Source organism: Bacteroidota bacterium (genome assembly GCA_016183775.1).
Taxonomy (GTDB): Bacteria; Bacteroidota; Bacteroidia; order JABDFU01; family JABDFU01; genus JABDFU01.
In genome coordinates this window covers 1-57671 of the sequence record JACPDY010000080.1, presented here as the reverse complement: position 1 = coordinate 57671, position 57671 = coordinate 1, and the positions used below count along the sequence as shown (strand labels likewise).

At 40.1% G+C, this 57671-nt stretch carries 44 protein-coding genes and 1 pseudogene (1 of these 45 running past the window's edge); 27 read left to right on the top strand and 18 right to left on the bottom strand.

The annotated features are described in order from the left end of the window. Both HYU69_10270 and HYU69_10265 read left to right on the top strand, forming a co-directional pair. Positions 1 to 199, top strand: partial view of a sugar transferase gene (locus tag HYU69_10270; GenBank protein MBI2270723.1) — the end only. 1223 nt of this gene lie to the left of the window's left edge; 199 of the gene's 1422 nt are visible here — the last part of the coding sequence; the start codon falls outside the window, past its left edge; the stop codon is at positions 197 to 199. A gap of 116 nt (positions 200 to 315) precedes the next feature. After that, positions 316 to 1224, top strand: coding sequence for a 3-hydroxybutyryl-CoA dehydrogenase (locus tag HYU69_10265; GenBank protein ID MBI2270722.1), 909 nt, complete (start codon positions 316 to 318; stop codon positions 1222 to 1224). A gap of 183 nt (positions 1225 to 1407) precedes the next feature. Here the strand turns inward: HYU69_10265 and mqnE are convergent, their stop codons facing one another. Then, the gene (gene mqnE, locus HYU69_10260; protein ID MBI2270721.1) at positions 1408 to 2571 is read right to left on the bottom strand and encodes an aminofutalosine synthase MqnE; all 1164 of its coding nucleotides are present in this window, start codon (positions 2569 to 2571) and stop codon (positions 1408 to 1410) included. Positions 2572 to 2807: 236 nt separating this feature from the next. Here mqnE and HYU69_10255 point away from each other — a divergent pair, with 236 nt between their 5' ends. Continuing rightward, positions 2808 to 3506 (top strand): response regulator transcription factor, encoded by a 699-nt coding sequence (locus HYU69_10255; GenBank protein MBI2270720.1) that lies wholly within the window; start codon positions 2808 to 2810, stop codon positions 3504 to 3506. A 6-nt stretch (positions 3507 to 3512) separates the two neighbouring features. Here the strand turns inward: HYU69_10255 and HYU69_10250 are convergent, their stop codons facing one another. The 5 genes from HYU69_10250 to HYU69_10230 form a co-directional block, all read right to left on the bottom strand. Next, a complete protein-coding gene (locus HYU69_10250) occupies positions 3513 to 4199 on the bottom strand; it encodes an OmpA family protein (protein MBI2270719.1) in 687 nt (228 codons plus the stop codon). A gap of 189 nt (positions 4200 to 4388) precedes the next feature. After that, the gene (locus HYU69_10245; protein ID MBI2270718.1) at positions 4389 to 7196 is read right to left on the bottom strand and encodes a PD-(D/E)XK nuclease family protein; all 2808 of its coding nucleotides are present in this window, start codon (positions 7194 to 7196) and stop codon (positions 4389 to 4391) included. Positions 7197 to 7534: 338 nt separating this feature from the next. Next, positions 7535 to 8116 carry a tRNA-(ms[2]io[6]A)-hydroxylase gene (locus tag HYU69_10240; protein ID MBI2270717.1) on the bottom strand — a complete coding sequence of 194 codons (582 nt, stop codon included), beginning with the start codon at positions 8114 to 8116 and terminating at the stop codon, positions 7535 to 7537. Position 8117: 1 nt separating this feature from the next. Then, positions 8118 to 9362 carry a cation:proton antiporter gene (locus tag HYU69_10235; protein ID MBI2270716.1) on the bottom strand — a complete coding sequence of 415 codons (1245 nt, stop codon included), beginning with the start codon at positions 9360 to 9362 and terminating at the stop codon, positions 8118 to 8120. Between the two features lies 1 nt (position 9363). Then, the gene (locus HYU69_10230; GenBank protein ID MBI2270715.1) at positions 9364 to 10245 is read right to left on the bottom strand and encodes a universal stress protein; all 882 of its coding nucleotides are present in this window, start codon (positions 10243 to 10245) and stop codon (positions 9364 to 9366) included. 336 nt (positions 10246 to 10581) lie between these two features. On the opposite strand from HYU69_10230, the gene HYU69_10225 reads away from it, so the two are divergent. From HYU69_10225 to HYU69_10150, 16 genes and pseudogenes are all read left to right on the top strand, one after another. Then, positions 10582 to 11319, top strand: coding sequence for an acyl-CoA desaturase (locus HYU69_10225; protein MBI2270714.1), 738 nt, complete (start codon positions 10582 to 10584; stop codon positions 11317 to 11319). 12 nt (positions 11320 to 11331) lie between these two features. Continuing rightward, positions 11332 to 12390 carry a signal peptidase I gene (gene lepB, locus HYU69_10220; protein MBI2270713.1) on the top strand — a complete coding sequence of 353 codons (1059 nt, stop codon included), beginning with the start codon at positions 11332 to 11334 and terminating at the stop codon, positions 12388 to 12390. Between the two features lie 89 nt (positions 12391 to 12479). Beyond that, positions 12480 to 13088, top strand: coding sequence for a WbqC family protein (locus tag HYU69_10215; protein ID MBI2270712.1), 609 nt, complete (start codon positions 12480 to 12482; stop codon positions 13086 to 13088). A 301-nt stretch (positions 13089 to 13389) separates the two neighbouring features. Beyond that, positions 13390 to 14721: a hypothetical protein gene (locus HYU69_10210; protein ID MBI2270711.1), complete on the top strand. Its 1332-nt coding sequence runs from the start codon at positions 13390 to 13392 to the stop codon at positions 14719 to 14721. Continuing rightward, positions 14688 to 15344, top strand: a complete 657-nt coding sequence (locus HYU69_10205) for a hypothetical protein (protein ID MBI2270710.1) — start codon at positions 14688 to 14690, stop codon at positions 15342 to 15344. The genes HYU69_10210 and HYU69_10205 overlap by 34 nt, the downstream gene beginning before the upstream one ends. Positions 15345 to 15393: 49 nt before the next feature. Beyond that, the gene (locus tag HYU69_10200) at positions 15394 to 17865 is read left to right on the top strand and encodes a hypothetical protein (protein ID MBI2270709.1); all 2472 of its coding nucleotides are present in this window, start codon (positions 15394 to 15396) and stop codon (positions 17863 to 17865) included. Next, positions 17805 to 18644 carry a hypothetical protein gene (locus tag HYU69_10195; protein MBI2270708.1) on the top strand — a complete coding sequence of 280 codons (840 nt, stop codon included), beginning with the start codon at positions 17805 to 17807 and terminating at the stop codon, positions 18642 to 18644. The genes HYU69_10200 and HYU69_10195 overlap by 61 nt, the downstream gene beginning before the upstream one ends. Before the next feature lie 197 nt (positions 18645 to 18841). After that, positions 18842 to 19693 carry a DNA damage-inducible protein D gene (gene dinD / locus HYU69_10190; protein ID MBI2270707.1) on the top strand — a complete coding sequence of 284 codons (852 nt, stop codon included), beginning with the start codon at positions 18842 to 18844 and terminating at the stop codon, positions 19691 to 19693. Positions 19694 to 19776: 83 nt separating this feature from the next. Further along, positions 19777 to 20171, top strand: a pseudogene (locus HYU69_10185) (VOC family protein). Between the two features lie 667 nt (positions 20172 to 20838). After that, positions 20839 to 22827, top strand: a complete 1989-nt coding sequence (locus HYU69_10180; GenBank protein MBI2270706.1) for a TonB-dependent receptor — start codon at positions 20839 to 20841, stop codon at positions 22825 to 22827. After that, entirely contained in the window at positions 22815 to 23372 is a 558-nt protein-coding gene (locus tag HYU69_10175) for a YfiR family protein (GenBank protein MBI2270705.1), read from the top strand. The genes HYU69_10180 and HYU69_10175 overlap by 13 nt, the downstream gene beginning before the upstream one ends. Before the next feature lie 8 nt (positions 23373 to 23380). Then, positions 23381 to 24820, top strand: coding sequence for a HAMP domain-containing protein (locus HYU69_10170; protein MBI2270704.1), 1440 nt, complete (start codon positions 23381 to 23383; stop codon positions 24818 to 24820). Between the two features lie 80 nt (positions 24821 to 24900). Next, positions 24901 to 25299 (top strand): response regulator, encoded by a 399-nt coding sequence (locus HYU69_10165; GenBank protein MBI2270703.1) that lies wholly within the window; start codon positions 24901 to 24903, stop codon positions 25297 to 25299. A 230-nt stretch (positions 25300 to 25529) separates the two neighbouring features. Beyond that, positions 25530 to 26333 (top strand): ABC transporter substrate-binding protein, encoded by an 804-nt coding sequence (locus HYU69_10160; protein MBI2270702.1) that lies wholly within the window; start codon positions 25530 to 25532, stop codon positions 26331 to 26333. 154 nt (positions 26334 to 26487) lie between these two features. Beyond that, the gene (locus HYU69_10155) at positions 26488 to 28770 is read left to right on the top strand and encodes a patatin-like phospholipase family protein (protein MBI2270701.1); all 2283 of its coding nucleotides are present in this window, start codon (positions 26488 to 26490) and stop codon (positions 28768 to 28770) included. A 52-nt stretch (positions 28771 to 28822) separates the two neighbouring features. Next, a complete protein-coding gene (locus tag HYU69_10150) occupies positions 28823 to 31876 on the top strand; it encodes an SBBP repeat-containing protein (GenBank protein MBI2270700.1) in 3054 nt (1017 codons plus the stop codon). Positions 31877 to 32024: 148 nt separating this feature from the next. Here the strand turns inward: HYU69_10150 and HYU69_10145 are convergent, their stop codons facing one another. After that, a complete protein-coding gene (locus tag HYU69_10145) occupies positions 32025 to 35408 on the bottom strand; it encodes a methylmalonyl-CoA mutase family protein (GenBank protein ID MBI2270699.1) in 3384 nt (1127 codons plus the stop codon). Positions 35409 to 35548: 140 nt separating this feature from the next. Here HYU69_10145 and HYU69_10140 point away from each other — a divergent pair, with 140 nt between their 5' ends. After that, a complete protein-coding gene (locus HYU69_10140) occupies positions 35549 to 36403 on the top strand; it encodes a hypothetical protein (GenBank protein MBI2270698.1) in 855 nt (284 codons plus the stop codon). Positions 36404 to 36406: 3 nt separating this feature from the next. Here the strand turns inward: HYU69_10140 and HYU69_10135 are convergent, their stop codons facing one another. The 7 genes from HYU69_10135 to rpmH form a co-directional block, all read right to left on the bottom strand. Continuing rightward, positions 36407 to 37222 (bottom strand): class I SAM-dependent methyltransferase, encoded by an 816-nt coding sequence (locus HYU69_10135; protein MBI2270697.1) that lies wholly within the window; start codon positions 37220 to 37222, stop codon positions 36407 to 36409. Continuing rightward, on the bottom strand, positions 37219 to 38526 hold the full coding sequence (locus HYU69_10130; GenBank protein ID MBI2270696.1) for a glycosyltransferase: 1308 nt from the start codon (positions 38524 to 38526) through the stop codon (positions 37219 to 37221). The genes HYU69_10135 and HYU69_10130 overlap by 4 nt, the downstream gene beginning before the upstream one ends. Before the next feature lies 1 nt (position 38527). After that, on the bottom strand, positions 38528 to 39619 hold the full coding sequence (gene wecB, locus HYU69_10125) for a UDP-N-acetylglucosamine 2-epimerase (non-hydrolyzing) (protein ID MBI2270695.1): 1092 nt from the start codon (positions 39617 to 39619) through the stop codon (positions 38528 to 38530). A gap of 3 nt (positions 39620 to 39622) precedes the next feature. Then, positions 39623 to 42169 carry a YfhO family protein gene (locus tag HYU69_10120; protein MBI2270694.1) on the bottom strand — a complete coding sequence of 849 codons (2547 nt, stop codon included), beginning with the start codon at positions 42167 to 42169 and terminating at the stop codon, positions 39623 to 39625. A 155-nt stretch (positions 42170 to 42324) separates the two neighbouring features. Beyond that, positions 42325 to 42531: a hypothetical protein gene (locus tag HYU69_10115; GenBank protein ID MBI2270693.1), complete on the bottom strand. Its 207-nt coding sequence runs from the start codon at positions 42529 to 42531 to the stop codon at positions 42325 to 42327. A gap of 77 nt (positions 42532 to 42608) precedes the next feature. Continuing rightward, the gene (gene carB, locus HYU69_10110; protein MBI2270692.1) at positions 42609 to 45425 is read right to left on the bottom strand and encodes a carbamoyl-phosphate synthase large subunit; all 2817 of its coding nucleotides are present in this window, start codon (positions 45423 to 45425) and stop codon (positions 42609 to 42611) included. Positions 45426 to 45676: 251 nt separating this feature from the next. Continuing rightward, positions 45677 to 45838 (bottom strand): 50S ribosomal protein L34, encoded by a 162-nt coding sequence (rpmH, locus tag HYU69_10105; protein ID MBI2270691.1) that lies wholly within the window; start codon positions 45836 to 45838, stop codon positions 45677 to 45679. Positions 45839 to 46010: 172 nt separating this feature from the next. Between rpmH and HYU69_10100 the strand changes: the two genes are divergently transcribed. The 5 genes from HYU69_10100 (at position 46011) to HYU69_10080 (ending at position 50408) form a co-directional block, all read left to right on the top strand. Further along, on the top strand, positions 46011 to 47822 hold the full coding sequence (locus tag HYU69_10100; protein ID MBI2270690.1) for an ATP-binding cassette domain-containing protein: 1812 nt from the start codon (positions 46011 to 46013) through the stop codon (positions 47820 to 47822). 65 nt (positions 47823 to 47887) lie between these two features. Next, positions 47888 to 48583, top strand: coding sequence for an alpha/beta fold hydrolase (locus HYU69_10095; GenBank protein MBI2270689.1), 696 nt, complete (start codon positions 47888 to 47890; stop codon positions 48581 to 48583). Positions 48584 to 48587: 4 nt separating this feature from the next. Continuing rightward, a complete protein-coding gene (locus HYU69_10090; protein MBI2270688.1) occupies positions 48588 to 49283 on the top strand; it encodes a pseudouridine synthase in 696 nt (231 codons plus the stop codon). Positions 49284 to 49289: 6 nt separating this feature from the next. Then, positions 49290 to 49760, top strand: coding sequence for a hypothetical protein (locus tag HYU69_10085; protein MBI2270687.1), 471 nt, complete (start codon positions 49290 to 49292; stop codon positions 49758 to 49760). Positions 49761 to 49850: 90 nt separating this feature from the next. Beyond that, a complete protein-coding gene (locus HYU69_10080; protein ID MBI2270686.1) occupies positions 49851 to 50408 on the top strand; it encodes an NAD(P)H-dependent oxidoreductase in 558 nt (185 codons plus the stop codon). A 10-nt stretch (positions 50409 to 50418) separates the two neighbouring features. Here HYU69_10080 and HYU69_10075 read toward each other — a convergent pair whose 3' ends face one another. The 4 genes from HYU69_10075 to HYU69_10060 are packed head-to-tail and all read right to left on the bottom strand — an operon-like array spanning position 50419 to position 55033. Further along, positions 50419 to 51762, bottom strand: coding sequence for an MFS transporter (locus HYU69_10075; GenBank protein ID MBI2270685.1), 1344 nt, complete (start codon positions 51760 to 51762; stop codon positions 50419 to 50421). 16 nt (positions 51763 to 51778) lie between these two features. Further along, positions 51779 to 53569, bottom strand: a complete 1791-nt coding sequence (locus HYU69_10070; protein ID MBI2270684.1) for a SpoIIE family protein phosphatase — start codon at positions 53567 to 53569, stop codon at positions 51779 to 51781. Positions 53570 to 53605: 36 nt separating this feature from the next. After that, on the bottom strand, positions 53606 to 54490 hold the full coding sequence (locus tag HYU69_10065) for a hypothetical protein (protein MBI2270683.1): 885 nt from the start codon (positions 54488 to 54490) through the stop codon (positions 53606 to 53608). A gap of 24 nt (positions 54491 to 54514) precedes the next feature. Then, positions 54515 to 55033 (bottom strand): YfiR family protein, encoded by a 519-nt coding sequence (locus HYU69_10060; protein MBI2270682.1) that lies wholly within the window; start codon positions 55031 to 55033, stop codon positions 54515 to 54517. A gap of 202 nt (positions 55034 to 55235) precedes the next feature. Here HYU69_10060 and HYU69_10055 point away from each other — a divergent pair, with 202 nt between their 5' ends. Further along, complete coding sequence (locus HYU69_10055) at positions 55236 to 55811, top strand: sigma-70 family RNA polymerase sigma factor (GenBank protein ID MBI2270681.1); 576 nt, start codon at positions 55236 to 55238, stop codon at positions 55809 to 55811. Then, positions 55808 to 57121: an energy transducer TonB gene (locus HYU69_10050; GenBank protein ID MBI2270680.1), complete on the top strand. Its 1314-nt coding sequence runs from the start codon at positions 55808 to 55810 to the stop codon at positions 57119 to 57121. The genes HYU69_10055 and HYU69_10050 overlap by 4 nt, the downstream gene beginning before the upstream one ends. The last annotated feature ends 550 nt before the right edge of the window (positions 57122 to 57671 follow it).

Sequence of the window (57671 nt, the reverse complement as noted above, 5' to 3'; positions counted from 1 at the left end):
TCACTACAAGCATCTGCACAAAGTGAGACCCGGCATCACTTCATGGGGACAGGTAAAATACGGTTATGCCGAAAACGTTGAACAAATGGTGGCACGCCTTAAGTATGACATCATTTACATTGAGAACATGAGCCTCGCGCTCGATTTCAAGATCCTCATCTATACGGTGCTGATTGTGATCCAGGGCAGAGGGAAGTGATATCAACGAATAGCGAATAAAAAAACGAATTTACGAATCTGGTTTCTTCAACAATTCGTAATTTGTACATTCGTAAATAATTCGCAATTTATAGTTAATAGTAATATTGTAGTAATATGAAAAACATAACCGTTATCGGATCCGGAACAATGGGCAATGGGATTGCTCATACGTTCGCGCAATTTGGATTTAATGTGTCACTGGTTGATATTTCACAGCCGGCCCTGGACAAGGCACTGGCTACAATTTCAAAAAACATTGACCGGCAGGTTGCGAAAGGCGCTGTTACCGAAACCGATAAAGTCAACACACTTAAAAATATTAAAACGTTTACAACACTTACAGAAGGTGCAAAAAATGCTGACCTCGTTGTAGAAGCCGCGACAGAAAACATTGAAACAAAACTGAATATTTTCCGTGAGCTGGATAAAATTTGTCCTGTTAACACAATTTTAGCATCTAACACGTCATCTATTTCAATTACCAGAATCGGTTCCGTTACCAAACGTCCCGACAAAGTGATAGGCATGCACTTTATGAATCCTGTACCGGTAATGAAACTGGTTGAAGTGATCCGTGGTTACTCTACTTCAAATGAAGTGAATGAACTGATCTTTGCAATTTCAAAAAAACTGAACAAGGTACCCGTTGAAGTGAATGACTACCCCGGCTTTGTAGCGAACCGTATTTTAATGCCAATGATAAATGAAGCTATCTATTCGCTGTATGAAGGTGTGGCGGAGGTTGAAGAAATTGATACCGTAATGAAACTGGGAATGGCTCATCCTATGGGACCATTGCAATTGGCGGACTTTATCGGGCTTGATGTATGCCTGTCAATTTTAAAAGTATTACACGAAGGTTTTGGAAATCCGAAATATGCTCCATGTCCGTTATTGGTAAATATGGTAACTGCAGGCCACCTTGGTGTTAAGAGCGGGAACGGATTTTACAAATACGCTGCGGGATCAAAAGAATTAGTGGTTGCTGACGGATTCAGAAAACAGGTTCTTCCCCATATTTAAGAGGTTGTTTAAATTTATACCTGTAAATTTATATGAGCGCATTTTTTTCTCAGACGAGGCACTTTTACAGGCAATAGCTCAGCGACCTCTTGCCGAAAAAAGTAACGAAGTATGAGGAAAAAAGGCGCCATAGCAAAATGCAGGGATAAATTTCAAACAACCTCTAAAGCAGGACGAAAGAATTCACTGAACCACCTCCGCTTTATCGGAAAAATTACAGGCAGAATAATCCCGGACTACATTATACAAAGTATCGCGTTCAACGGGCTGGCGATTTACTTGTTTGATGAGTTCAACTAACTGTTGAGTAGTTAAAGCGGGATTCTGCTCCTCAGAACCGGCCATAGTATATATTTTTGTACTATCATCGATAGTGCCGTCAATATCATCCACACCAAAACTCAGGGACAACTGTGCTGTGGTTCGCCCGATCATCGGCCAGTACGCTTTCAAATGCGCAACATTATCCATAAAAATACGGGCGATGGCATAGTTGCGGAGGTCTTCAACCACACTTACTTCCGGTAAATGACTCATTTGATTATCCTTGTTCCGGAACTTTAGCGGAATAAATGTATTGAACCCATTGGTTTTATCCTGCAGTGTACGCAAACGATTCATGTGGTCAATACGATGTTCGAATTTTTCCATATGCCCGTATAACATGGTCGCGTTTGAGGGAATACCTAATTTGTGGGCCGTTTCATGTATCTCCAGCCATTGCGCACTGGTACATTTATCCTCACAAATTTGTTTGCGCACTTCTTCATCAAAAATTTCGGCGCCGCCTCCGGGTAATGAATTAAGTCCATAATCCTTAAAGTATTTCAAACCTTCCTCATAACTCATTTTCGCTTTGCGGAACATGTATTCCAATTCTACAGCGGTAAAGGCTTTAACGTGCAGATCGGGACGATACTGTTTTATCTTTTTAATCAGATCGGCAAAATATTTTAATCCCATTTTGGGATGAACCCCTCCCACTATATGTACTTCAGTTACAGGTTGTCCATCATACTTTTTTATAATGTCCAGTATCTGCTCTTCATTTAATTCCCATGATCCTTCTTTTTGCTTTAACAAGCGTGAGTAGGAACAAAACTTACAGTCGAATACACAGATATTAGTTGGCTCAATGTGAAAGTTGCGGTTAAAAAAAGTTTTGTTACCGTGTTTTTGTTCGCGGATGTGATTGGCGAGTGTGCCAACAAAACCTAACTCGCCTTTGTAATACAGTGTTACTCCTTCATCGATGGTGATACGCTCATTATTCAGAATTTTTTCGGCAATTATCTTTAATTCCTCAGGTAATGCTGTAGAAGCGATGAGTTGTTGAATATTCTCCATATTAGATTCATTTAAGCATTTTGAAATTCTTCACTTACTTTTCTTGCTTGATCAAGAAAAGTAACAAAAGAAATCAAGACAAAACGATTCCTCCCCACCAAGCTACCCGGCATCGCGTTTTGTCACTCCCGACCCGCTCAGATCAACAAAAATTCCGCAATTATTTTTAAATTCTACTTATAACGCCCCGGCTAATACAAAGTTACTTATTATTAACTTTATACCGAAGCAAAACAATGGCCACAAAACGAATATTAATAGTTGAAGACGAAGAACACCTTCGTAATATGCTGAGACTTAATCTTGAGCTGGAAGGTTATTTTGTTCAGACGGCCGACAATGGTAAAAAAGCCTTGCTGGAATTCCGTTCTGCGCGATATGATCTGCTTGTGCTGGATGTAATGCTGCCCGAAATGGACGGCTATACGCTTTGCGAAACAATACGATTGGAAAACACAACTGTTCCTGTTTTATTTTTAACGGCTAAGGCCGGGAGTGATGACAGGATAAAGGGCCTGAAGCTCGGAGCTGATGATTATTTAGCCAAGCCATTTAACCTGGAAGAATTTTTACTTCGTATTAAAATTTTATTAAAACGCTCTGAGAAAACATATCACGCTGACAAAACAGCCGACACCTATACCTTTGGCGAAAGCAATATTAATTTTTTAACATTCGAAATTACAGGTGTTCAGGGACAAAGACAACAGCTCAGTAAACGCGAAGTGATGTTACTGAAATTACTTATTGATCGCAAAGGAGAAGTTGTGTCACGTGAACAGATCCTTGAAACCGTCTGGGGAGTTGATGTTTACCCATCAACGAGAACCATAGATAATTATATTTTAGCTTTCCGGAAATACTTTGAAAGAGATCCGAAGGAACCAAAACATTTCCATTCAATAAGAGGCGTGGGGTATAAATTTACAGAATAGACAACTCTATTCCTTAACTATTCTGACTTCCGTTCTCCTGTTTTTTTGCTTGCCTTTATCTGTACTGTTATCCGCGACAGGCTGTGCATCCCCGTATCCTTTGGCAGTAACATGATCCGGAGCAACACCTTTTTTTATTATGTAATCCCGAACGGTTTTGGCCCGATCTTCTGAAAGCTTCTGGTTGACATCCTTAGCCCCCACATTATCAGTATGGCCCGCGATCTCAATAACAAGCGATTTTTTAAGCATCATATATTCAGCCAATTCATTCAGCTCTTTTGATGACTCAGGCCGCAAAGAGGCTTTGCCGGTATCAAAAAAAACATTATCGAGTGTATAGGTTTTCGGCAGATCAAAAATAATGTTCACATCAAAACTTACAAGCGTATCTTTTGAAACAAGCAGTGTAAGTGTTGAATAATCAACATTCGTGCTGAAGGCTTTATACTTCAACTTATAGGTCGCTCCTTTAGGAACAAGTATTTTAAATTTCCCATCTTCTTTTGTAATACCGCTATATTGCTTTTTAGTGGTGGTATTTTCAAAAGTTACCGCTTCACCGGCCTGGGGTTTCTTTTTATTATCAGCTACATTAACTGTTAAGCAAGCCTCTGTGAGGGTTGGTTCCAGGTCCTGTGCATTAGCAATGCCAACGAATAAAAAAGGAATGATGACAAATAATTTTCTCATGTTCAATGGTATTTATATCAACTAAAGTACGAATTATACCCAACTAAATCGCGCTCAATACTATATCGTGAACGGGATAAATTTCAGCATAAATGCAACGATCTACTCCGTATTATGTACAACCGGTCAATCCAGGTTCTCACAACTAATTCTGATCTCGTTCATACAGCAAAACCCAATAGAACAGGTTTATCGGCTACAAATCGTTTTAAAATCACAATACTCACAGACGGCTTTATCTTCCGTTTTGTTGAACGAAACAGCGGGATCGTAAATTTCTTCCAATATACTTTTAAGCACTATTTCGAATTTCTGCAGATGGTCAGTAGTGATTTTATCACTATCAACAATTTTAACAGTTTTTAATCCGGCACTCAGCTGGCGGAAACTAATTATACCCGACTGAACACTATTGAAATTTTTAACGACACTATTTTTATGATAAAGCCATGCATACATTAATAACTGAAAGCTTTTGTTTAAGTTGAGGTCGTGCTTCAGCAATTCCCATTCTTTCACATTCAGCTCTTTATCCTCTGTTCTGCCGGTCTTATAATCAATGATCCTTGAAGTGTTGTTAAACATATCAACGCGGTCGATCTTGCCCCTGGTTTTAACAATTTTGCTACCTACTGTGATCTCACTTTCAAAAGCTTGCTCCAGCTTCTCTATGATCAACCTGTTCTTTTGCTCACTTAATGCACCCAGCATTTCAATCTCTTTGTCCAAAAAGCCCTGAATAAATTTATTCGCGACTTTAAGGGTTAACAAATTCTTTCCATATGCGAGATCGTCGGCAGGATAATAGGATTCGAAATTCTGCTTTAGTATTTGTTCAGTTTGTTCTTTCATCGCCTTCAGATCACTTACGGCTAATGCTTTGCCAATAATTGGCTTATAAAATTCTTCCAGCGTTTTATGAATAACATTTCCAAGAGTATCGGCTCCAATGGTCTCTTCTACTTCATTGGTTTCCTTCAATTGACCTACAAGGTGAAAATAAAATCTGAGTGAGCAATTACGGTAAATATTCAAAAGTGAAGGAGAAAAACCCTCTTCACCCTTTTTATTGATGATCTCCAGTATATCATCGGTTTTTCTAATAGTTATTGGCGTTTCACCGGCCTGTTGCTCAATACTTACTTCAAGCAATTGTTCATTTATAGTACTTCCTTTATTAACCTGCGGAAACTCATATAATAATTGGGTCAAAAACCTGCTTTTTTCCCCTCCCCCAAGATTATCCGACTCCGTATTATATATGATATGAATATTTTTAGCGCGTTGCAGCAAACGATAAAAGTGGTAGGCGAAGATCGAATCCTTTTCCGAATATGTTGGCAAACCAAATACCCGCTTTACATCAAAAGGGATAAATGAGTTTTGTGTTTTGCCGGACGGCAACAACCCTTCATTAACGGACAGCAAAATAATATTCTCAAAATCAAGTGTACGGGTTTCCAACACTCCCATTACCTGCAGCCCCGATACAGGTTCACCATAAAATGAAAGATTGGTGGCGCGTATCAATTGTTTTAAAAGACCATGAAAGGTTTTAATATCCGTAATTGCCGGATAACTTTCCGTTAAAGATCTTATACGTTTTATGATTTTAGAATACGCAAAAAGATATTCCAATTCGAGATTGGTTTTCGAAGTATCAGTGTTATATTTTCTATTCCATTGTTCAACAGAACGTTCTTTCAAAGAATCCATGAGTGAATACAGGCAATCGAAGATCGACCCGACAGTTGACCACTTATTAAAAAACACATTCAGCAGACGGGTTTTCTCTGATACAGATGCACCAAGCACCGGATCGAACGTTTTAAGCGTACAGAACACAATGTTCTTTTCCTGCAAATAGTTGACCAGCTTTTGTGTAATAGCTTCTGTCCCGCTATTTAAAAGCAATTTAGTATACGGATGATTAAGCAAATTAATCACATCATGGTGATAAAATTGCGCGTTGCGGTTGAGTCGCCGCGCATTTTCATGTAACTGAAACAGCAATTCACTAAAACCGCTGATTGGTGTATTCTTCAATGGATAACCCATTGTTACATTCACATTACTCACCTGCTCCGGCAGGGAATGTAACACAGGAAACAACAGATTTTCGTCCGCAAGCACAATAGCGGTTTGTGTTAAATTGGTTTGCGGATTGTCTTTTAAAAGATCGCCGATCAGCTGGCCCGCCAGCTTTGCCTGAGCAATGTTTTTTGAAACACCCGTAACAGTTATTCTTTTCTGATCAGTGTTCAGGTCATTCCCAATCCACTGGAACTCATTTTTGCTATTTATCTTGAATAAGTCCGTCTCCTTGTGTCTTCGAAGGAACCTTCCGGCTTCCTGCATCTTATCATTCATATAATATGAATCGGCATCCCATAGCGTTTCGGCTTTACCAAGACTAATCAACTCTCTGAAAATTTTTTCTTCCGCCGCATTCAGTGCATTAAAGCCGGCAAAAATTATTTTATGCCAATTGTGTTGTTTTATTTTTTCACCGGCCTGCCCGGCAACGACCCTATACGCCAGGCCCTGATAGGCTCTCTTGCTTTTAAGCAACCTTTCAGTGAAGCCGGTATAATATTTTCCGGTCGATTCCCAGAAATGCAGATAATCCTGTTGAAAGGGTGTAAGATCAGGCCCCAAAAGACTCCAGCTCTCCAACTCTTTTATATTTCTCAGATTTCCGAACAGATCCTTTGCATTTACCAGGTAACTATCAATGTCATTAAAGTCACTCAATAATATTTGCCCCCATTTCGTGAACTCATCAAAACTTTCAGCTTTATCCTTTTCGGAATCCCTGTACACCTCATATATAGAAAAAATTTCGGGCGACCAGAATGGCCTGTCCATTCGCCTTGCCAACGCAGCCTTAAAGAATAAACCCGCCCGGCGATTTGGAAAAACAAGGCACAATTCACTCATCTTATCGGGATAAGTTTTAAAAACATACTCGGCTACGTGATCGAGAAAGGTTTGCATAATATATCAGGCCTCATCCCACCCTTCTCCAATTGGAGAAGGAGCAGATTATTCACTTCCTAAAGAATTCAAATAAATTTAGTACTATTTTTGTCACTTATAAAAACACCACAAGGACGTGAATTACCCGCAGTACCGCAAATACAAGAATAATAAAAGTTATTTCAAAATAAGTTCCCCCGATACATTTGAAGAGATCAGAGCTACCGGCGGGAAATATTTTCTATATCAATTCAACGCGAAAATATTACCCGATCGAAATTTCATCTCTGACATGTTACACAACTATGAAGAGCACTGGGAGGTTATAACAGAAAGCGAATACAAATCCATTCAGCTTAACCATGAATAGTTTCACTCCTGCCGTAATTCGCGATCACTTTTGATTCAAAATCGAGCCACTCTTTCCAGCGCTTATCAACCTCTTCAGGATTAAGATGTTTCCTGGCAAGTTGGATAAACGTAGTGTAATGCCCCGCTTCGCTGATCATCAGCTCACGGTAAAAATCAGCAAGTTCTTTGTCTTTTATATTTTCAGTCAGCACTTTAAACCGCTCGCAACTGCGCGCCTCTATCATCGCCGAGAACAATAAGCGATCCATAAGGACGATCTCCCTGCGATAACCTGTACGCATAAACTTATAGAGTTCATTCACATAGCTGTCCTTTCGCTCCGGAGCTAACTTAAATCCCCTTGCTTTTATCTTTTGGTGAACCATTTCAAAGTGCGAAAGTTCTTCCTGCGCGATCTTCAGTAACACATCCACCATTTCAGTATAATCGGGATAACTAACCACCATAGAAATGGCATTTGAGGTCGCCTTTTGTTCGCACCAGGCGTGATCAATTAAAATCTCTTCGAGATTGGATTCGGCTATATTTGCCCAACGGGGGTCAGTAGGTAATTTTAATCCCAGCATGTTATTGTTTAGCTATTTGGTCGCCTACAAAATATTTCATCATCGGGCCGCTGATCATGCTTGTAACCAATGCCATCACCACGAGCGCGACAAACATTTTTTCATTGATCAATCCGGCATTCAAAGCAAGCGTACCCAGTATGATCTCCATTGCTCCCCTTGCATTTAAGCCAAAGCCAACTGCCAATGATTCACGCTTTGTTAAACCGCCAAGGTATGCTCCAAGGCTGGCACCAAATGATTTGCAAAATATCGCAATGGCCAATACAATAAGCACTAATTGAATGTCGAAATTCCGGATAAAATCAACCTTCAATCCGAGCGAAACGAAAAACAAAGGAGCAAAAACATTGGTTACAAACTGGTGAATGATCTCCCGTGCTTTCTCGTGCAAATGCACCGAATCGCCAAAAGCAATACCCATGATAAAGGCCCCCAATATAGCATGCAGCCCTATCTTTTCTGTAAATGCGGCACCAAGAAAACAAAAACCAAGGCAAATAGACAACACTCCGCCCGGCCATGAAAGTTTAGTCTGTATCCAGGGCAGTGTTCTGTCAATGATGCGCTTACCAATAAGCAGCATAAACAAACCGAACCCCAATACCATACCTATTGTATTCCATATATTGTGTATCTCTCCTTCCTGCCCGATCAAACTTAAAATCAATGAAAAAACAAGCCAGCCAGTAAGGTCATCGAATATTGCAGCAGAAATAATAACCATGCCAACCTTTGTTTTAAACATATTCAGATCCATCAAAATGCGTGTAATTACAGGTAAAGCAGAAATGGCCATAGCTGTACCAAAAAACAATGCATAGATCGATTTATCCTGCCCATCACATTGAAGCACCTGTGGAAACATCCAAACTCCCGCAAATCCTATTACAAAAGGAATGATCATACTTGTTACACTGGTATAAATAGCGGCCTTCCCCTGTTTTAAAATAATGTTGAGCTGAACTTCAAGTCCGGCCACAAATAGCAGCATAATTACGGCAAGCGAAACAATACCATCAAACGCAATCTTTTCAGCACCGATACGGGGGAATATGGCAGTAAACATATCGGGCCAAAGCCTGCCCAATACAGATGGACCAAGCAGTATCCCGATAAATATTTCTCCCATTACGATCGGCATTTTGAACTTCTTTCCTAATTCTGCCATAAAACGCGAAAGGATAAGAATAACGCCAAGGGCGATTAACAACAGTACAAGATCAGTATGTGTGAATTTTAACATTTTATAAGCGCGAGTGAACAATCAGCACATTGCACGGAAGGTTTTGCAAAACGTACTCGATATCATGTGTAAATATCCGATCGAGCAGGTTCAGATGAATATCGGGCGAATTAATGACCAACAGATCCGCATTTTTACTTTTAGCATAACTGCTTATAGCATAACCCGGCCTTCCCTGAACAATCTTTTCTTTGATCTTAATATCCGGGTATTGTTTATGACTCTCTTCAATGATCGGATGCAACCTGGAGGCCTGCTCTTCCGTTATATCCTTTTTAATTTTACTGGCCTCAGGAGCGGTGCTGCTATCGGCCATCGTCATAGTTAATGCGGGGTTGTGAACTTCGGTTACTATTGTTACCTCCTTTGCACCAAGGTGTTTAGCAATATAGAGTGAAGTATTAATCGTGTGAATAGTCTTTGGATTATCAACGCCATTTACAATAATTTTTTTCACCTTATGCGATTCGACTTTGGGCTCTGTAATAAGAAAGACAGAGGTTTTTGCCTTTCTGCTGATGGAACGGGCCACAGAACCCAGGTAAAACTTAAACAGATTCTCTTTTTGTATAGCTCCAAGTACCAACAGGTCCACAATATTTAACTTACAAACATTTAAGATCGTCTCTACCGGATCTCCATCCATCCAGATGATGCGGCAATTTCCCTGATCGATACCTGCAGTTTTCATGCTCTTATCCAATGCCTCTTCCTTGTCCGCTGTTTTTTCACCCACATGTATCAATATCATAGCTGCTCCAAGGTAATTACGCAGGCGATTGGCTTCAGAGAGTAAGCCATCTAAACGCGGTGAAAAAGCAATGGCCACCGCGATCGTTTCTATCGGAAAAGAAGGACGTTTTTTAAGCTTGTTATAATCCATTTTAATTGTGTTTTGTCAGAGGTCAAATATAGTAAAAAGGAGTCAGGAGAGGGAGGCAGGAAGTTGGAAGTCAGGAGATGGGAGAATAGGAAACGGGAAAGTGGTAAGAGGAAGGTGATTGGTGATCGCTAAAAGGGCTGGCAATTAACAACAGACAACAAAAAACAGGGGTAGATCAACGTGTAAAAAAATTTAACAACTATTTAAAGTTCCCCTTCTTTGATTATGTATTTTTGAATTCAGGTATAAAATAGTCATCGCGCCAAAAGGCGTGACAAGCAGAAATGAATATTATGACTATTCCACCTGACAATTGAAAACCAAAAATAAGCACGGGTGAAAACTATTCTTATTTTCTTTGTTGCGCATTGGTTCTTGTCGCTCTTTTCTCAAACATTTTTCCTGCACAGGTACTGTTCACACAAAATGTTCAGCATGACGAAGGGCTGGGAGCGGTTTTTCTACTTTTTTACATTTATCACACAGGGTTCATCGTTTTTGAATCCGCGGGCCTATGCTATTATACACCGTATGCACCATGCGTACAGCGATACTGAAAAAGATCCTCACTCACCATACTTTATAAAGGATGTATGGGGATTGATGCTCCGAACAAAAGACATTTACCGTCAATATGTGCTCAACAAACTCCAACCCGAACCTGAATTCAAAGACCGTTACCCTTTGTGGCCATTTATGGATAAGGTAAGTGATATGTGGGTAACGCGTATCACTTTTGCCGGAGCATACATTGCTTTTTATTTACATTTTATTTCTGCGGCTACGGGATGGGTGTTTTTATTACTGCCTGTTCATTTTTTTATGGGACCAATACACGGTGCCATTGTAAACTGGTGTGGCCATAAATACGGCTATGAGAATTATGACAATAAGGATCGCAGTAAAAACACGTTACCGGTCGATTTTTTAATGATGGGCGAACTTTTCCAGAACAACCACCATAAAAGTCCAAACAGTCCTAACTTTGCAAGAAAATGGTTTGAGTTCGATCCGGGTTATTATATTGTCAGATCCCTACACCTGTTGGGCGTTATAAGGTTAAGAAAAACTTAATACCCTGATGGTTTGAAAAAACACAAAAGTCATTTACGTGAATGGATCAGCGCTGTTTTGCTCGCGCTTATTGTTGTCATTTTGCTTCGGGCCTTCCTCTTTGAAGCTTTTACCATCCCTACCCCATCCATGGAAAAAACTCTCCAGCCGGGCGACTTTATTATAATTAATAAACTGGATTACGGTCCGCGCATTCCAATAACACCACTTACTTTCCCCTTTACTCATCAGACCTATCCCTTTACAACAGGCATGCGATCCTATCTCGACTGGATACAATTGCCGTATTTCCGTATTCCGGGTCTTTCGGAGATCAAACACAACGACGTGGTAGTTTTTAATTACCCTGACGAAGATGAACATCCTGTTGATCAACGCACACACTTTATAAAACGATGTATAGCCTTGCCAGGCGACACACTTGAAATACGAAAAAGTGCAGTTTATATAAATGACACATTAATTGCAGAACCTGAAAATCTCCAGTATAATTACCATATTAAAACCAACAAAGGTGGCCTTAGCCAGCTGTTGCTTGATTCCCTTGATATTACCGAGGGAGGTAAAATATCGAAGAATGGCGATTACTCATTTAGTCTGACCCGCAGGAAAGCGGAGAAACTTAAAAACATGTCCGCTATTTCTGTTGTGGAAATGTTCTGTGAAAAGCAGGGAAGTTTTTCCGATTTCATTTTTCCAAACGATGAAAAAATAAAATGGAACGTTGATTGGTTCGGACCTGTTGCGATACCGCGCAAAGGCGATTCTGTTAATATAGGGATAACCGTTTTGCCATTATACCGCCGTATTATAAGTGTTTACGAAAACAATAAACTGGAGGTACGCAACGATTCCATTTTCATTAATGACAAATACGCGGCACGCTACTGCTTTAAAATGAATTATTATTTTATGATGGGTGATAACCGTCACAACTCTGCCGATTCACGCTTCTGGGGTTTTGTACCGGAGAATCATATTGTCGGAAAAGCGACCTGTATTTTATTTTCGATGAATAAAGGAAGTACCGGCGGAAGCAGGTGGAGCCGATGGTTTACGAAGATCGAATAAACACACTTTTCATTCTTTAAGGCTTGTGGCAAAATTTGCCGGCAAAGGCGCGAAGAAAGTAAAAGGTAAAAACTATACCAGTAAGTAACATGTCATTATTACCAACGGCCTACCTCCCTCCTGTTCAATATTATTCAAAGCTTATTGCTTGCCCGGAAGTTACCATTGAGCATTTCGAACACTTTCCAAAACAAACCTATCGCAATCGCGCTTATGTATACAGTCCGAATGGAAAACAGATATTAACTGTTCCTTTAAAAAACCGAACCGAAAGAACGATTACAAAAGACATTCGTATCTGTTACAATGATCCCTGGCAAATGATGCACTGGCGATCGATGGAAGCAGCCTATAGACGCTCTCCCTATTTTGAATATTACGAAGATGATCTTGCTCCTTTTTATAAAGAAAAAAAACACGAGTTTTTAATTGACCTTAATATGGAGTTGATGATGTTCATCAATTCATTACTCAAAATAAATGTTAAATACCGGTTCACTTCTGATTATGAAAAAACATATCCAAACGTAAACGACTATAGAAATATTATTTCTCCCAAAACAGATTTAAGTCTTGATCAAACTTTCATTATGAAAAAATACTCCCAGGTGTTTGATACCAGGCATGGTTTTATACCGAATCTGAGTATTGTCGACCTGCTGTTTAACCACGGGCCAAGGAGTTTAGAGTATTTATAAAAAAGTTCAAAGTTCCGGGTTCAAAGTTCAAGGTTTAACCTCAATTAACAATACTGCTAACCCACCAACCTTGAACTCTGAACCCAGAACATTGAACCTTGAACTTTGAACCCGGAACGTTAAACCCGGAACCTATTGTTATCAACACCTTATCCACAAAATTCCAATTCTGTTAATATCTTGCTGATAAGTACGGTATCTGAAAAACTACCAAAGTATCAGTGTTTTCGCACTTTTGTTCAGTTCCGAAATGAACTGTTAAATCCTGCCTACCGTCAGGCAGGCGTAAATTTGTAACTTTATGCAAGACACCCTTTTACGCAGTGTTTCGACCCATTATGAGGCCTTAATACCTCAAAGCCAGGAGCCGATACTCATACTTGTCGCGTTGTACAGGAAAATACAAAACAACGAGATCGATGAAGCCTTCACACAACATGATTTTGAACAGGCTGTTGCCGAAGTGAGTGAAGCGATATCACGGGACAAGCAAATACAAGCGGAGAATATCTCTAAAAAATTAAGCCAGTACTTTTACACAACACTTAAACGCGGCAATGAATACCGCTACCAGCTTACTGTTTTCGCTACCGACCTGGTTCGGATCATGCTTCAGGAAATCCAGCCTGAGTTTGAGAACATCGAACTGATCCACACATTTAAACGCACCCTGCAGCTTGTTGACGAAGACCTTAAGTCCATACAAACATTCGAATACTGGTACCTGAATCACTACCAACCCTCCAGGAGAGTGGTGCTTTCACATACCGAAAATCTGCAACGTATGGTTGACGACCGCACCATCGCGCTTCGCCAGTTGATGAAGAATAATATTGAGAACACAAAAGGACTCATCACCAGTTTCATTAATATTTTCGAAGAGCTTGGCCGCCAGTCAGAAGGATTAACGCAGACGCTTACCTTCAAACAAAATATTTTCGACAGCATTAAAGCCGCTGAAGTAAATTTTCTTGATAAAAAAGATGCTTGGGAAAAATACACCCGCATACGTTCGGAAATTGAGCGTTTCTTTGAGAACATTGATAACCGCATGCTTTCTATCAACGATCGCATTCAACTGTCAGTTAGCCGCCTCAAAGCCCTTTACGATACACTCCAGTATAAGCAGCTGTATAAACTGAAAATGGAAAAACTGCTTATGTTCATGTTACGCGGCACCAAAGCTGATGAGAACGGAGATCTTAAATTACCTGAACCAATGCAGGCTAAACGCATACCTTATCATCGTTCACGCTTGCCACAAATACCTAAACTCGACTTCGCGAATGTGGAACCTGCGGATGTACCTGACTTTCTTGTCGATGCGGAATACCTGAAAGTGAAAGAACAACAAAACTACAACCTGCTCGCCCGCCAGGAAAGTATTTCCATGTGGCTTGAAAGTATTAACAAAGACCTCATGGCAGGTAAGTCTATCCTGTTTGACGATTGGTTCAAAAATATTTATGCAAAAGAGAAAAATCTCGAAGTTCCGATAGACGTTTGTTTCGGACTTATCCAGCGGTATGGAAAAAACAAAGACATTGAATTTGTAATTGATAAAACAAAACCTTTTTACCCTAAAGAAGACCTGGCACTATGGAAAATGAAAATTCAAACTTCGAATTCTTAACACGCGAAGCGGCGGTAAAATACTTTGCCGAAACCGACTTTACGTTGAAACAAGGCCGCCACATACAACAGTATGGCGCTGACTCAAAATTGTTCGACTATTTGTACGACAATTATGAAGATCTCGCGAAATATTATGAGCAGTTATTCGGCGTATATCTGCGCAAAGAAAACAATGACCGCGATGAATACTTTTATCTTGATTTCCCCGAAGATGGTCATGGCCGTTTTGTAAAAGACCGCTACAAAGAACTTGATCCCCGCCATGTTATATTCGGCATCCTTCTCCTGAATGTTTATAAGGAACGTATGTTCGAAAAGAAAGAGATGAAATGGGAAAACCTGGAGCAGCTTTTTGACGAAAGCGAAAGCCGTGAGTTATGGCAAAAGCTGCTTTATGGTGAAGTGAAACGCAATTACACTCCTCACGAAAAAGAAGAAGTAAAACGCAGAGCCGAACACACACTTAACCTTTTTGACAAATTGGGATGGATACAATGGATAGACCCTACAAATATTCATTTTGAGATCATGCCATCCATTGAGCGCATCGGAAAATTATATGCGAATGAAATCGCAAATGTTGAATTGATGAGTGAATATATTCACGAACAAGTTCTTTAACAGATCGTAAACCGTATAAGTAAATTATAGAAATACTATATCAATGGAAATGAACAACAAGTACCCCCGGATCTATTCGCTGTCAACAGTTGGCGTGCGCCAGCATAACAATGCGGATTACCTGCTTCACCACACCCGCACCGACTTTACCGGTGACAACGGATTGGGTAAATCCATCATTGCTGACTTAATGCAGCTTATTTTTGTTCCCAAGCGCGACATGTGGAAACCCGGTACCGAAGGCGTTGGCAAAAACGACCGCCGTATTGAAGGTATACCGCTTAATAAAGACTATGTTACCCATGCCTACACTTTTATAAACATTGAGCGCTACCAGGGGCACTTCATTACCATTGGTGCCTATATACCGAAAAACTCACGCTTGCCTGTACGTCCTTTCATTGTGCAAAAAGGTGATGATTTTGAAAGTAAAACACTGATCTCTTTCAGCAAACCTTTAAAGGCAACCGATTTCATAAATGAAGCAAAACAGGTTCTCGATCTGAAACAAATTAAGGATCAGCTATTGCATAAGTATGATGTTCATTTGAAAGATTTCGTTAACCACGATGAGATCCAGCTGTATTATGAGATGTTGTACAAAAATCAACTCGTGCCCATCGACCTGACAAAAGAGAACAACCTGAAAACCTACGCGAAGATCTTACAATCATTCGCGCGTGCGAAAACTCTTGATATCAATAACTCCCGCAGCCTCCAGAATTTTTTGTTTGAAGACAACGATATCATCAAACAAATTTTTGAAGAACAAAAAGATCAGCTGGTAAGCTATATACGCCAGTACAACAAGAACCGCCGGCTTATTGACGAATTGGAAGTGAAACAAACAAAACTCACTTCGCTGCAGGTGCTTTTTGAACGCTTTTCAACCAGCAAGATCGATTACCTGAAAGCGGATGCGGTTGTTGCTTCACTGACTTATTTAGACGCTCAAAATATCACGGAAGACAATGAGGTCCGCCTGAATACGGCTTTAACCAGCTATAAGAAAAGTGAGAATGAAGTGAGAATGCAGGCCGAATCAATCCTCCGCCTGCACCAGGAGATCATCGCGACCACAAATATTTTAAAAGACAAACTCGAAAATGAACTGCCAACCCTGACAGATGAGAAGATTGATATCAGGCGTATGGAAGCCAACAAGCTTTGGGGGCTTGTGAGCCAGTTGGAAAGTATCGCTCCTGTTTTCAAGAAATATAAAAACGTTAAAGCGATCCAGAAAAAGCTGGCCGACCAGGCACGCATCCGTGAACAAAAGAAAAAGCTGGACGCGTTGAAAAGCATTTCAAGTTTTGAAGCGTTTGAAAAATCAGAATGGGTAAAGAACTATACTGAAGCGTACGAGACCTACCAACAAAAGCTCATCGAGCTTCCACAAACCATTGCTTCGCTCAAAAACCTGTTAGACATTTACCAAAGCGACACCGGCGCCGATACCTTTTTACATTGGGCAATTGATCAAAAGAAAGCTTTAACAATAGGACAGGAAACTGTGCTGATGCACTTAAAAGACATCATGCTCAGCAAACCTAAAAAGAATGAAGCCGGCTCTGTTTACACCACCAATGCGGGTAAACTGATGAACAGCTTTGAAGAGACCAAAGAAGGTGTTTGGTTGGTTATGGGCGAACTGCGTGAGTTTGTTCCTTTTGTTACCAAGCAAAAATTCGACAATGCCAAATCGCTCAAATCATCCATTCAAAAAGACAGCACTGATTTGAAATCGCAGATTTTAGAAGCACAGACTGAATTTGAAACCATTACCACGCTTAACCGCGAGTTAACCGAAATCGGATTTAATACCGAAGCTCTTGAAGCCTATAATAACCGCAAGGAAATTGAAAACTTTGAATTTGATGAGGCGTTGAACGAAACTATTGTTCCGCTTATTGAGAACAACATCAGCAGTCTTGAAAAATTCGATACGCTTTCTGAACAATACAAGTCGGCTAACGATGAAGCTACTTCACTGACCAAGCGCCAGACGGAATTACGCATTGACCTGGATGTGGTGAACAAAGACCTTATCACCTATATTTCTTACTTAGACGGCAATTACAAAAGCGCGAAAAAGTCTAACAAAGACCTGGAGGCCACTCTTGCTGACAGAAGTATTGAAGACCTGAAAACGCGCAAAAGCGAAACCTGGAACCAAATCGAGCTGTTAATTGAAAGCAAAGAGAATGCCGAGCGTAATATTATTTCGAATGAAGGGATTATTGAAAGCGCGAAAGAACGCAAGAAACAACTGAGCGTTGAAATTGACAAACTCGCCAAAATATTTGAAGAGAAACGTAAAGCGCTTGAAACAGAAACCGAATTTAAGTTCGAAGACCTGTTAGCTGAAAGCAAGATCAGAAAAACCCTGAACTTGAGAACGACCGCTTTAACTTCCATACCCTTGTGCGCATACTTTGCGGCAAACTGGCCCTGGAAGGCATGGCCCCTGAGCTTGTTAAACTCAACGAAGAGATCAAGAAATTCGGCGACCTTCAGGTAGCCATCATCATCAATGTATTCTCGCAGGTGGAGAAACAATACACCAACCTGCGCCGTTTGGTGACTGAACTGAACTTCTTCTTCCAGGAGAACAAGATCAGCCACGGGTACTCGTTCCGAATCGACTTCAACGACCGCAAAGACATCAGCATCGACTGGATATCGAAAATGCGCGAGCGTGCCAAAGTACAACGCTTTGGTGCCGACCTGTTCAGCGACATACAAGGCATTAACACCAACGACAGCTCACCGGATGCGTTGATCATCAGCATCGCGCAGGCATTCAGCCAGGCACGTAACTGTGAGTTGGAAGACCTCCTCAACCCGAAATATTATTTCGAACTTAAAGTAGGTCTGTTTGACGATAAAGGCAATAAATACTCAGGCTCCGGCGGACAGGCTTACACTGCGCTTGCACTGTTGTGTATAGGCCGTTTGTCAGTTATTCAGCGTGAAAAAGATCGTCCGGGTGTTAAGTTCATCATCATCGAGGAGCTTTCCAACATCGATGATACCAATTTCGGGCTGTTCCCTCAAATAGCAGAGCATTTCGGTTATCAGCTCCTGACAATGACACCAAAACCTTTCGGTACATATACCGAAGACCATTGGTTCCTGCACATGCTGGTGCGCGGAAAAGACAAGGACATCAATTACCAGCCGATGAGTTTCTTCAAAACCAAGAATACCAAGAAGTTGCTGAAAGATTATATCACCGAAGTTGAAACGGATAGCAAAGCCGCTAAAAACTCGGAAAATACGGATATAACGAATAATTAAATTGTTGTTTAGGTAACAAAAGCCATCCTGCAGTTGCGGATGGCTTTTGTTTTGGAATACACTTTTATTACCAAGTAAATGGAACAAAATATATAACTTCCATTATGCCAAAAAACACATCCCCCTTACCCGTCCCCCACCTACTATTCTTTAGCGATGGAGTTATTTCAATTGATGAACCATAAAAAATAGAAAAAATGAAAACCGAAGAAATACAACAACTTTTTGCACAATTTGAATCCGCAGCATTGGAAATTGAAGGTATAGAGTGCTGGAGTGGACGAGAGCTTCAACAATTATTGGGTTATAGTAAATGGGAGAACTTTGAAAAAGTAATTAATAAAGCGAAAGAATCCTGTAAACATGCCGGTGAAGAAATCTCCAACCATTTTCCTGACGTCAGGAAAATGGTCGAAATAGGTTCGGAAGCGGAGAGAAACATTGAAGATATTGCGCTTACACGTTATGGATGTTACCTCGTCGCTCAAAATGGTGACAGCCGGAAACCCGAAATTGCTTTTGCACAAAACTACTTTGCTGTTCAAACCCGTCGTGCAGAAATAGTTGAACAAAGAATGCTGGAATTTGAACGTGTTAAGGCACGTGAAAAACTCAGCCAAACAGAAAAACAACTCTCCGGAGTTCTTTATGAACGTGGAGTGGATAACCAGGGGTTTGCGATTATCCGTTCAAAAGGCGATCAAGCTCTTTTCAGATTATCAACATCACAATTAAAAAGAAAAATGGGTATGCCCGATAACAGGCCTATAGCTGATTTTCTCCCCACGATAGGTATTAAAGCTAAAGATCTTGCTGCTGAAATGACCAGTCTGAACGTACAAAATAAAGACCTGAAAGGTTACACTCCAATTGAAAAGGAACATGTTGATAATAGTACTGCTGTAAGAAAAATGCTTTTACAAAGAGGAATTCAACCGGAAAACTTACCCGTAGCCGATGATGTGAAAAAGGTACAACGTAAGCTGGATGGAGAAAATAAAAAAGTATTAAAAGAAGTGAGAAAGAGTAAGGGTAAAAAGAAGAAATAATTTAAAAACTATGCCTCAAAAACAAATACCCTTACCCATTCACCCTTGCTTGTAAAACCCTAAAAAATTAATACCATAAAAAAATGAACCCAGTAGTACATTTTGAAATACCCGCAGAAGACACAAAACGAATGAGTGATTTTTACACAAATGTATTTGGCTGGCATACCCAGTCTATGGGCAAAGAGATGGGAAACTATGTAGTTGTTTCCACAACCGAAGCCAATAAAAATGGCAGGCCGACAGTTCCAGGTGCTATTAACGGAGGTTTTTATCCAAAGGAAGCGAATCAACCAGCTCAGTATCCTTCGGTGGTAATAGCGGTTGATGACATTAAAGAACATATTAAAAAGTTTCCGCAGCCGGGGGTAAAGTACTTGGAGAGCCTATGGAAATTCCGGGAATCGGACAGTATGTTTCATTTTTTGATACAGAAGGAAACCGGGTAAGCATACTTCAACCGATTATGAGTGCATGATTTTTCATGGAACCGCCGGTCAAAATCTAGCCGAAAAGAAACTATTGGGCAAAACGAATTAAAATGAGCTTAGCCAACAATAAAACTTTTGAGTTGTGGAAAAGCTTTATGCCGCAACGAAAAGAAATAAAACGAATTTCGCGAAAACAATATAACAAGAAAATCAACGAGGCTGTTTCCCGAATTGAAAATGGTGCTTTTGTTTCTCATAAAGATTCCCTTAAGGAATTATCAAAATGGTAAAACAAAAAACGAGTCAAAATTGTTTGGAATAGAATAGCACTCGATAATTTTAAAGAACTACTCACTTATTTATCCACGTAAAGTAATCAAGCTCCAAAGATCATAAAAGAAGGTGTTTTATCAGGGATAAATAATACAAGTGAAAATCCGCTCATTTGCGAAACTGATAAATTACAAGACAAGAAAAAGAATTCAGGGCTTATTTCGATCAAACGCACTTTTTTTGGTTGAGAAGTAATTTTTGAGATAGATTCTAAATATATATGCTTTCCATGATTATTTAAACTGCCTTTATTATAGTTTTCGGCTGCGATAAAATCATCTTCATCGAAAAAAAGCTATACGCAACTAAAGTAAATCTACCTTTTTCCCCAATTTACATCCACTATAAAAAAAGTATAACGGAAAAACTTAAATATAAGGTATGTACCTACAGGATCAGTTAGTTGTCATTGATAGATCTTCAGATGATAACATTGTCAATAAAACTGAGTATAAGAATAAAAGGGCTTACTGGTCTTTTTATTCAATATTCTTAGCTATTATCCTGCTAATAGTATCTAACGCTATCTTTTCGCAGGACAGTATTTTATCTTCCTCCAGGTTGAAAAAATTAAGTTTGGAAGAACTTATGGATATTGAAGTAACATCCGTTTCAATGCGCCCCGAAAAACTAACAGAAACAGCATCGGCTATACAGGTTATTACCGGAAAAAACATACAGCGCTCAGGTGTAATACGTCTTCCCGAAGCACTACGATTAGTTTCAAACCTTCAAATAGGACAAACAAACTCCCACGATTGGGCCATCACCGCGCGCGGATTTAACGGCCTCCCTTCATCAGGCGGCATATTGGCCAATAAACTCCTGGTGATGATAGATGGCCGCTTAGTTTATAACCCTCTTTTTGGCGGAGTATACTGGGACGTGCAAAACACACTGATGGAAGATATAGACAGAATTGAAGTAGTGAGCGGACCGGGGGGAACCCTTTGGGGAGCAAATGCAGTGAATGGAGTTATTAATGTTTTAACAAAAAGTGCGAAAGAAACCCAGGGATTATATCTATCAGGCGCTGCCGGTTCATTATTAAATGATTATGGCGGAATTCGTCAGGGCGGACGCAGCAGGAGGGATTCAAATCTTTATTTCAGAATATACGCGCAACATTTTAAGCAGGGCAGCACAACGCTAAGAAATGGGAAAAGTGCTAAAGACAGATGGAATATGATACAGGGAGGATTTCGAATGGATTATTATCCATCTGAAAAAAATACTATCACCTTACAAAGCGATTTGTATGGCGGAGAAGAAAACAATGATAGCCTGGTTAAATATACATTAACGGATGGACAAAATGTGCTGGCCAGTTTCACACACCTTTTTTCTGATAAATCAAATTTAAAAATACAGGCCTATTATGACCGTACGTATCGAAAAACACCTTCTTCAACCCTACCGTTCTTTTATAACCTCAATACTTATAATATAGACATTCAGCATCGTTTTGCTATCGGTAGCAGGCAAAGTGTTCTTTATGGTATTGGGTACCGGCTGCAGCAGGATCAAACTGCCCGGACTTTTATTCCCCTTAATAAGGATATGCCGCTCTATAGTGGATTTGTGCAAGACGAAATTACAGTTGCCCCCGGGTTATTAAAGCTGACCATTGGCAGTAAATTCCTTCACAATGTTTTTACAGGATTTGAATTTCAGCCCTGTACCCGCATAGGGTGGACTCCCAATGAAAACAACACCGTATGGACGTCCGTTTCACGCTCAGTACGTACACCTACGAGGTTTGATGCGGATATTACTGTAACCGACATAAAATTCAAATCCGAAAAAGTTATTGCTTATGAATTAGGCTATCGCATCCTCCCTATAGAACAATTATCTTTTTCCTTTGCTACTTTTTACAATATCTACAGCGATCTCCGCAGTTTGGATTCAGCGGCAAGTCCTCCTATTGTATTAAGAAACAGCCAGCAGGCTGAATCGTGGGGATTTGAGTTTTCAGGTATATTCCAGGCAACGGGATGGTGGCAATTACGCGGTGGTTATACCTATTTTGACAGGACTATTTACCCTACAAACAAAAAAGTTTTGCCGATAAGCGTTGCATTCGAAAGCGTAGACCCAAAAAACATCTTTATGCTTCAATCTATTCTGGATTTCCGCAAAGGCATACAGCTGGACCTGGTTGCCCGTTATACGGACGAACTTCCGGAAGTATCAGCCACCATTCCGGCTGTCCCGGCATATTTTACTTTTGACGTTCGGTTAGGATGGCAAATAAAGGCATTCGAAATTTCTGTTATCGGGCAAAATTTATTGGAAGAATATCATAGAGAAAATAGCACGTCAAAAATACCAAGAAGTATTTACGCAAGACTTAAATGCCGGTTCTGAAAAAAATAATACGACAGATTCTATTCATAGCGATACTTGCGTACCGCTCGCTTTTACCTGCCCAAATACCTGTCACCCATGAATACCAGGTAAAAGCAGCTTTTCTTTTCAACTTCGCCCAGTTTGTTGAGTGGCCCCACGCCTCTTTTAGTTCGGGAGAGTCACCATTTATCATAGGGGTTTTAGGAGATAATCCCTTTGGTTCTTACCTGGAATATCTTGTATCGGGCGAAAAAGTGAATGGGCATCCAATGATAGTTAAATATTATAAAAATTCAGACGATATAGAAATGTGCCATGTACTCTTCATCAATAAAACAGCAATAAATAACGGGGACGATATTCTCCCAAAATTAAAAGGCAGAAACATGCTCATGGTAAGTGATGCGTCGAACTTTTTACAGCGGGGAGGAATGATCAGGTTTTACACTAAAAACAACAAGATCCAACTTCAGATTAATCTTGATGCCGTCAAAGCAGACAAACTGGACATTAGTTCAAAGCTACTCCGGGTGGCAGAAATTATTGTCGCTGATAAAAAATAAGCAAACCGATGGCGTTTAAAGATTTGCCCATACAAAAAAAACTGATAAAAATTATCATTTTAATCAGCGGAGCTGTTTTGTTTGTAACATGCACCACATTCTTTGCTTACGAATATTATAAGTTCCGGAAAACGATAATGAATAAACTTTCCACTATTGGAAAAATCATTTCTTCCAACAGTACCGCAGCAATCGCCTTTAATGATCCTGAAAATGCCAAAGAAATTCTATCTTCACTGAAAACAGAACCGCATATTGTAGAAGCTTGTCTTTATGATAAAAACGGTATTTTTTTTGCAGGCTATTCCGGCACTACCGGAATTAACACTTGCCCGGTTAAGCCGGGACCAGAAGGGTATCGTTTCTCGGAATCCCACCTGGAAGGCTTTGAGCCCGTTATAGAAGGAAATAAACAACTCGGTACATTATACCTGAAATCTGACCTGAAAGATATCAATGAACGACTTCTTATCTATAGCTTAGTTATGGCCCTGGTGATCATCATATCCTTTATGCTGACTTACCTGCTTTCCAGGATTCTTGAAAAGAGCATTTCAACACCTATCCTCGATCTGGCTAAAACAGCTAAAATAATTTCCGAGCAAAAAGACTATTCTGTACGTGCTGCTAAGTCGGGCAATGATGAATTGGGCTTACTTACTGACGCTTTCAATCAAATGTTGACACAAATTCAGGAGCAAACTAAAATTTTAAATGAGTTCAATCAGAAACTAGAACAAAAAGTTAAAGCGCGGACTATAGAGCTGGAAAATGCAAATAAAGAATTAGAACAGTTCGCTTATGTAGCATCACACGATTTACAGGAACCTCTCCGGACTATCTCCAATTTTATCGGACTGCTTGAAAAAAAATATTCAGGAAAATCAGATAAGGACACTGATAAATATATCACGTTTATAGTCGCTGCTTCCTACAAAATGCAAAACCTGATTAAGGATTTACTCGAGTTTTCAAGAGTTGGAAAAAACATCGAATTCGTATCCATTGATTGCAATAAAATTTTAAATGAAGTTATTGCTGACATGGAAGCTTCCATTACCGAAAATAATGCAAAGATCACCTCATCTGTACTGCCTGTTTTAAGAGGGAGTGAAATGGAGTTTAAGCGGCTTTTCCAGAACCTAATCAGCAATGCGATAAAATTCCACAAGAAAAATATTGCGCCTGAAATAACAATTTCCGTCGAAGAAAAAGACACCGAATATATTTTTTCATTAAAAGACAATGGCATTGGAATAGAAAAACAATTTCAGGACAAAATTTTTATTATTTTTCAGCGTTTGCATCCGGCCACTGAGTATCCGGGCACCGGCATCGGGCTGTCTACCTGCAAAAAGATCGTTTCTTTACATCATGGAAAAATATGGGTGAAGTCAGAACTAAATGAAGGAGTAACTTTTTATTTCAGCATCTCAAAAAAGATCTAAATAAACCATCGTTCCTATGAATCACGCCAAAAGGGGTAACAAACCGAAAATGACCTTTAAACATCTAAAAATATATACAAATGAAAAAAATAAATTGCATTCTCCTGATAGACGACAATACCGCCGATAATGAATTTCATACTTTAACCATCAAAGAAGCTAATGTTTGTAATCACATACAAGTTGCTCTCAATGCCATTGAAGGATTGAATTATATAAAAAATCAATCCGAACTCCTTCCTAAACCAGATCTTATATATCTTGATATTAATATGCCTGGCATGAGCGGCTTTGACTTTCTCGCAGAGTACGCAAAATTAGATAAGAAGCTAAAATCAAAAGTGGTGATTATTATGCTAAGCACTTCATTAAATCCCGATGACCGAAAAAGAGCGAATGAGATTGATGAAGTAACCGAATTTCAGAACAAACCGCTGACTGTTGAAATAACTCAAAAAACAATAGAAAAATATTTTTAACTACAGCTCTTTAGAAAATATTTTTAAAATAATTTCCCTACGCCACAGCAAAATTTTATACCCTTATTTATACCGCCACTACTTCAGTTTAAGAAAGTTCCGAGGCGGCATTTACGGTTCTAAGCCAACCTGCCTGCCGGTCAGGCAGATGAAAAATCCTTAAATTGACTAAGAACCGGTATAACTAAAAACAGTAAAAAGCCTATCTTTAAAAAATAAAAAGAACAAGCATGATTCGCCTGGTTGACCAAATGGGCACAACAATTGAACTTAAAGAGGCTCCAACACGTATCATATCGCTTGTTCCATCGCAAACAGAATTATTATACGATCTGGGGGCCGGCGAAAAAGTATTGGGTATAACAAAATTTTGTATCCACCCCGATGAATGGTTCAGAAACAAAACACGTGTTGGCGGAACCAAGCAACTCAACTTTGATAAGATTAAAGTCCTTCAACCCGATCTGATCATTGGCAATAAAGAAGAGAACGAACAAATACAGATAGAAGAATTAATGCGCCATTACCCTGTTTGGATGAGCGATATAAAAAACCTGGATGATGCGATAAATATGATCACGGAAGCAGGCTCAATAATCAATAAAAAAGAGAATGCGCAAAAATTGACAGGCACAATTATAAAAGAATTTGAAAAATTAAAAGGACTTAATATTAAACGAAAAAAAATCCGGACGGCTTACCTCATCTGGAACAAACCAATTATGTGCGCAGGCCCGGGCACCTTTATTGATGAAATGCTTCGCCTGTGCGGATTTCAAAACATTTTCCGGAACAAGGGTAATAGCCGCTATCCCGAAATAACCGCAGATGAATTGAAAAAAAATGATCCTGAACTTATATTATTGTCGTCAGAACCCTTTCCTTTCAAAGAAAAACATATGGCGGAATTTCAAAAAGCATGTCCAAATGCTATTATAAAACTGGTTGACGGTGAGCTCTTCTCATGGTATGGAAGTCGGCTGCAATATGCTCCTTCCTATTTCATCAGGCTTATTGGATCCTTAACCGTATAATACCAAACCGCCAACAAGAATGCCAAATACGCGGGGCATAATACCAACTAAGCCATCAAGTTCACGATTTATTTTATCAGACTTGATGGCAAGTTGGTATAAGAAGCTCATAAGCCTAATTTTTCGTAGTTTTGCCAAACTTTAACCAGGCCTAATGAAGGCAAAACGGCTTCATCTTTTAATCCTTACGCTTTTTATTGCTTTCCATTGCTTCTCTCAAAAAGTGGGACTTGTGCTGAGTGGAGGAGGTGCAAATGGCCTTGCGCATATTGGCGTGTTAAAAGCGCTGGAAGAAAACAATATTCCGATTGATTATATATGCGGTACATCAAGCGGCGCTATGGTTGGATCGTTGTACGCTATAGGTTATACCCCTGCTCAAATTGAAAAACTGGTTAAATCGGAAACCTTTCGAAACCTGGCTCTTGGAAAGATCGAAAACAAATACAATTACTACTTTAAAAAGGATGATGACAACGCCTCCTGGATCCAATTCAAAATTTCGTTTAACTCAGGGATTGAAACTTCGCTTCCAACCAACATCATTAACTCCTTCCCTGTCGATTTCGGCCTGATGGAAATATATGGAAAAAGCGCTGCCGCGGCAAAATATAACTTCGACAGCCTCATGATCCCGTTCCGCTGCGTTGCATCAGACATTGATGCCAATGAATCAGTGGTTTTTAAAAATGGCGACCTGGGAGAAGCCATACGTGCTTCCATTTCATATCCATTTTATCTGAAACCCATTATAGTAAATGGCAAACTACTATTTGACGGCGGCCTTTACAACAACTTTCCTTCTGATGTAATGTATAATGATTTTTTTCCCGACTATATCATTGGAAGCACCGTTACAGGCAATGTGGCACCTGCCACCGATGACAATATTGTATCGCAGATCCGGAGCATGATGATGACCACCACTAACTTCGGACTTATGTGCGAAACAGGCACCTTAATTGAGCCAAAAACAAATATTGGTCCGTTTGATTTTAACAACCCGCAACAGCTTATCGATAGCGGTTACGTGAGCACAATACGAAAAATAAATGAAATTAAAGAAGCCGTAAGCCGCAGATCCGACAACACCGAACTGAATAAAAAACGTACAACTTTCTTGAAAGGTCAGCATGAAATGTTTTTCGACAAGATTACTGTGGAAGGGGTAAATAAAAACCAATCGCACTATATTCAGAAAAGCATTCAACACAAAAATGAACCACTCAGTCTTCCGCAAATGAAAAAACAATATTTCAAACTGATCAACGATGATAAGATAAAAAACATATTTCCGAAAGCCACATTCAATGAAAAGAACGGATTTTATGACCTGCAGCTGAAAGTAAAAAAAGAAAAAGACCTTGTAGCATTTTTCGGGGGCAATTTATCAAACCGCCCTATCAGCGAGGGCTTTGTAGGTTTGCAATACAATTTCCTGGGAAAAACAGCCGTAAGCATCTATGGCAACACTTATTTCGGCCGCTTATACAGTTCGGCCCAGCTAAAAGCCCGTATTGATTTTCCCACACACATTCCATTTTACGTACAACCGACCATTACCTATAACCGTTGGGATTATTATAAAAGCAGTGAATTGTTTTTTGCCGATGTAAAACCGTCATACCTTATACAAGGTGATCAATATGCGGGATTGGACATTGGCACCCCTGCCGTTTACAATGGAAAAATTTTGGCAGGAGCATCTTACGCGACCATTGTAAACGAATATTACCAAACCGACAAATTTACACAGCAGGATACTGCTGATGTAGATGAATTGAACTTATTTACGTCGTATATTATGTATGAGAAAAATACATTTAATAGAAAACTTTACCCGAGTGAAGGTCATTATTTCCTATTGAAAGCACGCTACTGTACAGGAGAAGAATTTAACCAACCGGGATCTACAGGTATTGATATTGGCACATTCAGGCAGCTGAAAGAATGGGTGCAGCTTAAAGCGGTGTATGACAATTATTTCATTTACCGGAGCCGTATCAAACTTGGCGTACGAATGGAAGGTGTTTACTCCAACCAGATCTTATCAGTCAATTATGCCTCAACCATTTTAATTGCTCCCGCCTTTCAACCAACGCCTGAAACGCGGACTCTGTTCCTTGAAAACTACCGGGCCAACAACTATATAGCAGGGGGATTGAAAAATATTATCAGTTTCAGAAAAAACCTGGAATTGCGCATAGAAGGATATGTGTTTTTACCGCATGAGTCAATTTTAAAAGGCTCCGACTTAAAAGCCTATTATGGGGGAGCATTTGATACCAAACATTACATTGCAACTGTCGCAGGTGTTTACACAACACCCGTTGGACCCATCAGCATAAGTATGAATTATTATGACCGGGAAAAAGCCCCCTTAACTTTCCTGTTCCACTTTGGGTATACTATATTTAATAAGAGGGCGCTGGAATAGATGGAAGCTGTATTCTCACATATATAAATTTTCAATTACTTAAATTAGTACAATGAGAATTGCATTTAATATGGTTGTCCTGCTTATTACCTTCAACTTGTTTGCGAACAGCAATTCACATAAACAAAAACCCACCGAAAAAGAACAAGCTCAATTTACTGAACGTTTCAATGGCAGCGGCTTACGATTTACACCCAACAAAGGACAAATCGCCGACATGAATGGCAAACTCTGCCCCGATGTCTTGTACAAAGGCGATGGTGGCGGTGCGGATATCTATATACGCAAAACAGGTATAAGCTATGTATATAGTGATGTAAGCAAAGTGACGCACGAAATAGAAGAACAAATTGAAGAAGCTGAAAAAGCAGGCAAGGTAAGTCCCACGACAAAACAAAAAATGAAAGATGAGTTAATGCAAAAGCTATCTATTAAAATACATCGTGTGGATATGAACTTTGCCGGATCCAATGCAAATACAGGTACGATCAATGAGGATGAGGTTGATGGCTATAACAATTACTACTACGCTCATTGCCCCCAAGGGATAACCAATGTAAAGCAATACAACAAAATAATCTGCAAAAATATTTATAACAATATTGATGTTATCTATTACGGCAACAGAGCAACCGGTATTAAATACGACATCATCGTTCAACCTCATGCCGACCCTAATCAGATAAAACTATACTGGAAAGGTGCTGAAAGCATTCGCATAAATAGTGAAGGAGCATTAATAATTAAAACAAGTGTGAATGAATTTTCAGAATCAATACCGAAAGTATATCAAAACATAAACGGTAAAATTGTTGATGTAAAAGCAAAATATGTTTTAACCCCTGTTACTGAAGGTGAAGCAATTATTAATTTTTCGCTTGCTGATTTTAACGCTTCCTATCCTTTGGTGATTGACCCCTGGGCAACGTATTATGGGGGATCTAATAATGATTATAGTGCTGGAATAACTAATGACAATTTGGGCAATGTTGCAATAACAGGATTTACTGAATCTTTTAATTTCCCTATGCTGGGAGCTTCACAAACAACAAATTCTGGCTTGAGTGATGCTTTCGTTGTAAAATTCAATCCGACCGGTACGCGAATTTGGGCAACCTATTATGGGGGAAGCAGATTCGATTACGGAAACTGTATTACTTCAGATCTCAGTAACAACATCTTGATTTCCGGCCATACGGATTCGAGTGATTTACCAATTGTTAATGGATTTCAAACTTCACATGGAGGGGGCACTTATGATATTTTTGTTGTAAAATTTAATCCGACAGGAACACGCTCTTGGTCAACTTACTATGGTGGTATCGCCGACGACATTGGCAGGGGAATCGTTACAGATAAATCAGAAGACGTATATATTTCCGGAAACACGGCTTCTTCTGATTTTCCTGTACAGGGCGGATACCAAATGACTTACGCGGGTGGAAACAAGGATGCTTTTATAGTAAAATTAAAATCAACAGGTGGCAGAAATTGGGCCACATTTTATGGTGGCACTTCTGATGATTATGCAAATTGCGTTACTATAGATATTTCTGGTAACGTTGTTTTTTCAGGCTACACCAATTCAATTGATTTTCCGATAACAACAGGAGCATTCCAAATTAATTACGGTGGAAACGCAGATGTAATCATAGTGAAACTAAAATCTGACGGCTCACGCCTTTGGGCAACATATTACGGCGGAACTTCTGTTGAGGAAGGCAAAAGTATTGCTATTGATAGCCAGGGAAACATTGTTGTAGCCGGCTATACTAGCTCAGCCGATTTCCCTGTAATAAACGGATTCCAAATGGCTATGGCTGGCGGGTGGTCAGATGCGTTTGTATTAAATTTAGACTCCCTTGGAACTCCCGCATGGAGTACTTTTTATGGAACTATTGAATATGAATGGGCATGGGGTATAACTACTGATAAAAAAAACAATATTTATTTACTAATGGAGGCAGAAGATGTTGCCACACCTTCTCTTGTTGACACATGTACCTGGCAACCTATATTTAACGGAGGTTCTGGTAACCCAATTGGAGGAACAGTTGAGGACCTGCTAATAATAAAATTTACATCCAAAGGACAAAAAGTCTGCGCAACTTATTTGGGTGGAACGGGTGAAGATGACATGGACTATGGAGGAGGGATGACCATATTTGGCAATTCCATATACATAACAGCTTCAACAGATGGTGGTTATCCGGTGACTACGGGAGCTTTTCAAACATCACCTGGTTCTACTAATACTGGTCTTTGGTATGGTGGTGCCGATGCCTTCATCAATGAAATCTGCATTAATTTTTGTGAAGGAAAATCACTTGCCTTAGACTATACTACTAATACAAGTTTGTGCGAAAACAAGCCTATTACATACACCTCTGTCATAGGCCATTCCTGTGATACTACAGGGTACAAATTTCAATGGTCTTTTCCGGATGGAAATCCCTTAACCTCAACCGAAACAAATCCGGTCGTAACTTATAACAAATCCGGAAAGTATTCTGGAAAGTTAGTCCTTATTACCCTATGCAAAAAAGACAGTATTGAGCATACGCAATTCGTCACAGTGTTGCCAACAATTGTACAAAATGATCTACCCTTTAAACAAACTATAAATAAAGGAGGAAGTGTCTCCCTTAATTTAGTAGGGGGCTTTTCATATAACTGGGTTCCTTCAACCGGACTTTCGTGCACAAACTGTCAAAACCCTGTTGCAAGCCCTATAGTTTCTACCACTTATACTGTAACCTCTACTGATCCAAATGGATGCAAGACAACAACGATATTTGAAATCATTGTGGGCACACCCTGCGAAGATGAAACGGATCTATTTGTACCAAATATATTTTCACCCAACAATGATGGCAAAAATGACATTCTCTTTGTAGAAGGAAATGGCTTAACAAATATTTATTTCGGAATATACAATCGCTGGGGTAACCTGATCTTTGAAGCATTTGACCAAAGCCATGGCTGGGATGGAACAAAAAAAGGTAATCCTATGGAGACCGGGACTTATGTGTATTACCTGAAAGGAAATTGCACCAAAACAAATACTGAAGTGCGGCTTAAAGGCAATGTTAGCCTTATCCGATAATTCAGACCCTCACTCCCTTTCAACAACACATCATCGATCTGCTCTGAATCGCCTTTCCATTTGATCAATATTCTTTGAGAAACGTGCGAAAAAACTTATTGAGTAAAACCAGAACTGTAAGGACAAGACTTAACTATTACGATTTAACTTACATATTTCGCCTATACTGTCCACCCACCTCAAACAGCGCGCCGGTAATTTGTCCCAGTGAACAATACTTTACCGCTTCCATAATACCTTCAAAAATATTTTTATTCTGAATAGCCGTTAATTGCAGGTCACGCAATATCTTTACCGACCTATCGGCATTGCCCTTATGCAATTCGTCCAACATGGATATCTGGTATTCCTTTTCTTCTTTTGTGGCGCGAATAACTTCCTGCGGAATAATTGTCGGCGAACCTTTTGAAGAAAGGAATGTATTTACACCAACGATCGGATATTCGCCTGTATGCTTCAATGTTTCGTAATACAGGCTTTCCTCCTGTATTTTTCCGCGTTGGTACATGGTTTCCATTGCACCCAATACTCCACCCCGCTCGGTGATGCGATCAAATTCTGCCAGCACAGCTTCTTCAACAAGATCGGTTAATTCTTCAATGATGAACGAACCCTGTAAAGGGTTTTCATTTTTCGCCAAACCCAATTCACGGTTAATGATAAGCTGAATGGCCATAGCCCTCCGCACAGATTCTTCCGTTGGAGTAGTAATAGCCTCGTCATAAGCGTTTGTATGCAGTGAATTACAATTATCATAAATGGCGTATAACGCCTGGAGGGTGGTGCGTATATCATTAAAGTCAATTTCCTGGGCGTGCAATGAACGGCCGGATGTTTGAATATGATACTTCAGCATTTGCGAACGCTCATTCGCGTTATAAAGTTGTTTCATCGCCTTGGCCCATATCCTGCGTGCAACACGGCCGATCACAGCATACTCAGGGTCAATACCATTTGAAAAGAAGAAGGACAGGTTGGGCGCGAATTTATCAATGTTCATTCCGCGGCTCACATAATACTCAACATAAGTAAATCCGTTGGCCAATGTAAACGCGAGTTGTGTAATAGGATTAGCTCCTGCTTCTGCAATATGATAACCAGAAATAGAAACTGAATAAAAATTCCGGATATTCTTATCGATGAAATACTGTTGCATATCACCCATGACACGTAAAGAAAATTCTGTTGAAAAGATACAAGTGTTCTGCGCCTGATCTTCTTTCAAAATATCTGCCTGTACAGTTCCGCGCACGGCGGCTAATGTTTCCGCTTTTATTTTTTCATATACTTCAGCAGGCAATACCTGGTCGCCGGTCACACCCAATAACATCAAACCCAAACCATCATTACCTTCGGGGAGTGGCCCCTGGTATTGCGGACGCCTTACACCGCGTTTTTTAAATATCTCCGTGATCTTTTTATTTATCTCTGACTCCAACCCGTTCTTTTTAATATAAAGTTCACATTGCTGATCGACAGCTGCATTCATAAAAAAACCGGTCAGTATTGCAGATGGACCATTGATCGTCATGCTCACAGATGTTTTAGTATCCGCGAGGTTGAAACCTGAATACAGCTTTTTAGCATCCTCGAGGCAACAAATTGACACGCCGGAATTACCTATTTTTCCATAAATGTCCGGACGGTATTCAGGATCACGTCCGTAAAGCGTTACACTGTCGAATGCAGTCGATAAACGTTTGGCAGGCAAACCTAGGGAAACATAGTGGAAACGCCTGTTGGTACGTTCCGGTCCGCCTTCACCGGCAAACATACGGGTAGGATCCTCTCCTTCACGTTTGAATGGGAACACCCCTGCTGTGTACGGAAATTCACCTGGAACATTTTCCTGCAGACTCCATTTCAACAGATCTCCCCAGGCTTCATACTTGGGTGTTGCAACTTTAGGAACCTGGGTATGTGAAAGCGATTCGTAATGTGTTTCAATTTTAAGCTCCTTATCACGAACCTTAAATACATAATGTTCGTTTTTGTAATTTTTAACTTTCTTCGGCCAATCGGCTAACAACTTTTTATTACCCGGATCAAGCTTAAATTCAAGTTCTGCGTAAGCTTCCTGCAATTTTTTTACCAGGCTATCTCTATCATCGATCTTAGAATCATTAAGTACCTCGATCGATTTATGAATACCGTAAAGACGTTGGGCCACTTCGGCCTGCTCAGTTGTCCACTTATCGTATTTTCTGTTGTTATCGGAAATTTCACTTAAGTAACGTGTGCGTGCGGGAGGAATTATATAGATCTTTTCACTCATTTCATCACTTGCTCCCAGACCGGATTTAAGATCTGTCCTGCCGGTTTTATCCACCAGCGTATCCATTACCACTTTATACAAACGATTCATGCCGGGATCGTTAAACTGCGAAGCAATGGTTCCGAATACAGGCAGTTTTTCATCATCCACTTCAAACAACTTGTGATTACGCTTGTATTGCTTCTTCACATCCCGCAACGCATCCATCGCCCCGCGCTTATCGAATTTATTCAACGCTATTATATCGGCAAAATCGAGCATGTCGATCTTCTCCAACTGTGTAGCCGCACCGTATTCAGGAGTCATTACATATAGCGACATATTGCTGTGCTCAATGATCTCCGTATCACTTTGCCCGATACCACTTGTTTCAAGAATTACAAGGTCGAAATTGGCGGCACGAACTATATCAACCGCTTCCTTTACATATTTGGAAAGTGCAAGGTTACTCTGACGCGTTGCCAGGGAACGCATATATACACGATCATTATTGATCGAATTCATCCGGATACGGTCACCCAACAAGGCACCGCCTGTTTTACGCTTGGAAGGATCAACAGAAATGATGGCCACCGTTTTATCTTTAAAATCGATAAGAAATCTTCTAACTAACTCATCTACTAATGATGATTTTCCTGCACCGCCGGTACCAGTAATACCTAATATAGGAGACTTAGATTTAACCGCAAGCTTTCGAACCTCATCTAATACAACTTTCGACTCTTCCGGAAAATTTTCGGCTGCTGATATCAAGCGGGCAATCGATCTTGGATTTTTTGTTGTAAAATGCTTTAATTCTCCATTCAGATTAGCACCGGTAGCAAAATCACACTTACTTAACATATCATTGATCATTCCCTGCAGGCCCATGGAGCGGCCATCATCAGGAGAATAGATACGTGTAATACCGTATTTATGCAGTTCTTCAATTTCCGTCGGCAAAATAGTTCCACCCCCGCCGCCGAATATTTTAATATGCCCGCAATCCTTTTCCTTCAACAGATCATGCATATATTTAAAGAATTCCATATGTCCACCCTGGTAAGATGTAATGGCTATGGCATTAACATCTTCCTGTATGGCACAATCCACGATCTCCTTTACACTGCGATCATGACCCAGATGGATCACCTCTGCTCCACTGGCCTGGATGATCCGTCGCATAATATTTATAGCCGCATCATGACCGTCAAACAAAGAGGCTGCTGTTGCGATACGAAGTTTATTCTTTGAAACGTAAGGTTCTGTCTTTACCATTTTCTATCGAAAAATTATATTAGTGGCATAAGGTGCAAATTTAACCTTAACCATACATTTAAACAACATTTACACGTCTTAGTTTACGAGTCTAAAGGCCTATTGTTCATATATTTACAGTCTATTCCTGAACCCGGTCCATGCGTATCCGTTTAAACATTTTACTTATATCTGTTATTCTTTCTGTAAGCGCCTCGTGGTCGCAAAAAGTACATTTAAAAACATTGGCTAACCTACCAAAAAACATTTTCGAAAGCTCTGGAATTACAGCAAACCGGGATGGAACATTATGGACACATAATGACAGCGGGGACGGGCCGGTTATTTACAAAATCGACACACTCGGTCACTTGCTCAAGACTCTTTATTTACAAGGTGCCACGGCAATTGACTACGAAGAGATATCACAGGACAATCAGGGCAATGTATATGTATGCGATTGCGGGAACAACGCTAACAGGAGGCAAAACCTATGCATTTACAAGATCCCGCACACAGCTATAGCTTCAGGTAGTGATACGGTAATACCCGAAATCATTCACTTCAGTTTTTCGGATCAGTACCAGTTTCCACCTCCGAAAGAAAAACAGAACTTTGACTGTGAAGCCTTTGTCGTTTTCAATGATTCTATATTTCTTTTTTCAAAAAACGGAGGTGAATCACAGTATTGCAAACGCTATGGTTTACCGAATGTGCCCGGTGTACACACAGCGATTTTACTTGACAGCACAATAACAAAACGATGGGTAACAGGCGCTGCGCTAAGTCCTGATAATAAAACACTGATCCTGTTATCCGAAAACAAACTGAATATTTTCAACCACTTCAAAGGCTCTGATTTCTTTGGCGGCCAACATACTAAAACAGGTATTCCAGTTACGCTAAAGGAAGGCATCACCTTCAAAAACAACACCAGCATTTATTTGACGGATGAAAAGTATAAGTGGTTTGGAGGGAAATTGTACTATATTGATCTCGGACACTTAATAAAATAACAATTATATTTTTTGAGCCGATATTGATATCTTAAATTTTTTGTCGGGATAAGTCGGGTAATCCAAAACCTTTGTTTTAAAATCACCTTTGATATAGATCGCACAGAGAGAATTACTTATCTGGTAAAGACTTCCACGCTTTTCTTCAGGAGTCCCATCCAAAATACCGGCTAATACCTCCCAATCAATAGTTTCGTAACTGGTACCATAATCATGCCATACAATTATTGAATTTTCATTTTTCAATAAATTAAATACATTTTGTGTATCGATCTTAACTCCATCGTAACTATGATCTCCGTCCACAAAAATAAGATCGAACTTTTGGCCTAACTTTTCGAAATCAAATGTTTTTGAGTTGGCTTCAACATGCTCAACATTCGAAAGGTCCTTAGAAAAAAAACGCTGAACACGGGTAAATTTTTCTCCGTATCCCAGCTCATTCATCTCCTTGTTAGACAAGCTCAATGAAACACATTTTTTTGCCACACTTGCAACATTCGATATACTCTCACCGCGCCAGGTACCGATCTCAAAATAATCGCAATCGGTATATTTTTTAGCGAGCTGCTTCAGAATAACCATATCAATCGGAAACGATGTACCTGCCAGGTTAGTATAGTTATCGATGGTTTCATTAAGACCAGGCAAAAGATCAAGAATATCCAATTGAGGTAATCCATTTGGCATATTATATTTTCCGATCACATGGTCTTTCCTGTTAGTGTTGATCACAATATGGTACAATGATTTAAGAATAATTGACGGCCTGGTCAAAAGAATTCTTAAAAAAGGTAATATTAATCCAAGCCTGTTCATTTTGAAGAAATTTTATTAAGTAGATCCGCCATCTGAGCTGTACAGTTTTTTCGCGAATATTTATCGATCATTGTTTCTGACTCCAGTTTCAATTGTCCGTTTCTATAATTTTCATAAAACTTCAAAATTAACTTTTTTGTAGATTCGTAGTCATTGAATCCGACAATACTACCTGCCTTTACTTCATTTATGATCCGCGCTGTGTCACCTTGCAGACTTCCTATAGCGAATACAGGTCGTCTGGCGGCAAGATATTCAAAAAGTTTTCCGGGTATGATCCCGAGCGTATTTGGAGTATCGTTTAAGGGCAGCAACAAGACCGGAGAACGGCGCAGACTCTGTACAACTTCCTGATGCGGTAAATAATCAATACGTTCTGTACAGAACTCCAGACCGTTATCCCTTATACTCTGAACAACTGTAATGTCATTTTTACCGGTAAGCTTTATTTTCAGATCCTCTCTGAAACCCGGTACGGATGTACATAACTCACGCAGCGCCTTCCAGAAGTTGTGCGGATTACGGTCTTTATTCATCGCGCCAATGTGGTGAAATAAGAAACCTTTATAAAGATCAACCGGTTCACTTGAAAAATCATCCTGGTCAAAGCCATTGGTTATTACCTGCACGGGCCTGTTCGCTATCTTTTTGCAATCTTCAGCCCAATGCCAGCTAACAGCAACAACCTCATCTGCAGAAGTAAGCACACCCTTTTCAAGCCGTTTGTGTTTTGCATCGGCCCGGGAAGTCAGCATGAGTTGGCTGTAAAAATCGATATCTGTCCAGGGATCACGAAAATCGGCTAACCAGGGAATATTTAATTTCTCTTTCAATCCCTGCGCGATCAGATGCATACTGTGCGGGGGACCCGTGGACACAATGGCGTCAACAGGGTTCTTTTGTAAGTATTCTACGAGAAATTTTATTGAAGGTTTTATCCAAAAGCAGCGCGCGTCGGGAATAAAAAAATTGCCGCGGATCCAAACGGATAACTTCTCGGTAAATTTTGGTTTAGCTGTTTCCGACAAAAACCCCGTATTGATGCGCTGCTCCTTCTTTTGACCGATAATTTTTTTGTATAATGAATATGGTTCCCAGATAGGATAGCGGATGACTTCAACACCTTCAGGAACATCTTTTTGAAGTGAATTATCGATAGCAGGCGCTTCACCGCCTTCAGCAGTATATACAATTGGTTCCCATCCAAAAGTCCTCAGGTATTTCACAGTCTTCAGCCAACGCTGCACACCAGAACCTCCGCTGGGCGGCCAATAATAAGTAATTACGAGTACGCGCTTGTTCAACTTAAGCAAGAATTTTGCGATCGATTAATTCAAGTATACGATGAGTAGATCTGCCATCCCACAAGGGTGGTATACCTCCCCCTTTTTTATCAGCTAACACCCGCTCCATTATCAACTTAACATTAAACGGCAAAAGTTCATTGGAACCAACAGTAATGGTTACAGGACGTTCCGTATTTGGACGTAAAGTAAAGCAGGGTACTTTCATGAAAGTTGTTTCCTCCTGAACTCCACCACTATCTGTGATCACCTTTACACTCTCTTTTATAAGTTTTTGAAAGGAAAAATAATCCTGAGGCTCGGTCAAAATAACCTTCTTATTATTCTCCAGCCCCTGCATCAATCCGAATTTCATAAGATTATTGGCGGTCCGGGGGTGTATCGGGAAAACAACATTGTATTTAACAGTAAGCTCAGTGATCAGGTCTAATATATTCCTTAAACCTTCAGCCGTATCTACATTGGATGGCCGGTGCATAGTCATCAGTACATAGCTTTGAGAGACAACACCTAACGTACTGAGTATGGTTGATGAATTTATCTGATCATTAAATGCCACCAGCGTATCAATCATTGTATTACCTACAAGAAATATCTGTTCTTTACTTTTACCTTCCCTTAACAAATTATCTATACCGCTTTGTTCCGTAACAAAAAAGTAATCGGCCAGGTCATCTGTAATGATACGGTTTATCTCCTCGGGCATTGTCCGGTCAAAACTCCGTAAACCGCTCTCCACATGTGTCAGTTTTATACCCATACGATTAGCAGCTATCGCCGCCGCCATAGTTGAATTTACATCACCAACAACAAGCAGCATATCCGGCTTATATGAATTCAGCACATCCTCCATTTTAGCGATGATCTCTCCTACCTGTGAAAGAGGTGTTATAGCAGTCAGATGTATAAAAAAATCGGGGTGTACATTCAGTTCGTCAAAAAAAACGGTCGACATTTTTTCATTGGAATGCTGGCCGGTATGGACAATTTTTATTTCGAGTGAAGGAAAATGAAGTTCAGCCAGTTTTTTAAACTGCGTGATCTTTATAATATTGGGACGGGTGCCAACAACTATGAGGACTTTTTTTTTCATTTTTCAGCCCTTAGTTTCCATAGCATTCTTTTTTCTCCCATCAAGGTACAACGCTCCGGCAACAGTCAGTAATAACAAAGCCGACATAGCAAACGAAACACTTTCCCCTGTATTATAAACCGCAGGCTCAAATTTAAAAACAACAGTGTGCTTACCTGCCGGAATGCGCATAGCCCTTAACACATAATTAGCTCTTACGTGCGGCATAAGCTGTCCATCGACATATGCATTCCAGCCATCCTTATAATAGATCTCAGAAAATACTGCCAGCTGTTCACTTGATGAATTAGACTCATATACCAGTTCATTCGCTTTGTAAGAGGTGAGTTTAATACTCGCCAAAGAATCACTCTTATGTTGAAACCCGGTCAGTTCCAGCTTAAATCGCTCATCAATAACTGCAGTGGTTCGCGGATTAAAATTACTTAACGCCGTTATTTCCGAATCGGCACCTGGCACGTATTTGATCGAATTTACAAACCATGCATTACCCAGTGCATATCGGTTTTGCAGGGGATCCGCTTCAGGATTATAGATCACATACCGCATATTCAACATGTTCAACACCGGCTGTTGTGAAAAAGTGGCACGAAAAGCGGAATCATTCGGACTGCTTTTCAGTGTACTTGAAATAGCCTGAATACTCCTGTCGATATGAAAATCAACCAGCTCCTGATATCGCTTCAGCTTGGCGCCATGATAGCCCCCAATTGACTTATGCCAATAAGAAGTACTTGCATCATTGAATGTACTCACACTTAAATTAAGAACACGAAAGTCAGGATCCTTATCCTGTAATATTTTAGCATCTGCCTGGGTTTGCTGAAATGGATTCGATACCTGGACAGGTGCGACAAAATTATCGTTATTCACATAGCGTTTATTAACACTCCACATATCGGCTAACACAAAAAAAGATACTGTAATGACAATATAAATGCGTTCAATTTTCGATTTAAAATACAACCATATAACACCTGCGGCTAAAATGATAAGTAAGAATGTACGGATAGCGTCGGCCTTAAAAATAGCTTTACGGGCTCCTTCCAGGTTATCTAAAAATGATTGGGCAACATCGGCGGGAGTGCCTCCTTTTGTTATCTGGTCATAGAATTCGTTGTACTCATTAGTTTTGAAAAAAGCAGTCAGACTGCCCGGTGCCAGGTAATAAAGCAAAGACAAACCTGCTGTAAGCGCAAGTGATATATAGAATGCAATCTTCACCGAAGAAGGATTTGCCAGGAATGGCAATTTTATTTTTTCAGCAAGCCCTTGTTTCGTCTTTATTAACTTATCAAATGCCAGTACTGCAAGTAAGGGAATTGTAAACTCCGCGATGACCAATATCATGGATACGGCCCTGAACTTATTATAACCGGGGAAGTAATCCAAAAACAATTCGCTAAACCACATGAAATTTTTTCCCCATGCCAGCAAAATGGACAATACCGTTGCAATGACCAATGCCTGCTTAAGAGAACCTTCAACAATAAACAAGCCCAATACAAAAAGGAAAACAATGATCGCCCCTGTATATACAGGCCCTGAAGTGAAAGGCTGATCACCCCAATACTGATCGGCTTTAGCGATATACTCTTTGAATTGACCATCAACATCCTTTAATGCCTGCTTATTTGTGGCACCAATCGACCCCGACCCCCCACCCTTAAAATCGGGGATCAACAAACTCATCGTTTCTCCTTTTCCATAGCTCCATTGAGTTGCATAATCTTTATCAAGTCCACTGGTTTTATTCTCTTTATTAAATGTCAATTCCGATTTACCGCGGGTAGAATATTTTCCATACTCATAAGTGGCCAGCAAATTACCGGCATTAGTGCCAACCGCAAGCAGAGCCGCGATCACCAATACACCAACCGACTTTCCATAATTTTGAAGTTGCTTTTGTTTTACAGAATTGATCAATTCTGTAATTCCATAAATAATCAGGAATAGGAAAAGATAATATGTGATCTGGGGATGATTCGCGTAGAGATCAAGTGCAAGAAAAAGTGCAGTAAGCGCTCCGCCCAATAAATACCTCCCTCTGAATGCAAGTATAGCTCCGGCCACAGTTGGTGCCATATAGGCAATTGCATGAGCTTTAGAATTGTGCCCGGCCTCTATGATAATAAAAAAATAAGATGAAAAAGCGAACGCAATAGCACCCATTATACCCATCCAGGGATCAACACGAAGAACCAGCAGCAAAATGTAAAAGCCCAGCATATATAAAAACACCAGGTTAACAGGATGTGGTAATCCAAGTTTAAAAATCTTGTCTACGTACTGGATCAAATTTGAAGGATGGAGGACCGATATCTGGAAGGCCGGCATTCCACCGAACATTGAATTCGTCCACAAAGGCTCCTCTTTATATAGTGTCCGGAAATCAGCGATCTCTTTTGACATACCGGTGTAATTAACAATATCACCCTGCTTTATCTTTTTCCCTTCAAATACCGGTTTAAAATAAAGAGAGGCAAGTAGTATGAAAACAACAACCGCGATAATGTGCGGTACAAAATTTTTAAAATTGAAATTGTTCATTTGAGTATGACTAATTATTGCCTTTAATTACAAAATTGTTTTTTTCATAAAATTTAATAGAACACAGATCATTATGATCTTTATGATTAACGCAGATTCAAATCATAATAAATCATAACCATCATAAAAATCAGCGTTCCATTTTCACATTTAACTTACTTTACTTCTTCATAGTCTACATATTCCCCGTCATCATTATCCTTGTTGTTTTTTTTGGGCGGAACATAATCAACTGATACATCTCCTGCTCTCTTTTCAGCTTCACTCCGGCCATTAAAATTTCTGGCGTTGGCAACTTGTATACCGTTCCAGATACGGTAAACGATCCAAACTGCCAGTATTGTAAAAAATATATCTCTCATTTTTAAAATAGCAGATTTATTGGATCAGAGAATTATTGATTTAATTCTCCAACTCAACAAATTTCCAAATCAACAATTCATTTACTTAAGTACAAATTCCGTTCCGAATAAATTGTGTGAAAATATTCGTCGGTAAGATCGTCAATAAAATAAATAGCTTCGCCGGTTGATTTCATTTCAGGGCCAAGCTCCTTGTTCACTTCCGGGAATTTTTCGTAGGAGAACACAGGTATTTTAATTGCATATCCTTTTTTCCTGGGCGTAAATTTAAAATCCTTTACTTTCTTTTCCCCGAGCATTACTTTTGTGGCATAGTTAACATACGGCTCATCATACGCTTTGGCAATAAAAGGCACAGTGCGTGAAGCGCGCGGGTTTGCTTCAATAACATATACTATTTCATCTTTCACCGCGAACTGTATGTTAATTAACCCAACCGTCTTTAACGCAACAGCGATGCGTTTAGTATAATCTTCCAGCTGTTTTAACACTTTTTCACTAAGGTCGAAGGGAGGAAGAACAGCATAGGAATCCCCGGAATGGATACCCGCAGGCTCTATGTGTTCCATCATTCCTATTATGTAAACATCTTTACCGTCACAAATGGCGTCAGCTTCCGCCTCAATTGCTCCTTCAAGGAAATGATCCACTAAAACCTTATTGCCGGGAATATCCTTCAACATATTCACTACATGCTGTTCCAGTTCCTGCTCGTTGATAACGATCTTCATCCCTTGTCCGCCTAACACGTAAGAAGGGCGCACCAACAAAGGAAAACCCAGATCTTTCGACAGCCCGACCGCTTGCTCGGCATCTTCTATGACACCAAACTTAGGGTAAGGAATATTATTTTCTTTCAACAATTTGGAAAAACTTCCCCTGTCCTCGGCCAGGTCAAGCGACTTGAAGTCTGTACCGATTATTTTAATTCCATAACGCTCCAACTTCTCGGCCAGCTTCAACGCGGTTTGTCCGCCTAACTGAACAATCACACCAACCGGCTTCTCATGCCTGATGATATCGTAAATATGTTCCCAGAAAACAGGTTCAAAATAAAGCTTATCAGATACATTAAAATCGGTTGACACTGTTTCCGGATTACAATTGATCATGATCGTTTCATAACCACACTCTCTTGCCGCTAATACTCCGTGCACGCAACTGTAATCAAACTCAATACCCTGTCCTATCCGGTTAGGTCCTGAGCCCAACACCACAATTTTCTTTTTATCCGAACAAACCGATTCATTCTCGTCTTCAAATGTGGAATAATAGTATGGTGTACGCGCTTCAAATTCGGCAGCACAGGTATCAACCAGTTTGTACACCCGGTTAATGTTCATTTCCGTGCGCTTTTTATACACTTCACTTTCGAGGCAATCCACTATATGCGCTATCTGCCTGTCGGCATAGCCCTTTTGTTTGGCTTCGTACAAAATATCTTTGGGAAGAGCATCGATCTTGTATTTATGTATCTCACTTTCGAGGATTACCAATTCCTCGATCTGATTGAGAAACCACGGATCTATCTTAGTTAATTTCTGTATGGTTTTTACAGGTATCCCTAATTTCATCGCGTCATAAATATGGAACAAACGGTTCCAACTCGGCCGTTCAAGACTCTTAAGCAGTTCGGCCTGGTTTTTGACTTCTTTTCCATCGGCACCCAGTCCATTACGCTTTATTTCGAGCGACTGACAAGCCTTTTGCAATGCTTCCTGAAAACTTCGGCCAATGGCCATTACCTCTCCTACCGATTTCATCTGGAAACCCAACTCACGATTAGCGCCCTTGAATTTATCAAAGTTCCAACGTGGTATTTTTACAATTACATAATCCAATGTCGGCTCAAAGTAAGCAGAAGTACTTTGCGTGATCTGGTTCATCAACTCATCCAGGTTATATCCTATCGCAAGCTTTGAAGCTATTTTAGCGATCGGGTAACCGGTAGCTTTACTCGCAAGTGCTGACGAACGGGATACGCGTGGATTTATCTCAATAGCAATGATCTCTTCCTTTTCATCGGGGCTAACTGCGAACTGCACATTACAGCCCCCCGCAAAATTTCCGATGGCACGCATCATCTTAATGGCCATGGTACGCATCTTCTGAAAAGTACTGTCAGAAAGCGTCATCGCAGGTGCCACTGTGATCGAGTCACCGGTATGAACACCCATCGGGTCAAAATTCTCAATCGAACAAATGATCGTCACATTATCATTCTTGTCCCGTAACAACTCCAGCTCAAACTCCTTCCATCCCAGAACAGCCTTATCTATAAGTACTTCGTGGATAGGTGACGTATGTAAACCGCGGTTCAGCGCCGGATCAAAATCCTCTTTTATGTAAACTACCGAACCTCCGCTACCGCCCAAAGTGAAAGAAGGACGTATCACAAGGGGGAACCCAAAGTCCTGGGCGATCTCTTTCCCTTCCAAAAACGAACGTGCAATTTTCGATGGCGCCATACCTACGCCGATCTTTTCCATACGGGCACGGAACTTGTCGCGGTCCTCGGTAACCTCAATGGCTTCAATATCCACACCTATCATTCGCACCCCATACTTTTTCCATATCCCCATCTCATCACACTTCATAGCGAGGTTTAGAGCAGTTTGTCCGCCCATGGTAGGCAATACAGCATCAATCTTTCGCTCCTCCAATATTTTAACAATTGATTGGGTAGTAAGCGGCAACAGGTAAATGTTTTCGGCCGTTACCTTGTCGGTCATGATGGTGGCCGGGTTGGAGTTAATAAGTGTTACTTCAATACCCTCCTCTTTTAACGAACGGGCCGCTTGCGAGCCCGAATAATCAAACTCACAGGCCTGGCCAATAATAATTGGCCCACTCCCGATTATAAGTACCGATTTTATTGATTTGTCTCTTGGCATGGTTTAAGTTTAAAACGAACGAAAATAAGGATTAATAATACAGTACATATGGGAACATTTTCAACATTTTATCCTCATTGCCTTACCCTGCCCTCTCCAAAAGAGAAGGTTCTTAAGTACAAAGCCTTATGAAACATTTTTGGCTCGTGTGAACGGCATCCTCTCCCTTGGAAAGGGCAGGATGAGGAGCAATAAAAAACCCTCTCGAAATTGAGAGGGTTTAAATATGGATTATAATGAAATTTCAATGTTTATGCTTTATGAAGTTTAGTACTTGATACGGTCAGCTTTTTTCTACCCCTTTTTCTGCGTGCAGCAATAGTTCTGCGACCATTAGCACTGGCCATTTTCTTCCGAAATCCGTGCTTGTTTCTCTTTTTTCTATTCGAAGGTTGAAAGGTACGTTGTGCCATAGCTTAATTTTTATTAAGGCTTGCAAAGATAGGAAGCTTTTTCAAATGGCAAAATAATTAGTTTAATTAATCGTCTTTCTCAATTACAGCCTCCTTTCATATCCATACCGGCTTCAGTGATTTCAGGCAGGGATGGGCCCAAATTAAATAGTACATTTACTCCCTGATTATTATGGCCAAAAAAGAAAAAGACACCGATAACCTCCCAAAAGCAAAGATAAATAAGGAAAACCTCGCCTCCGCCTCGGGTATTTTGAAGTTTTTGCTGCCACATAAATGGAAATTCATATTAGGTATGCTTTTCCTTGGGCTTACCGGAGCAACTGCCCTTATTTTCCCGCGACTTATGGGGAACCTGATGGGCCTTGTAGGCACCCAGGATTACAGCAAAATCGACCTGAAGAATATTGCTAACGATCTTGGTATTAAACTTCTTGTTTTATTCGGATTACAGGCTGTTTTCTCATTTTTCAGGGTGATTCTGTTCGTAAATGTGACTGAAAACATGCTAAAAGGCCTGAGAGTCGCTGCTTACAATCAGCTGATCCGAATGCCAATGGTGTTTTTCTCTAAAAACCAGGTTTCGGAACTCAACAGCCGTATCAGCGCTGATATTAACCAGATACAGGATACTTTTACAACAAACATCGCTGAATTTATCCGCCAGCTCATTATTATTATTGGCGGCATTGCTATTATTTGTGTCACATCAATTAAGCTTGCTTTAGTTATGCTCGCTACTATTCCGCTACTGGCTGTTTTAACCGTTTATTTCGGACGAAAGATAAGGGCCATATCCAGAGGTGTGCAGGACGAAGTAGCCATATCAAATATTATTGTCGGCGAAAGTCTTCAGGGAATCGCTAATGTAAAATCATTCACTAACGAGGCTTACGAGGCGCAACGATATGAATCAAGCACAAACAATATATTAAAACTGGCTATGAAAGGCGGAATGGCCCGCGGCACATTCTTCTCGTTTATTATTTTCTGCCTGCTTGGTACAATAGTATACATCGTGTGGTATGCCACCCAGCTAACCATTAGCGGCGCCCTGCCGGCCAAAGATATGATGTCATTCCTTTTCTATACGGTATTTGTGTCAGCTTCTATTGGGGGTATCGCCGAACAATACGCACAGATACAAAAGGCCCTTGGTGCTACACAACGCGTACTTGAATTGATAAATGGGGAAACTGAAGAAATAAAACTGGTAACAAATGTAAAAACCGGCAAAAGATTCGAAGGCAATGTTGCATTTAAAAATATTGAATTCAATTACCCAACCCGCCCTGAATTTAAGGTGTTGAAAAAAGTTTCTTTTGAAGCGAAAAAAGGTGAAACCATTGCTATTGTGGGACCAAGCGGATCAGGTAAATCAACACTTACTTCATTATTGCTTCGCTTTTACGAGCCGCAAGGCGGGGAAATTAGTATTGACGGAAAAAGGTCGACCGATTATAGTTTGACCGAATTGCGGGAACAAATGGCCATTGTGCCCCAGGATGTATTATTGTTTGGCGGAACTATCAAAGAGAATATTGCTTATGGAAAAACCGGTGCAACACCCGGTGAAATTGTTGAAGCTGCAAAAAAAGCGAACGCCTATGATTTTATCATGAGCTTCCCTGAAAAATTTGACACGATTGTTGGCGAACGCGGCATTCAACTTTCGGGCGGACAACGCCAGCGGATTGCAATTGCGCGCGCAGTATTGAAAGACCCTTCCATCCTCATACTTGATGAAGCTACAAGTTCACTCGACTCTGAATCGGAACGTGTGGTGCAGGAGGCATTGGATAAACTTATGGAAGGACGAACTTCCTTTGTTGTGGCCCACCGTTTATCTACTATACGCAAGGCCGATAAAATTGTAGTGCTCGAAAAAGGTGAGGTTATTGAAACAGGAACACATGAAGAACTCATGCTTAATAATGAAGGACTTTACAAAAGCCTGGTGAGGTTGCAGTATGAGTTGGTATAAGAAAACAGGATAAAACATCTATATTGACTTTCGTAAATATAAAATCCCCTTATAATATTTAATTTATGCAACACCTTTTGCTGTTACACGGAGCCATAGGTGCAAAAGATCAACTGCAAACCCTGGCCGAAAACCTGAAAGAATTGTCCACAGTTCACACATTAAGTTTTAGCGGCCACGGGGGAGAACCAATGCCTGAAACATTCTCCATTGAACAATTTTCAACTGATGTATTAAAATACCTGCAACAAAATAAAATTGAAAAGGTCAACATTTTCGGATATAGTATGGGCGGATATGTCGGACTATACCTGGCCAAACATTATCCCGAAAAAATAAACAAAGTATTTACATTGGCCACCAAATTTTTATGGACGCCCGAGATCGCGCAGCGCGAAATTAAAATGCTGGATGCTGCCAGGATCAAAGAAAAAATACCCGCGTTCGCTCAACAGCTTGAAAAACGGCACCTTCCGAACGATTGGAAAACGGTTTTACATAAAACCGCGGAAATGATGATCAAAATGGGCAACAAAAATCCGCTAACCCTGAATGATCTTGAAAGCATTGAAAAAAGTGTATTGATCGGGATCGGTGATAAAGATACAATGGTTACATTAGAGGAAACAATTAATGTTTACCGGAAGCTAAAAAACTCAAACTTAATAGTTTTGCCGAACACTCAGCATCCGATCGAAAAAGTAAACATCAAAAGATTAACCGAAGAAGTCGCCCTATTCTTTAATACCAACACTAATTAATCCAATGAAGATCGATAAATACATTGGCCATTCAGGTTATACATCGCGCCGGAAAGCCTGTGTTCTTATTGAAGAAAAAAGAGTGACGGTAAATGGCAAAACAGCCACATTCAGTACCAAAATAAATGAGAACGACCTTGTTTTGATTGATGGTAAAAAGCTGGAAGTAAAAGATTTTGTGCCAACATATATTGCGTATAACAAACCCAAAGGCGTTGAATGCACTTCCGAAAAAACCACTGATAATATTATTGATGCCATTGGCCATGAACAAAACATATACCCTATTGGCCGCCTGGATAAAGATTCAGAAGGATTGATACTGTTAACCAACAATGGTCCGATAATAGATAAAATTGCCAACTCTCAATACGGGCACGAAAAAGAATACATTGTTACCCTCAACCTTCCTGTACGTAAACAATTTCTAAAAGAAATATGCGCGGGGGTTGAGCTTCAGGGTGAAAGAACGAAACCCTGCATAGCCACTCTTGAACCCAACGCCAAGCGTATCTTCAGGATCATTTTAACACAAGGCCTTAAACGCCAGATACGCCGTATGTGCAACGCATTTGATTACCAGGTAATAAAATTACAGCGGGTACGCGTAATGAATATAAAATTAGGTAAGTTAAAATCTGGTGAGTGGAGAGATCTGACAGATGAGGAATTAACGGAATTATTTTCCTTATTAAAATAGCACAAAATGAACCAAAAATTACTGGTATTACTATTTTGCTTCATAGGATCTTCTCATGCCGGAATTTCGCAGGAAGCCATGACTATAGGCCCGATGGTACACATTAATTTTGGCGGCGAAAAAATATATGCTTCTTATGCCATTGAAAGTGCATATTGGAATTATGAGCATTTTCCATATAGTATAGATGGCGGTATTGAATTTGAATCGGGCGGGTTTAGAATATATAGTGAATTCCAAACAGGAATAGCATTGGCAGGCATTTCCTGCGGCCCTGTATTTGAATTAAATAAATCAGGTGCTCACTTTGGATTACAGGGTTCCATATGGGGCAATTATTTTCTTGGGGTTGATCTCCGTATTCGCAGAATAGAGAAAACCACATTCAAGTCTCCGGGTGTTTACCTTAAACTCCCTATTGGACCTGGCGGGTCTAAAAATTCAAATGGAAGCAATCACCATTGGGACCTGGATTGAAACGGGATTGCTACCCACCTTTAAACTCTTCTCTATTCTATTTATATTACATTTACATATTTGTTAATTTCACCCGGTTAAAACCAGTAAATGTATACTATATCCATAATATCCGCCAGCGTACGCACTGGACGTAAAAGCAACCGGGTTGCTGCATACTTCAAGAACTATATTGAAGAAAATAAGATTGCAACTCCGGAGATCATTGATCTTGATACATACCAATTCCCTGTATTCAATGAACGTCTGAAATTTCTGAAGGCTCCATCGGATAGCATCCTTGAGTTTACCGGAAAAATAAAAAAGGCGAATGCTGTTCTTATAGTTACACCAGAGTATAATGGAGGCTATCCGGCCGCCTTAAAAAATGTAATTGACCTGCTAAATGATGAATGGTATCATAAACCAATTGGGTTTATCACTGTTTCTGCAGGAGCATTTGGAGGCAGCCAGGTGGTAACATCATTGCAATTTGTCCTCTGGAAAATGAAAGCATTAACGGTTCCGGCAATATTCCCTGTTGCGAAAGTCGAAGAAATATTTGATGAAGCCGGCAAGCCCATTGATAAAGCCGCAATTGATAAAAGGGCCGCTTCTTTTATGAAAGAAGTAATGTGGGTAACCGAAGCATGCGCAAAAATGAGATAGCCGGCTATTTTCACTTCAACTTCATCTCTTTAAATTCCGAAAACACAACGGCTGCCAGTATACATAGTATTGCCCCAAAAACACCATTCAGGCGCAACCCGAAATCATTACCCGGATCTTTCCCGTAAAGTGTAAGGGTAGCGAACAACGCGATACCAAATGTTTGTCCAAGCTTTACAGCAAAATACTTAACCGCGAAGTAAAGACCTTCCTTGTTCTCCCCCGTTCGTTTGGCATCAAGTTCAGCTATCTCGGCTAAAATAGCGGGTGGCAATATGCCCAACGAAGCCAAAGGAAATCCCGCCAATATAACCAAAGTATATATTTGTATTGTCGATGAAAAAGGCATTTTACCCAGGAAATAAATAAAAACAAAAATGCAGGCAAGCATCACAAAAGAGTACATCACAATTTTCTTTTTCCCCATTTTATGTGCAAGGAAATTAATTAACGGATAAAACAAAAGTGATACGCCAACCATTGTAGCCATTAATATAACGCCCATCTCTTCAGGCAGTCCACACAATACAGTTAAAAAATAAAGAAGTCCGCTTGTTATAATATAAAGTGCCATATAGTACGAAAAATCAGCCGCGATATAATATCTGAAATTCTTATTTGAAAACGCCTGCCGCATAGCGGGAATTATCGACAAAGTGGAAGGGTGTGCTTTACAATACTTTTTCTCACTTATAAACAAAGCCGGTATGAACATAAAAAAAACTCCCGCTGCCGATAAGCTCCATACGGCATACTGCACCGCAACAATTCGCTGTCCCGGCTGAAGACTTTGCTGAAACACATCCGCAATATTATTGACGGATGATGAAAGCACAATGCCCAACACAAAACCAACCTGCTGGAAGGTTGATAAACGAACCTTTTCATCGGAAGTATGCGCAAGCTCAGGCATAAGGGCATTATACGGAATTATATACGTTGTAGCCGAAACAAAAAACAGGATAAGCGTGATCACGAGCCACCAGGCGTTTGACTGATCCACTGTGTTTGTCAGGGGGTGAAATATCATTCCGCAAAAAACCATGGCAGGTATGGCGCTTACAAGCATGAATGGAATGCGTCTTCCCAGCTTACCCGTGCTCCTATCACTCAGCTGACCTATAAGCGGGTCATAAAAGGCATCAAACAAACGGCCTGCGGAAGTAATAATGGCCAACAGGTTGAACACTCCTAAAATAACCACCTGGGGAATTAAATTGATCAAACCTGAATTGGAAGGAGGCAAATAAAAATAAGGAAGCATTACCCCTACAATATTTACAAGGATACTCCAGCCCAGCATTCCGCAGGCGTATGCTATTTGTAAACGTAAAGGGAATTGAAAATTAACCATCTACCGCAAGTAATCATCAACCAATACGAACACCCATCACGAGTATATCATCCACCTGTTCGTGCGAACCTTTCCAGTCTTCAATCGTTCTGTCAAGGATCGACTTTTGCTCATCCATCGGATATTTGCAGATCTTTGTGATCAATTCGTCAAACTTTTTAACCATGAATTTTTTCCCGTTAGGACCACCAAACTGGTCGGAATAACCATCTGAGAAAATATAAATGCAATCGCCCTTAAGCAATTGTACTTTATGATTGGTAAATTTCTTTTTATCCTCATCAACAAAAAAACCGATCGGGAACTTATTGGCTTTGATCTGCTGCAATGCTCCATCACGAATCAAGTACAAAGGATTGAAAGCTCCTGAAAACTGCAACTCCAGTGATTTGTAATCAATGGCACACATCGCAATGTCCATCCCATCTTTCGTGGATGTTTCATCAATACCCTGGTGCAATGTCTCGGCAACACCCTTATTCACTTCATCAAGTATGGATGCCGGCTCCGCGTGCGGTGTATTATTCAACACATGCTTTAACAGGTTGTGACCTACAATTGACATGAACGCGCCGGGAACACCATGCCCGGTACAATCAATAGCCGCAAAGATAGTTTTGGCATTTTTTTGAGATACCCAGTAAAAATCACCGCTTACAATATCTTTTGGTTTAAATAAAACAAATGAATTTGGCAAAACCTGCTTTATATAATTACCCGGAGGTAAAATGGCATCCTGTAAACGCTTTGCATAACGAATACTGTCCGTAACATGCTTATAAAGAACCTCCAGCTTTTCATTTTGTTTCCCGATCTCTTCCTTCTGACGAACTACCTCTTCCGTACGTTCAATAACTTTCGCCTCCAGTATCTGCTCATTGGTGTGCAGGTCTTCACGCATCTTTAACAACGCACGACCCAATGAATCCTCCTCACTGAGTGGCTTATACTCAGAGAAGAAGTTACCGCTACCCACTTCCTTGGCAAACTGAGTTGTGCCTTCCATACCATCAATAAGGTTATTCAAGGCATCCGACATCTCACCTATCTCATCATTACGCTGCTTGATCCTGAACATAGGTAGAACACCGCGTCCCATCGACAATAACATACTTTTAAGTTCCCGGATCGGCTTAACAATGGAACGTACAGTAAAGGATGCGATCAACACTCCACCTACCAGCAATACAATTGTAACCCAACGAACAATGGTCTGGAGCAAATCGAAGGAGGCCAGCATATCATCACTTCTAAGAACAGAATTCTTCCGCTGTATCTCAATTAATTTTTTAAGCTCATCCAATGCTCTTTTGGTTCCAACGTCAATGTCATTTTCGTCAACCGAATTTTTAGCTAAGAACATTATACTCGGATCATCATAAGAATCCCAAGAAATTATGCTTTGAATAATTTCTTCATGCTTTTTAACTAACTCTTCTGTTATTTCAAAAATACGGTCAATTGCATCCTGTTCATCATTCGACCACTGTTTAGACAAAGTCGCTATCTCTCTTTTCAACTTAGGATATTCGGAATAAATCAAATTTCTCAACTCTTTCTTCTCCGTGTGGTCATCTCCGCTTTGAAAATAAACCCATTTAAGGATAAGCATTTTTGAACGAACTAAAATCAAATTAAAATTCTCCAACTTACTTACTGATGGCGCATATATCTTATTTATTTTATCATTAATGTCACGACTCTGATCAATTGTTAATTGGGTCACATAAAACGCGCTTATAGTCAACAAAATAAGTATCGCAAAACCAATACCTATTTTCCTGCCTATTGAAAATCTAAACTTCATATAGCTGATTTACGTGTAATGTGAATCTGTACCAGGTTACTGCTTATCAAGATCCTGTGAAAGCTTTTGAAACTGCTGCGACTTATCATTATCATGCAGGCTGTAATAAATACCCGACAAGCCAATGAGGGTTTCTTTCCTGCGCGGGTTTAACTGGTATGCCTTTTCCATATACGGCAATGATTTCTTAAACCAAACGACAGCCTCGTCCTGTATGTCATTCAGAGTGGCCAGATCGAAATCATAGTCGAGTTTATTCATGATGAGGCTTACGGCCTGGTTATAATAGATAATGCCCATATTATAATTGGCTGAAATATTATTCGGCTCAGCTATAAGTACTTTGTTGTATGATTCCTCCGCGATCTTCAAAAACTTCATGTTCTTCTTCGGATTTTTCTCATAAGCAGTTTGGAAATACGAGCCCATAATGCCATAGTAATATGTTCCGACAGAATCAATGTTTGCCTTTGGTTTCAGGTATTTTACAAACTGCTTTTGTACGTTGATACATTCAATGGATTTTTGATAGTTAACCGTATCCAATGTTTCGCCAAAAGTGTTATTTACAAGTGCCGATAAACTTCTCATGATACTGAGATTATTCTTTTTAGTCTCAATGGCTGTATCTAACTCTATTGATCTTTTGCAGGCATCATATGCTTCCACAGCAACCAACAGGTCGCGATCTGCAGGTTGACGTTTTTTAAATATCTCCTTGTATATAAAACCCTTTACATACCAGGTTTGCCCGTCATTCATTGTTTCCGGATATTTAGTCGCCGCGTCAATTAAAATTTTGGCACTATCGAGGTTGCCGGCCTGTGTATGCACAAAAGCGCCTCTGAGCTTATCAAGCTGAGCATTCATTATCCCACCTGAAAACAAAAGCAGGAGAAAGGCAATGATCTTTTTAATCATGATAAATAATAGTTTTAAATATACTTATTCCACTTTAATCGCAAGCGCGTATAAGTTTGAACTTATTTTCAACTTATAACGTTCAGCATTTGATTTACTCAATTCAAACAGTTGCTTATTATCCTTAATAATAAAATTGATGGCTGAGCCCTGCTTGGTCAATCCCGCCTTTTCTGTAACAATAAGAGTACTCTGCCCCTTGACCTTATTAATTACATCCGTTAAAAGCGCTGAACTTTCAAACGGCATAAATATGATATTGGATTTTTCCAGGGCAGAGGGTGAAGAAACACTTTTAACGGCAATTGGCTGAGTTCCTACTTTCTTCTGTGCCATCTTATCGAGTTCAGACAATAATGATGAACTCGGCCCCACAACGGTAACAACAAAGTTCCCGTTCTTGTAGTCTTCAGGCCACTCGACATACTTTGAGAAATTATATAGATATACCGCCTTTATCTTGGCATTTGTATCTTCCTTGGGATCGATACGTTGCGCTGATAAAAAAACCAAAGCCACAGCTATTAATGCCAGATGTTTCATGACGGTATTAAACAAAATTCTTACCAAAATGCTAACTGCTTTTAAGTGAGCTTTTTATCCCTCCCAAATATATGAAATTTGCCCTATTTTAATGAAATTTTTTATGGTTTATTTTATGTTCGTAATTATGTGGCTAAACATAGCGAAATCGCACGGTTATCATAGGCTAATAATTTCTACTTTTATGCTTCTATAAAAACAATTGGATACAACTAACTACAGCCAATATAACGATACCGACCTTATTGCCCTTTATAAAAAAACGGACAACAATGCGGTTATAGGCCATTTGTTTGAAAAATACACTCATTTAGTGTTCGGTGTTTGTATGAAATACCTCAAAAATGAAGATGACGCGAAAGATGCCGTTATGCAAATTTTTGAGAAACTCCTTATCGACCTTAAAAAACATGAAATAACACAATTTAAGGGGTGGCTCCATACTGTGGCTAAAAATCACTGTTTAATGCGGTTGCGTTCGGATAAGTCTTTATCGGAGAAACAGCAGGAGTTGAAAAAAGATTTTAAAAGCTTTGTGGAATCAGGTTACGAATTGCATCTTAACAGCGAGCCCGACAAAGAGAAACAACTTAACCAATTGGAGCAGGCCATAAACAGCTTAAAGGAAGAACAAAAAATATGTATTGACCTGTTTTACCTGAAAGAAAAATCGTACCAGGAAATAGCTGTATTAACGGGCTATTCATTGAATACAGTTAAAAGTAATATTCAGAATGGTAAGCGAAACATTAAAATACACATGACTGGGCAAGCATGAGCGAACAACTACATAAGAACTTATTCAATGAAACCCAATGCTTATCGGAGCAAACGTTATTGGACTATATAGACAATGACCTTTCGCCGGAACAGCGTTACCATGTGGAAAAACATCTTGTTGATTGCGAACTATGCGTTGACGCGACGGAGGGCTTAAGCCTGGTAAGTAACCGCAACATTATTGCCGACACCAAAAAACTGGTGAAAGCTACTTTTTCGGCAGACCAAAAAAAAGAACCTAAAGTGATCCGGCTCAATTTCAGTTACAAGCTGCTTGCCGCCGCTTCCGTCGCTTTGCTTATCTGCGGCCTGTTTGTTGTAAACCACTTTTTAAATAAAAATGAAAGTGTTGTCGCGTATAAAATTCCTGCGGAAACTGAAAACAATGAAAAACAAACTGTTCAACCAACATCGCCTTTAAATGATGAGAAAGGCGTAGAAACGCAAAACAAAATTCAGCCTGAAAGTTCCACAAAAGAAGCTCTTCAAAAAACAGAAACAAACCGTGACAGGTTGTCGGAAAGTGAAGATGACAACAGATCGGATAAGAACAAGAAATCTATTTCTGCTGGTGAAACAATTGTCCCGAACAGCGCAGCTACCGGATCCGATGAATTAAATATATCCGGTGCGGACGAAAGATCAGCGGCAAAATCTAAAGAAGCGATGGATGAGGGCTCCGGGTCGGCAGAGACCCCTTCTCCACCCCAAACGACACCTGAAGAAAAATCAGTCAAGAGTGAACTTAAACAGCCTTCCGGGGCAGGCAACACAAGCCTTTCCGGTGATGCACAAAAAGCAGCCCAACGTTCAGCTGCAGATGACGCCTTTGGTGATACCAATAAAAAATCCAGGAAAAAAGATGAAAGTATAGTTATGGATAAAGCCAAAGACGAGGCCAAAAAAGCTGCACCTGAACCAAAACAGGAACAAAGACAGGAAGAAATGATGAAAAGGGAATCAGAAACAAGGCCGTCTAAACCTGAGACCACTACTGCAAGTCCTGTTGTTGACGCGCCTTATACAGCACCAAAATTTCCTGGAGGAGAAACAGAGCAGCAAAAATTTATTAATAAAACTATTGATCTTAAAAACTGCCCGGGCTGCAAAGGCGAGGTTTCTGTTTCAGTTATTGTAAGCGAAAAAGGCGACCTGAGGGATCCTCAGATTTTAAAAGGTGTTTCAGGCTGTGAATGCCTGAGCGAAGAAGCTTTACGAATTGTAAAAGCAATGCCGAAATGGGAACCAGCTAAAAGAGATGGGGGAGCTGTAAGCACTAAACATAGTTTATCAATTAAGTTTGAGTAACGATCGGATGCATACATATTAGTATTGGCAAAACCCGCATTATATCGATCCCCCGCTTGGCGGAGAGACACCTGGTTGTGTGAGGGGAAGTGATACCGATACAATTTTATTCCTAAAAACTTATTTGCCTTACTTTTTTCCTTGATGAAAAAAGTAACAAAAAAATCAAGGCTCACAGAAATTTTCAGGCAAAGCTACAGGCCATCGGTGCCGCACGATTGGCGCACACAGGCGTTCGCTGCTGACGTACTTTACCCGTACCTGCAATCGCCTGCCTGCCGAAGCACAAGCCAGCGCGGCGGCAGGCAGGCTTACACAAGCCCTCACTAACCGATGCCCTTTGTTTGCCACGAAAATTTCTGAAGGCCGGATTTATAAATAAATGATGGCCGACCTTTTAAAATATTTCTTATACCAATTATAAATAAAATTCAGTCCAATATTTGCAGAATAGATTTTTTTTATTATTTTTGGACTAAACTATAAATATAACAATATGTCATTCGCAAAAACAATACACATCAAAGAGAGTGTGAAGGAATTATCCCAG

Coding starts and splice junctions, on each gene's coding strand:
- HYU69_10265 (MBI2270722.1), top strand. CDS start 316: ATGAAAAACATAACCGTTATCGGATCCGGAACAATGGGCAATGGGATT.
- mqnE (MBI2270721.1), bottom strand. CDS start 2,571: ATGGAGAATATTCAACAACTCATCGCTTCTACAGCATTACCTGAGGAA.
- HYU69_10255 (MBI2270720.1), top strand. CDS start 2,808: ATGGCCACAAAACGAATATTAATAGTTGAAGACGAAGAACACCTTCGT.
- HYU69_10250 (MBI2270719.1), bottom strand. CDS start 4,199: ATGAGAAAATTATTTGTCATCATTCCTTTTTTATTCGTTGGCATTGCT.
- HYU69_10245 (MBI2270718.1), bottom strand. CDS start 7,196: ATGCAAACCTTTCTCGATCACGTAGCCGAGTATGTTTTTAAAACTTAT.
- HYU69_10240 (MBI2270717.1), bottom strand. CDS start 8,116: ATGCTGGGATTAAAATTACCTACTGACCCCCGTTGGGCAAATATAGCC.
- HYU69_10235 (MBI2270716.1), bottom strand. CDS start 9,362: ATGTTAAAATTCACACATACTGATCTTGTACTGTTGTTAATCGCCCTT.
- HYU69_10230 (MBI2270715.1), bottom strand. CDS start 10,245: ATGGATTATAACAAGCTTAAAAAACGTCCTTCTTTTCCGATAGAAACG.
- HYU69_10215 (MBI2270712.1), top strand. CDS start 12,480: ATGTCATTATTACCAACGGCCTACCTCCCTCCTGTTCAATATTATTCA.
- HYU69_10210 (MBI2270711.1), top strand. CDS start 13,390: ATGCAAGACACCCTTTTACGCAGTGTTTCGACCCATTATGAGGCCTTA.
- HYU69_10205 (MBI2270710.1), top strand. CDS start 14,688: ATGGAAAATGAAAATTCAAACTTCGAATTCTTAACACGCGAAGCGGCG.
- HYU69_10200 (MBI2270709.1), top strand. CDS start 15,394: ATGAACAACAAGTACCCCCGGATCTATTCGCTGTCAACAGTTGGCGTG.
- HYU69_10195 (MBI2270708.1), top strand. CDS start 17,805: ATGGCCCCTGAGCTTGTTAAACTCAACGAAGAGATCAAGAAATTCGGC.
- dinD (MBI2270707.1), top strand. CDS start 18,842: ATGAAAACCGAAGAAATACAACAACTTTTTGCACAATTTGAATCCGCA.
- HYU69_10180 (MBI2270706.1), top strand. CDS start 20,839: ATGTACCTACAGGATCAGTTAGTTGTCATTGATAGATCTTCAGATGAT.
- HYU69_10175 (MBI2270705.1), top strand. CDS start 22,815: ATGCCGGTTCTGAAAAAAATAATACGACAGATTCTATTCATAGCGATA.
- HYU69_10170 (MBI2270704.1), top strand. CDS start 23,381: ATGGCGTTTAAAGATTTGCCCATACAAAAAAAACTGATAAAAATTATC.
- HYU69_10165 (MBI2270703.1), top strand. CDS start 24,901: ATGAAAAAAATAAATTGCATTCTCCTGATAGACGACAATACCGCCGAT.
- HYU69_10160 (MBI2270702.1), top strand. CDS start 25,530: ATGATTCGCCTGGTTGACCAAATGGGCACAACAATTGAACTTAAAGAG.
- HYU69_10155 (MBI2270701.1), top strand. CDS start 26,488: ATGAAGGCAAAACGGCTTCATCTTTTAATCCTTACGCTTTTTATTGCT.
- HYU69_10150 (MBI2270700.1), top strand. CDS start 28,823: ATGAGAATTGCATTTAATATGGTTGTCCTGCTTATTACCTTCAACTTG.
- HYU69_10145 (MBI2270699.1), bottom strand. CDS start 35,408: ATGGTAAAGACAGAACCTTACGTTTCAAAGAATAAACTTCGTATCGCA.
- HYU69_10140 (MBI2270698.1), top strand. CDS start 35,549: ATGCGTATCCGTTTAAACATTTTACTTATATCTGTTATTCTTTCTGTA.
- HYU69_10135 (MBI2270697.1), bottom strand. CDS start 37,222: ATGAACAGGCTTGGATTAATATTACCTTTTTTAAGAATTCTTTTGACC.
- wecB (MBI2270695.1), bottom strand. CDS start 39,619: ATGAAAAAAAAAGTCCTCATAGTTGTTGGCACCCGTCCCAATATTATA.
- HYU69_10120 (MBI2270694.1), bottom strand. CDS start 42,169: ATGAACAATTTCAATTTTAAAAATTTTGTACCGCACATTATCGCGGTT.
- HYU69_10115 (MBI2270693.1), bottom strand. CDS start 42,531: ATGAGAGATATATTTTTTACAATACTGGCAGTTTGGATCGTTTACCGT.
- carB (MBI2270692.1), bottom strand. CDS start 45,425: ATGCCAAGAGACAAATCAATAAAATCGGTACTTATAATCGGGAGTGGG.
- rpmH (MBI2270691.1), bottom strand. CDS start 45,838: ATGGCACAACGTACCTTTCAACCTTCGAATAGAAAAAAGAGAAACAAG.
- HYU69_10100 (MBI2270690.1), top strand. CDS start 46,011: ATGGCCAAAAAAGAAAAAGACACCGATAACCTCCCAAAAGCAAAGATA.
- HYU69_10095 (MBI2270689.1), top strand. CDS start 47,888: ATGCAACACCTTTTGCTGTTACACGGAGCCATAGGTGCAAAAGATCAA.
- HYU69_10090 (MBI2270688.1), top strand. CDS start 48,588: ATGAAGATCGATAAATACATTGGCCATTCAGGTTATACATCGCGCCGG.
- HYU69_10085 (MBI2270687.1), top strand. CDS start 49,290: ATGAACCAAAAATTACTGGTATTACTATTTTGCTTCATAGGATCTTCT.
- HYU69_10080 (MBI2270686.1), top strand. CDS start 49,851: ATGTATACTATATCCATAATATCCGCCAGCGTACGCACTGGACGTAAA.
- HYU69_10075 (MBI2270685.1), bottom strand. CDS start 51,762: ATGGTTAATTTTCAATTCCCTTTACGTTTACAAATAGCATACGCCTGC.
- HYU69_10070 (MBI2270684.1), bottom strand. CDS start 53,569: ATGAAGTTTAGATTTTCAATAGGCAGGAAAATAGGTATTGGTTTTGCG.
- HYU69_10065 (MBI2270683.1), bottom strand. CDS start 54,490: ATGATTAAAAAGATCATTGCCTTTCTCCTGCTTTTGTTTTCAGGTGGG.
- HYU69_10060 (MBI2270682.1), bottom strand. CDS start 55,033: ATGAAACATCTGGCATTAATAGCTGTGGCTTTGGTTTTTTTATCAGCG.
- HYU69_10050 (MBI2270680.1), top strand. CDS start 55,808: ATGAGCGAACAACTACATAAGAACTTATTCAATGAAACCCAATGCTTA.